We start from the raw sequence: 57671 nt of genomic DNA, 5'->3' as shown, positions 1-57671 counted from the left end.
ACGGAAGATTAAAGAGCAAAAAACGTAATAATCAATGGATGAACCTGATCTCGTTTGTCGTCGTCATTTTTTTTACTATACTCGTGCTCTTTCCAATCTGGTGGATATTTCGCACGTCGCTCATGTCGAATGCCGAGATATACAAATATCCGCCTTCACTGCTGCCAGGAAGTTGGTTGTTTTCAAACTATGCAGAAACGCTAGAGATTTTTAAGTTTTGGAAATATTTATGGAACACCATGATTATTATTGTACCCGCTTGTTTGGCAGGAACCTTTACAGCGACCTTATGCGGTTATGCCTTTGCAAGACTGCGTTTTCGGGGCAAAAAATTGATTTGGGCTCTTTGTGTCGGTTCGATGCTTCTACCTGCCATGGTTACACTCATTCCGCTATATATTGGATGGACGAGAGGCTTAGGAATTCATGACAGCTATCTGCCGTTGATTTTGCCTTATTTCTGTGGTGGTGGCGCTTTTAATATCTTTTTGATTAGGCAGTTTATCATGTCTATTCCGAGAGAGCTTGATCAAGCAGCAACGATCGATGGCGCTGGATATTACCGCATTTTGTTCAGCATTATTATGCCGGCCATTAAATCTGCTATGATCGTCGTCGCATTATTTATCTTTATCGGTTTATGGAATGATCTACTTCAACAGATGATTTACATAAACTCAAGCGATAAGTATACGATAGCCTTGGGACTAACCGCCTTTAGAGGCCAACTAAAGCAGGACTGGTCGCTGACGATGGCGGCTACGTGTATGTCCTTTGCGCCGGGTGTCATTTTTTATCTGATTGGTCAAAAATATTTCGTAGAAGGAATCACGTTGACGGGACTGAAAAATTAGCTCCAATGGCTAAAGATAGCGCACTGTAATCTGCTCTGAAGTATTAAGGGGGCACCTTTCTGCTAAGGCTTAAGTTCCGAGCCGGGCGGTATAAGGTGCTCTTTTTTTGTGCTGTGAAAGCTTCTAAAGATTATGAATCAAGTATGGATTTACAAATTCAAAGATAAAATCCTATATGAGATAGAAACAATCCTTTTTGCGGTAGTTGCTAGTCAACATGTCTTATAGACTAGTTAATGCAGGGAGTCCCGTATAGTTTTTGAACGAGGACTTTGCATATTCAGTCAAAAGAAGGAGAGAAAATTCATATTATGAACACAGTAACACAGATAAACAACAGCAAAGACAAGCAGACGCATTTTATACTCAACGGTAATCTATGGAATATTATGGTCCAGTTATCATGGCCCGCTATCATCGCAATGGTCCTCTATGGCTTAAATGCGGTTATCGCCGCTGTATTTGTGGGAAGGTTTGTCGGAGAGGAAGCACTGGCTGGGGTTTCGGTAGCTTATCCTTTAACCCAGATCAGCTTGGGACTAGGCTCCTTGATCGGGGTGGGTGCCGGTTCTGTTTTAAGTTTAGCCCTCGGCAGGCAGGACAAAGAAATGCAGAAGCGTTTGATGGGAAATGTTAATTATCTGTCCATCCTTGTAACGCTTGTCTATATGGTGTTAGGTTTAACTTTCTCCACACTGTTGGTGCGAATTATGGGAGGAGAAGGGGAAACTCTGGCTCTTGGAGACAGCTATTTTAGAATTACGGTGATCGGTTCATTTTTCTGGATTTATGGACTGGCTGCCAACATGATTGTGCGTGCCGAAGGGAAAATGAAATCGGCAGCCGTGGTAATGGGCATTGGGCTGGCAGTTGATGTATTGTCCAATTATATTCTGGTAGCCTGGCTGGATTTTGGAGTAGAGGGTGCTGCCTGGGCTACAAATATCGGGATGCTGGTCTACACCTTGCTGGGATGGATTTATTTTGGCAAAGGATTCGCCTCATTCCGTACGAATGTCTTCGCAATTTATCGGGATGCTGCCACAATCAAATCTATAGTTGGACTGGGAATGTCCTCTTTCATTATGAACTTTATGAATCTGGTACAGGCTGTTGTAGTATTTAATGCACTGTCGAGATACGGGACTACAGCAGATATTGCATTTTATGGTGTGGTTTTCCGTGTATTCACCTTCCTGTTGACGCCGATATTCGGATTAATGCGCGCCTTGCAGCCAGTCATCGGCATTAATTTTGGAGCAGAACAGTATGAGCGCGCCATCAAAGCCTATAAAATATTCACACTTGTCTCCATGCTGCTGACTTTGCCTTTTTGGATAATTTCCATGATCTCACCGGCTTCCATTCTGGGGCTGATGCTGCCGGATCAAATCTTTAAGACCAGCGAAATGTTATATTTCCGCTTGAACATGGCGGTTCTGCCGTTATTGTCGCTCATTTTTATGGCCATGACCTTTTTCCCTGCGATTAATAAAGGGAAACCGGCGGCCGTTATCGGCATTACCAGACAACTTGTTTTTTATGTGCCAGTGATGCTTGTTTTGCCAAGATGGTTAGGCGTCTCCGGAGTATATTGGGGTTCGCTAGTAATTGATTCTGTGGTTGTAGTGTGGACGGTAATCCTGGTAACTAAGGAATTCACCCGGCTCAGAGCTAAGTCTAAGCTAGCCAGGACTTACAATATGTGAAGGCAAAATGCTGGAACTTCTGCTTTCCCCGGATGGCCGATTTAAGAGATATAATCCCAAAAGAGCCTTGGAACTATAAAGGCTCTTTTTTGTGCTACTGGTTGACATTATAAACAAAAAGAAAGTATGATATTTTAAATCGTAATAATTACGAATAAATATAATTTGGAAGTTGAATTGATTTGTGGAGAATGAAAGGTCACAAGCCAACTCTATCGTTCCTCACGAGGACTTCGAGCGGCAATTAGAGCAGGTTGAACTGGATTCAGAAAGGATCTTTTGGATTTCTTGAAAATAATCATTTTAAAGGAGCTTCAATAAATAATGAACAAAAGCAGCACCAATCAACGTCTACCCAGAGCAAAAGGGATTGATATGGGTACCTATTATACACCCAAAGAATGTGCCAAAAAGGTTAGACATCTCGTCCTACCCGATATGAATCGAAAGATTGTTGAAGAATTCATTACGATCTTAGGTATAAGGGGAAGCTTTGAAGAACATCGAGTTCCCATTCCCAATAAAGTGGTTATGTATGGTCCACCGGGCACAGGGAAAACACTTACGGCATTTTATATGGCGCAAATGCTGGAGCTTCCACTTATCCTAGTTAGACTTGATGCAATTATTCACAGCCATTTGGGTGAGACTGGAAGTAATATCCGGAAAATATTTGAGTATGCCAAAGCATCTCCTTGTGTTCTTTTCCTGGATGAGTTTGATGCCATTGCAAGAACACGGGAGAGTAATGACGAGGTTAAAGAAATGGCCCGTGCGGTGAATACACTGCTGCAATGTCTCGATGATTTTGGTGACAATAGCATTTTTGTAGCAGCGACGAACCTAGAAAATGAACTGGATAGAGCTATTTGGCGAAGGTTTGATACAAAAATGATTTATGCTAACCCGGATGAATCAAGTAGGCGTCAATATGTCGAACTGTTAATTAATGACTTTGAAAGTGAAGCTGGCTTGATGGAGGAGGCATGCGAACGTCTTTCCGGTTGCAGTTTTGCTGATATTGAACAAATTGTCCTGAAAGCGAAACGTAAGGCGATCATAGAGCATTGTCTGCTAAAACGAGAGCATATTGTTCTATCCTATGAAGAATACAATCCTTCCATAAACTAATTGTGGGCGATTATATATACAGGATATTGTAATTGGAACAATTCAACGAAAAAAAAGAACTCCAGCGACGGAATTTTTAATCGCTTGGGTTCTTTTTAAATTCATCAACTGATATTAGGTGTAGATTCTCTTAGGATGAGTTTGGTATAAATATGAGATACCTGATAGGGTTGCTTCGGATCATGAATTCGGGAAAGTAGCATTTCGGCTGCTTTGACACCCATCTGATTACTATAAATATGAACAGTAGTGAGATGGGGTTCTACAATGCTTGATTCAGGACCATTATCAAAACCACAAATGACGATGTCATTAGGAATGGAAACCATGTTTTTGAGTGACTTCATAAAGGTAACCGCAATATAATCGTTAGCACACACGAAAGCAGAAGGAAGCTCATTGATTTGGCTCAGCCTAGTATCTGCCCACTCTGGACTCGAAAAAAATAGTCGGTCGTCATCGAGAATACATTGTGTGAGATCAAGCTGAATTCCAGATTCTATCAATGCGCGATTAAAGCCCACCCATCTTTCGTTAAAACTCCTACAGTGATTATAGTCCCCGATGAACCCCAGTGATGTGTAACCGCCATCAATTAACTTTTTTGTAAGTTGATATGTGCTGTGTTCGTTTTCCATGAGAAGTACATCCGCTTGGAATTCAGGGTAGCAGATATCTGCAGAACAGTCGATGAAAATAGTTGGAATGCCAAGACTTGTAATCAGCTTACTATATTCCGAATTGAACAACTCAATACAAATAATTCCGTCTACATTGGCGACATCAAAATTATTTGGAAGAGACAGGGACGCCTGATCAATGTCTCTTATAATGTGCATGGATAAATTATATCCTTCTGCACTGATTCTTTTCTCCATGCCACTGATCAGTTTCGATCCAAAGTGGGAAGTGTTAGGCAAGTTTTCTGTTAATAAAGCGATATTTCCAGAGTTTCTTGGTTGAACACTCTCGGTGTCCATAAAAGCAAATTGTTTATATTTTAACTCTATCGCTTTCTTTATAACCTTGTTTCTGGTTTCATCAGGTATACCATTCGTTCCATTTAAGGCTTTGGAAGCTGTATTTCTGGAGATACCTAAAGCATCCGCGATGTCTTGTATGGTTACTTTTTCCCTGGCCATCTATGTAATTCACCTCTATATTCTTGTTCTTAACCTTCGCCGCAAATAGTGTACCATTTGCCATGATTCCAACTCTCTTTAATGTATATTAGTTTACTCAAAATAGCAATACAATATTTACAAATGAACAATTTAGTTTACATTTTATTAGTGGATAAGTGTGCAAAAAAGGTATTATTCTTTTCACCTTCATGAGAATATGTTGACTTTAAAGTATATAATCCTATTTAAATTGGCTGTATTTGTAATTATGTAAAATCATATGCATCATTTATGAACATAATACTTTGTCATATGCACATAAATATTTTTACAAAATGTATTGACGAACGATTAAGTGTTTGGTAAATTGTAAAAGCAGCAGGACATAAGCCAATTGAAAGCCCTTACTGCATCAAGATATAAACATTGATAAGAACGGAGGTAAAGGCATTGCAAAACCTAATAGAAGCTGAACACAGAACAATGGTGACTAAACATAAGAGCTCCTTACTAGACTATCTAAAGAAATACTACTTTCTTTATATTTTGCTCGCACCAGCTGTGATCCTGACCCTGATTTTTAAATACGGTCCTATGTATGGTGCGATTATCGCCTTTAAAGATTTCAGCCCAATCAAAGGGATTATGGGGAGTGAATGGGTAGGCTTGTACAACTTCGAGAAATTCCTGTCATCCCCCAACTTCGAAGTTATCTTTATGAATACGCTTAAATTAAGTTTCTTCGGATTAATTCTGAGTTTTCCAATCCCAATCCTGCTTGCGTTGATGTTAAATCAAATTCGCCGTGCAGGTGTCAAAAAGAACATTCAGTTGTTCTTGTATGCACCTAACTTTATTTCTGTTGTCGTTGTGGTCGGGATGTTGTTTATCTTCTTGTCCCCAACGGGACCGATTAACCAGTTTTTTACCTGGCTTACAGGTGAACCAATCATGTTCATGTCTCGTCCGGAGTACTTCCGTTCGATCTACATTCTGTCCGATATTTGGACCGGAGCCGGTTGGGCATCCATTATTTATGTAGCAGCGCTTGCTAATGTCGATCCTGAGTTACATAATGCAGCCAATCTTGACGGCGCTAATCTTCTACAAAGAATCCGCCATATCGATTTGCCAACCATTCGTCCAATTATGGCTATTGTATTTATCCTTGCAGCTGGTGGGATCATGTCCATTGGCTTCGAAAAAGCCTATCTCATGCAAACGGCGATGAACTTGCCAACCTCAGAAATCATTCCGACTTACGTTTATAAAATTGGTTTGCAGTCGGGCGATTATGCCTATTCAGCCGCAGTAGGATTGTTTAACTCTATCATCAACATCGTCCTGCTCATCACCGTTAACTTCACCGTGAAGAAACTGAATGAGGGTGAAGGTCTTTACTAAGAAAGGAGCAACAAGCTATGCCCATTAAACATTCCGGATTAGATCGCTTTATCGTCGTGCTGAACGCGATCTTCCTGACACTGGCCGTACTTATCATTGTACTTCCTTTGATTTATGTAGTGATCGCATCTTTTATGGATCCATCAGTTCTGCTCAGTAAAGGATTATCATTCAACCTTTCGGATTGGTCATTAGAAGGGTATATAAAAATTCTTTCTAACCCGGCCATGATCCGAGGTTTTGGAAACTCTGTTTTATACTCTGTTTCATTTGCTATGCTTACCGTTCTCGTCTCTATCTGTGCAGGGTACGCACTGTCTGATGACAGGCTCAAAGGAAAAGGATTCTTCATGACCTTGTTTATTATCACCATGTTCTTTGGGGGTGGGCTTATACCAACCTATCTGCTCGTTAAGAATCTTGGTCTGCTTGATACCATCTGGGCTGTGATTATTCCAGGGGCAGTCAATGTATGGAACATCATTCTCTCTAGAACTTTCTTCAAAGGCGTACCGAATGAAATGAAGGAAGCTGCTAATGTCGACGGAGCCTCGGAGATGCGGATTTTCTTCAGTGTCGTATTACCGCTCTCCAAACCGATTGTTTTCGTACTTGCTCTTTATGCTTTTGTGGGCCAGTGGAATTCCTATTTTGACGCGATGATCTATTTAGATAATCCGAATCTTCATCCACTGCAGCTCGTGTTACGTTCCATCTTGATCCAGAATCAGGTAGATCCGGGCATGATCAGCGATCAACTCGCCATGGCGGAAATGAAACGATTGTCTGAAATCATCAAGTACGCTGCCATCGTTGTTTCCAGTTTGCCACTTATTGTTATGTATCCGTTCTTCCAGAAGTACTTTGAAAAAGGTGTTATGGTCGGTTCCCTTAAGTAGGAAACAGGCTGCACATAGATAAAGATTAATTCATTCATATCTAATTTGGAGGTCATACCCTATGAAAAGAATTAAGAAATCAAGAGTATCAACGAAAGTTGCTTCTGCATCTGTACTTGCTTCATTTATGTTCCTTACTGCATGCGGTGGCGGCGGTGGAGGAGGAAGTGCAGCGAGTAAAGAACAGGACGCCAGCGGTAAAGTAACTTTGAACTTTATTACGCAAAGCTCTCCACTTGCACCAGCTGATCCAAATGAAAAACTGATTAATAAGCGTCTTGAAGAAAAGACGAATGTTCATATTAATTGGAAGAATTTCACGAAAGACGTATTTGTTGAAAAAAGAAACTTGGCTGTGGCAAGTGGTGATCTTCCTGATGCAATTTTTAATGCGGACTATAGCGACTATGAGCTGCTCAAGCTTGCTAAAGACGGTGCCATTATTCCGCTGAATGATCTCATCGAGAACAATATGCCCAACTTCAAAAAGGTGCTGGAAGAAGCCCCGGAATACAAGAGTATGATTACGGCACCAGACGGTAATATTTATGCCTTTCCGTGGATCGAAGAGCTGGGCAATGGTAAGGAAAGAATCCAGGCGGTAGACAGTATGCCTTGGATCAATGTGGAATGGCTTGAGAAGCTGGGCCTTGATATGCCTACAACAACAGAAGAATTAAAAGAAGTATTAATTGCATTCAAGACAAAAGATCCAAATGGCAATGGTAAGGCTGACGAAATTCCTCTGTCCTTTATTAACAAGCCTGGAGCAGAAGATCTGGTTTTCCTATTTGCTTCATTTGGATTGGGGGAGAACCCCGACCACGCGGTTGTAAGCAATGAGGGGAAGGTAATATTTACGGCGGCACAAGATGACTACAAAGAAGCCGTTTCTTTTATTAACGAGCTGTATAAAGAAGGGCTCATTGATATTGAAGCCTATACACAGGACTGGAGTACTTACCTTGCAAAAGGGAAGGATCAGAGATACGGACTTTACTTCTCATGGGATAAAGCCAACATCACTGGAGCAAATGACACTTACGAGGTTATGCCTCCACTTGCTGGACCAGATGGTGAAGTTAACGTAACAAGAACGAACGCGCTTGGTTTGGGCAGAGGTAAGATGGTTGTTACTAGCGCCAATAAGAACTTAGAAACGACAGCGAAATGGGTTGATCAACTCTACGATCCGATTCAATCTGTACAGAACAACTGGGGAACGTATGGAGACGATAAACAGCAAAATATCTTCGAATTTGATAAAGAAAAAGAAATGCTGAAGCATTTGCCGCTGGAGGGTGCAGCTCCTGTAGAGCTACGTGAGAAAACAAGTGTCGGTGGACCCTTAGCTATCCTTGATTCCTATTATGGAAAATTCACAACCATGCCGGATGATGCCAAAGGCAGAATGGATATTATCAAGAACATCATGGCGCCAAAAATGAAAGCAGAAAACGTAATGCCGAGTGTATTCCATTCTATTCAAGAGCTTGATCGCCTTACGACAATTGAGACGGATCTTTTTGCCTACGTGCTTAGAATGCGTACTGAATGGTACCAAAACGGTAAAGTTGAAGCGCAGTGGGATGAATACCTGAAAGAATTGGACCGTCTGGGCTTGCAAGAATGGCTTGAAATTAAACAAGGCGGCTATGACAGAGCAAGCAAATAATAAACTATAAATAATATACGGTAAAGACCGTGTTCGGGAGTAAAGGAGAAAACAATAATGTCTACGATTGCGAAACAAAATTACCGCGGAGTGTATCATTTTTCCCCTAAGGAAAAGTGGATGAATGATCCAAACGGAATGGTTTATTTTGAGGATGAATATCATTTGTTTTTTCAGCACCATCCAGGTGGAATGACTATGGGCGCTATGCACTGGGGCCATGCGGTCAGCAAGGATCTTGTTACATGGGAGGAGCTGCCTATCGCTCTTGCTCCAGATGAATTAGGTATGATTTTTTCCGGCAGTGCCGTAGTCGACTGGAACAATACGACTGGATTTTTTGAAGATAAACCAGGTCTAGTAGCAATTTTTACACACCATTTGGATATGCCGGAAGGCAAGCCAGCCATTCAGCGTCAAAGCTTGGCCTATAGTAAAGATAACGGAAGAACCTGGACGAAATATGATGGGAATCCGGTACTTGAACATGATACATTCATTGATTTCCGTGACCCAAAAGTATTTTGGAATAAAGATACTAATAAATGGGTGATGATTGTAGCTTGTGGCCAAACGGTGTGTCTATATCATTCTCCTGATCTGATGAACTGGACATTTGCCAGTGAATTCGGAGAAGGAATCGGTTCTCATGACGGGGTATGGGAATGCCCGGACTTGTTCCCGCTGGCCATTGATGGCGATCTTTCGTACACGAAATGGGTGATGCTAGTGAGCATCGGTGCGGATCCCGCTTTTGTGGAAGGATCAAGAACACAGTATTTTACAGGGGATTTTGATGGAGAGGTGTTCACGCCAGATGAAGATTCGATAAAAGTTCGCTGGCTTGATTATGGAAGAGATAACTATGCAGGTGTAAGCTGGTCCGATATACCGGCGGAAGATGGAAGAAGACTATTTATCGGCTGGATGAGCAACTGGATGTATGCTAACAAGACGCCAGCAGAAGAATTCCGTGGTGCGATGACAATTGCAAGAGAACTTCAGCTCGAATCAAGACAAGGGGGAACTTTTCTTGTACAGAAGCCGGTACAAGAGTTGGAATCAGCTCGTGTACAAGTCCTTTCTATAAAAAATGCAACGGTGCAAGAAATCAATACTCTTCTTAAAGAGATTCACTTGGAATCTTATGAGATTATAGCTGAATTCACTCGGGGTAAATCTGTAGGGTTCAAGGTAAGAGTTGGTGCGGATGAACAAACAGTGATCGGTTTCAACGGCGAGACAGAGGAACTTTATGTAGACCGGAAGGCTTCGGGCCAGCATGATTTCCATGAACATTTCGTAGGACATCATTCAGCCAAACTCGCAGCGCTTGATGAGTCAAATGATCTCCGTATTTATGTGGATCGCTCTTCCGTTGAGGTGTTTAGTAATGGAGGTCAGGCCGTAATTACGGATCTTATATTCCCTGGACTAGAATCTAAAAGTATTGCCGTATTTGCAGAAAATGAGAATGACTTGCTGATTTCCCTGGATATCTATGAGCTTACTCTCTCTGCTGAGCAAGACAAGAATTAGTCACCGAGAGGAGTCTTGTATATGCGTATAGGAGCGATTGAAGCTGGCGGGACGAAGTTTATATGTGGCATCGGGAATGAAAATGGGATCATTGAAGATCAGATCAGTTTCCCGACAGAACATCCTGAGTTGACGTTGCCCAAAGTTATTCAATATTTTCAAGACAAACCAGTAGAAGCTATCGGAATTGGATCGTTTGGTCCAATCGATATACGCTCAGATAGTCCAACGTATGGTTACGTTACAACAACACCAAAACCAGGTTGGGGAAATTACGATATGCTGGGCACTATGAAAAGAAACTTTTCGGTTCCCTTTGGCTGGGACACGGACGTCAATGCAGCGGCATTTGGTGAAGCCAAATGGGGCGCAGCCCAAGGGTTATCCAGCTGTTTGTACTATACAGTTGGCACGGGTGTTGGTGTGGGAGTGTATTCAGAAGGCAAACTTATTCATGGTCTTGTGCATCCTGAAGGGGGTCATGTTCTTACAAGACGCCATCCTGAAGATGAATTCCCAGGGGGATGTCCTTATCATGGGGACTGCCTAGAAGGGATGGCGGCAGGTCCTGCTATTGAAGCAAGGTGGGGGAAGAAGGGACATGAACTTCCTAAAGATCACCTTGCATGGGAAATGGAAGCATTTTATATTGCTCAGTCGATTACGGGTGCTATACTGCTTAACTCTCCTGAGAAAATCATTCTGGGTGGTGGTGTTATGCAGCAGTCACAATTGTTTCCACTTATTCGGCAGGCTGTGCTTCAGAACCTGAACGGTTATGTCAGCTCTAGTACTATTTTGGAACACATAGATGAGTATATCGTTCCACCAGGACTAGGCCAACAGGCGGGATTATGCGGTGCTCTCGCTCTTGGACTCACGGCACTGGAAAGTCAGAGTTCTGTTCAATTGTAAAAGAATATAGAGAGGAGGTCAGTGCAATGAATTGGCCTCCTTCTTATTTTACAATAAAAGAAATGATTGATGATAGAAAAAGAGGGTGAAGAAGATGGTTAATAAGGGAAAAGTACTTTTATGCTTTCTTATGGCAACGGGGCTTGTTATGACTTCAGCAGGCATTTATGTAGCAAATTCCAGCACTGGGTGGGCTGCGCCCGCTGAACAGGAGGTAAGCAAACGAGCTAAGGAGGGACTTTCTATTTTTGAAAGCGTAACCAATAGCAATACGAATTTGACAGGTTGGCAAATAAAAGGAAAAGGGAAGTTGGCAGATACGGTTGAAGGGATGTTACTGACTTCCGATCCAAAAGAAAATGTAATGGCAATCTCCGAAACGGTGTCAGAGGATTTTATCTATGAAGCAGATGTCATGATCAAGGATATGCAAGCGGACGCGACCTTATTGTTCCGTTCTAATGAAGATGGCTGGAGTTCCTATATGCTCCAAATCGTACCGAATGCAGGTATGATTCGCTTACGAGATGCAAGGGATGGTGAAGGCAAATTAAAAGAGGAGCGAAAAGTTACAGTCAAGGCAGGCGAAATCTATCATCTCAAGGTGAAAGCAGAGGGTTCATCGCTGAAAGTATATTGGGACAATGCATATAAACCTGTGATTGAGGTTCAGGATAACGCGTATCGTACAGGTAAGCTAGGACTCAATGTATGGGATGGTTCTGTTTTGTTCCAAAACATAATCGTAAGTGATCTGAGAGGAAATCTGGGTGCTGTGGTTACAAATCAAGGACAATGGCAGCCTAATATCAGCGGCAAAAAAGGAACGGCAGTAAACCAGATTATTTCACAGCAAATTTATAATAAACAAGCTGCTGATTTTGTATATGAAGGAAATATATCTCTTCGTCCTGATTCTGTTGCAGCACTCGCCTTTCGTTCATCGGCGGATGGAACAAAGGGATATGAAGCCGCCCTGACAAAGGAAGGAAACCAGGTTCGTGTAAGTCTGACGAAAGCTAACGGAACAACCATTGCAAGTTCACAGCATACCTATCTAAGTCAGGCCGGAGCAAATCATCATGTGGAGATAAGGGCGAAGGGAAACAGAATTCAGGTCTTCCTAGACGGATACACCCCGGCCGCAATCGATCTAACAGATAAAACCTACACCGAGGGATATGCAGGAATGGTCGTTAAACAGGGAACAGCTTACTTCCAGGATACCTATGTGACGGATGCCAGCAATTATTATAATGAAAAATATCGTCCTCAGTATCACTATACGCCAATTCGTGGTTCTGCCAGTGATCCGAACGGACTTGTCTACTTCGAAGGAGAATATCATCTATTCCATCAGGATGGAGGCACATGGGCACATTCTGTCAGTAAAGATATGCTGAACTGGAAGCGCCTTCCGATTGCGCTGCCGTGGAATGATCATGGGCATGTCTGGTCTGGATCAGCTGTGGCAGATGTGACGAATGCATCAGGTTTATTCGGGGATTCAGGAGGCAAGGGGCTGATTGCCTACTACACTTCCTATAATCCCGATGGCCCGAATGGGAATCAGCGTATCGGTCTTGCATACAGCAAGGACCAAGGTCGTACTTGGGAATATTCCAAGACGCGTCCAATGGTTATCGGAAATCCAGGCGATAATGGAGGGGAGCCCGGAGGTTGGGATTTCCGTGATCCGAAAGTGATTCGTGATAACGACAATAACAGATGGGTAATGGTTGTATCCGGTGGAGATCATATTCGTTTCTTTACTTCAACAAATCTACTTGATTGGACCCTAACAGATAGCTGGGGATACGGGGAATATGTTCGCGGCGGTGTATGGGAATGTCCGGATTTGCTTCAGCTTTCGGTAGACGGAACATCACAGAAAAAATGGGTTCTGATGATTAGTACAGGAGCGAATTCAAAAACAGGCGGATCAGATGCTGAATATTTTGTGGGTCATTTAACAGCGGAAGGTAAATTTGTTAATGATAATCCGGCAGGGAAAGTTTTGCGAACAGATTTTGGAAAAGAATTCTACGCTTCAATGTCTTTTTCGAACATGCCAGATCATCGCAGCGTAATGATGGCGTGGATGACAAACTGGGACTATCCGTTTGCTTTTCCAACAACCCATTGGAAAGGCGTACTGTCAATCCCAAGAGAAGTCTCATTAGTAACGACAAAAGATGGGATTCAGCTCGCTCAAAGTCCGATCAAGGAGTTGGAAACGCTGCGTAGTCAGCTGTTTTCTACTGCTAACAAAGAGGTGAGTCCTTCTTCTCAGAATCTATTGAAAGGGGTTACCTCTGGTGCATACGAAATTGAAGCTGAAGTAGAAATTCCAGCAGGTAGTCAGGTTAGTGAATTTGGCTTTAACGTTCGTGTAGGGGGAAGTCAAAAAACGGTTGTTGGATATAAACCTGGTGAGGGTCGAATTTTCGTGGATCGGTCTGCATCGGGTTTGTCGGATTTTTCGAGTCTATTTAGTACAAGACATGAAGTGCCAATGCAAACGGAGAACAAGCGAGTTAAGCTGCGTATCCTTGTAGATGAGTCTTCTGTTGAGGTTTTTGGCAACACCGGTAAAGTTGTTTTCTCTGACGTCATTTTCCCGGATCCAGCCAGCAGAGCTTTGAGTTTTTACACCGAAGGAGGCAACGTAAAAGTCGTCTCTCTGAAGGTGAATCAGTTAGGCTCTGTATGGAATCAGGAGACGGGCTCAGCTACCAAGATAATGATGGATATAAGTGATCGTGAACTGAGCAAGGGGCAAAGCGACATACTTTTGGCGATGGTAGAGAAGGGTACCGGTAATGGGGCACAGCCGCTTAAATGGAATTCCAGTAACAAGGATGTTGTTGAACTAAACGTGGTGGATAAATCCCAGGCAACCCTTGTAGCTAAAAAAGAAGGCGAGTCTATCATTACCGTCTCTACTCCAAATGGGAAGACATCAGCTAGCTTATTAGTTAAGGTATCTGGGGGTGAATTTCATACGAACTTAAGTGGGTGGACTAAAGATCTATCTGCAGCCTCCTGGGTCATTGGTGAAAATGGGATTCGTGGGAATTACCCCAGTGACGCGAATTATATCGCAGAGAAGCAGGCAGGAGATTTTACTTATGAAGCAGATATGATGTTAGGGAAATCCGGAGGAGCAGGCTCTATGTTGTTCCGTGCCAGCGAAGATGGACGCAGCGGATACTACTTAAATCTGGATCCGAATATGAAGTCCATCCGTCTGTTTTATAAAATCGACGGCCGTTTTGAAGAGCGTCAGATTCTAGCAAAAGTTCCGACGTTCATTCAGCCGGGTCAAACCTACAAAGTGAAAATCGAAGCGAAGGGGCCGAATATCGTAGTTTATGTAGACGGGCAGAAAGTGATCGACCTGCAGGACGGCACATTTGCAGAAGGCCGCTTCGGACTACATGTATTTGGCGGAAATGTTTCATATCAAAACGTTAACGTGAGCGGAGCAACACCTGCCAATTTAACCACTTCCAGTCTAGTAAATGCAGAACTACAGAAATCCCTTTATACAGCAAATCTCGCAAATGGTGAAGCTGTTACCCTGAAGGATGCGAATGATTCTACGGATCAGAAGTGGGTATTCGTGCCGACGGGGGACGATTCAGGTTCTTATTCTATTCGTACAACAGCCGGTCAGGCGCTTGATCTAGACACAGGGCAAAATAAAATTCAGTTATACCCTTATCTCGGATATAACAATCAGCGTTGGATTTTTCACAAAAATGATGATGGTACCGTAAGTATTATTTCTGCTCATCATAAGAAAGCGCTCGAAGTATCAGCGGATGGGTCGACACTGTCCCTAGGCGAGCTTGATCCTACTCTTGTTCGACAAAAGTGGGTAATTACCATTTAACCTGAGGATGATAGAAGCAATGGAAGGGCTAAATAGCGTGTCTAAAAAGCAACTTGTCTGCGGATGAGTTGCTTTTTGTTTTGGCTGTATTTTATGTATTGACGGATATTGGAAATGTAAGTAGAATGTAAATTAGTTAAAACCTTAAAACTTTTGTAAAGAATTTTGGTGTTCTTGATAAAGGCAAAGCTGACATTCAGTGTGCAATTTTCAATCAGAACATAGAAATATCACGAAAGGTAAGGTTTTTTTATTTACCTAAAAAGTTTAATCGTTTAAACTTTCGGGTGATGGAGGTATGGAAACTAAAATGAATATACATGATGTAGCCAAAAAGTCGGGACTCTCTGTAGTGACCGTATCCAGGGTGCTTAACAATTTACCATCTGTACGGGAAGCTAATAGACAGAAAGTGCTGAAAGCTATGGAGGAATTGAATTATCAGCCCAATTCAGCAGCGCGGAGTCTTGTGAGGGGCAAAACGGGAGTCATCGGGATGTCGATTACCAACTTTAACGACTCTTTCTATGACCGGGTTATTCGCGTGGTGAACCGGAAGCTGGCGTCGCAAGGGTATTTTTTAGCTCTGTCGATCGCCGAGAATGAGGATGAAGGCGATAATTTCCTGTTTCAGAAGGATCGCGTTGATGGAATTATCCTGTTGTCCCCACTTGAAGAAAAGGCATATGTAGAGGAACTGAAAAGAAAAAATATTCCGTTTGTATTGCTGGATAACCAGTTTCAGCATGAGGATGTGCCTAGCGTCGTGGTCGATAACTATCAAGGCGGGTATGAGGCTACAAAACACTTGATCGATCTTGGGCACACTCAAATTGCCTATATTGGCGGCCCTTCGGTATTTCTAAGTGTAGCGGAGCGTAAGCGCGGTTATGTCCAAGCGCTCGAGGATGCCGGGTTAACGCCATTCGGAACGGAATACTGCAGTTTTACAGTAAGCGGCGGCTATGAGGTGGCCAAGAGATGGATCCGCGAGGATAAGCTGCCGACAGCTTTTTTTTCCGGGGACGATTTTATTGCTCTTGGAATGGTTCAGGCTCTCCGGGAAGAGGGAATTCGAGTACCCCACGATATCTCAATTGTTGGATTTGATGATCAGCAGTTCGTAGGTGAATTTTACCCGCGGTTGACGACGGTCAGACAACCTGAGGCACAAATGGGCAATATAGGCGTTGATTTACTACTAAAAATGATCAATGGGGAGGTGATGCCGCCCGCTGTAACGAAGCTCGCTCCGCAGCTACTCATTCGTGAATCCACCGCATCTGTTAGATTACCTTGAATTTTAGGAGTGAAATCATCCGTGAAGTATTTTTTGGGAGTTGATGCAGGAGGCAGTAAAACCCACGCAATGATTGCAGATGAACAAGGGAAGGTCATCGGAGTTGGCAAGGGTGGGATCGGAAATCATCAAATAAACCGTGAGCAGGCGGTGAACAGTTTACAGCAGGCTATATCGGAAGCAATTATGGCGTCAGGGCTGACCAAGGATCAGCTGGATTACTCCTGGTTCGGCTTAGCGGGAGCGGACAGAGAGGCTGATTTCCGGATTTTGCGACCGATTATCAGCAGCTTTGATCTTCCCCAAACTGAGATTTCCTGCGATACCTGGATTGCCTTGCGGTCAGGTACAGAGAAGAACTACGGGATCGTGCTGATTTGCGGATCGGGCGTGAACTGTAGTGGCAAAAATCCGTTGGGTGCTACATTCCAATGTGGTGGATTCGGCTACCGGTTCGGGGATTATGGCGGTGGCTATGATTTAAGTATTGAGGTATTCCGTAGCGTCCTTCGGGCGGATGAGGGTAGAGAGAAGGAGACGGTCCTAACCGAACGTTTAACGCAATTGTTAGGCTATTCCAATGTGTCGGAATTAAGAGAGGATTACCTGGATCATTTCAGAGACCTGCCTCCCCATATTGCTGAACTATTGTTTCAAGCGGCAGAGGAAGGGGATCAGGTTGCCACCGAGCTGCTGGTTAAGCAAGGGGATGAGCTGGGTTTGGCCGCGACATCGGCTATCCATCGATTGGGCATGGAGGAGGACTTCTTCGACATCGTACTTGCAGGCAGCCTGCTGACAAAGGGAGACCGCTCAGGCATCATCCGGCGGGCCATTGAGAGAAGAGTGAAGTTGTCAGCTCCGAATGGCACTTTAAGGATTTTGACCCGGGAGCCGGTTGTAGGATCGGTCGTTCTGGCTATGGAAAGCAGTGGTATGCGTGTAGATCAGAAGGTTCTAGATAATCTATCACAGGGGAAAGTACCGAACACAATAGGCTAGTTTTTATAAGACCAAAATGAAAAAGATGAAGGAAGGGTCTATCATGGAGGAAACATTGAAGCTGGTTGTCATCGGAGCGGGATCATCGTATACGCCTGAGCTTATTGAAGGCATCATCCTGCATCACCAAGAGCTTCCCATCCGCGAAGTATGGCTGGTGGATATTGCGGAGGGAAGGGAGAAGCTGCATACGATTGCAGAACTGAGCAAACGCATGATTGCTGAGTCCGGACTGCCGATTACCGTGGTCCAGACGCTTGAGCGCAGGGAGGCCATTGCCGGAGCGGACTTTGTATGTACGCAAATCCGGGTAGGCATGCTGGAAGCGCGCAAATGGGACGAATTAATTCCGCTTCAATACAATGTCATCGGCCAGGAGACGACAGGACCCGGAGGGATGATGAAAGGCCTACGGACCATTCCGGTCATTCTGGATATTTGCAAAGACATGGAGGAGCTGGCTCCGGATGCCTGGTTGCTGAATTTTACGAATCCGGCCGGTATGGTGACTGAAGCTGTTCACAAATACTCATCGGTAAAAAGCGTAGGCCTGTGCAACTCGCCGATCGGTTTTCAAAAGTGGCTCTCCGAGTTCTTCGGGCTTCCTATGGAGAAGATCTACGCGGAGTTTGTCGGCATCAACCATCTGCACTGGGTATCCGATATCGTGATTGACGGTAAAAGCAAGCTGCAGGAGCTCATTGATTACCCTCAGAGTTACAAGGCGAGCAATGTGCCGTTTGATTCCTGGGACCACCGGTTTCTGAATGCTTTGAAAGCGATTCCCTCTTATTACCTGAGCTATTACTATATGACGGACGCGATGCTTGCGGAACAGAAGGAAGCAGCAGCAACGACTGGATCGCGCGCTGAGGTAGTGAAGAAGGTGGAGGAAGAGCTGTTTGAACTGTACCGGAACGTAGAGCTGAAGGAAAAGCCCAAGCAGTTGGAACAGCGCGGCGGAGCCTACTACTCGGAGGCGGCAGTGCTGCTGATGCGCTCCATTTATAATGATTCCCGCGATATCCAGACGTTGAATGTAAGAAATAACGGAATGATTGATTTCTTGCCGGACGATGCCTCCATTGAGGTGAACTGTATGGTAACCAAGCAAGGCCCGCTGCCGATTCCGCTGCGCATAATTCCTCAGTCCGTAAAAGGCTTGCTGGCCGCGGTCAAGCAATACGAGAGCCTCACCATCGAGGCGGCTGTGCACGGAGACCGGGATATAGCCCTGCAGGCTATGGTTCATCATCCGCTCGTGCCTTCGGTCACCGTAGCTGAACAACTGCTGGATGAAATGCTGGAGAAGAACAAATCGTTGTTGCCGTTGTTTCACTAGAATCGTCCAGAGGAGGAAAAGCGGATGAACACGGCCGAGAAACCGCGTAGATGGAAGAAATTTATCAGTCAATTGGATTTGCAGTCCATGGTTTGGCCGGGAATTATCTTTGTATTCATTTTTAGCTACATTCCGATGTATGGCGTTGTTATGGCATTCCAGCAATACGATATTTTTGGCGGCATTATGAAGAGCCCCTGGGTTGGATTTATGCATTTCAGAATGTTCTTCGAGGCGCCGGAGTTCTGGAATGTGATGCGAAATACCCTTGTGATCAGCTTGCTTAAATTGATTATCTCTTTTCCTGCCCCGATTCTTCTTGCGCTGATGCTGAATGAAATCGGGAATATGGGCTTTAAACGCATTATCCAGACCGTCAGCTATTTACCTTATTTCCTGTCCTGGGTTATTGTATCCGGTTTTGTATTTTCGCTGTTATCCGTTGATAACGGAACGGTGAACTATGTGCTGGAGCGATTCAATCTGGTAGGGGAACCAGTTAACTTCCTGGCGTTACCCAAATACTTCTGGTCGATTCTAGTAAGCGTAAATGTATGGAAAGAGGTCGGATTCGGGAGCATTGTCTACCTGGCCGCGATTGCAGGCATTGATCCAACCCTATATGAGGCCGCTTCTATAGATGGAGCAAGCCGGTTTAAGCAAATTCACTTGATTACTCTCCCCAGCATTACCCCCATAATCATCATCTTTATGATTCTTGCCATCGGCAGTCTGCTCAGTGCGGGCTTCGAGGACATTTTGCTGCTGGCAACCAATCCAATTCTGCGACCCTACTCCGATGTTATCGACACCTATGTGTACCGTGTTGGGATTTTAAATGCCAGATTCTCTTATGCGACAGCGGTAGGGCTATTCAAGGCGGTGATCAGTGTCATTCTGCTAGTGACGGCCAACAAAATCGCTCGCCGGGCAGATGTTAGTCTCTGGTAGTACTACTACTCATAGCGAATGCTTCCGATGCTCCATAAACCTTTTAGGAGGGGTGAACAATGAGACTAAGCCTAGGCGACAAAATCATGCAGCGGAGTATTTATATCCTTTTGACACTGCTGGCGTTACTCATGCTATACCCGTTTTGGAATGCGCTGGTCATTTCCTTTAATCTGGGGAGCGATACGGCGCTCGGTGGTGTAACCTTGTTACCGAGAGCTTTTACTCTGGAAAATTATTATATTGTCTTTCAGGATCAACGCCTGCTGAATTCTTTTCTGATCACCATTCTTAGAACGTTATGCGGCACGGCATTGTCTGTCTTTTTCACGGCACTGTTAGCCTACGGAATGTCCAAGAAGACATTGCTTTTTCGAAAACAATATATGGTGTTCTTCATGATTACGATGTTCTTCAGTGGAGGGCTCATCCCTAGTTATTTACTAGTTCGCTCTTTGGGTATGCTGGACACCTTTTGGGTGCTGATTATCCCCGGCATCATCAGTGTCTGGAACATGATTGTCATCCGCACCTTCTTCCACGCTCTGCCGGAGGGGTTAGAGGAATCGGCCAAAATCGACGGCAGCAGCAACTACGGCATTTTTTTCCGAATCGTCATTCCCGTCTCCGGCCCGGTGCTGGCCACGATTGCCTTATTCACCGCAGTAGGTTACTGGAATGACTGGTTTACGGGAGCGATCTATATTACAAAGGATCACTTGCTTCCTATACAGACCCTGCTGCGCCAGATTATGAACTCCAACATCATGACCCAAATTGGCTCATCGAATGCTATTGCGCTGGATCATATGAACCGGAATCGGACGATTACCACGAAGTCACTGACTATGGCTACGATGATGATCGCTACCATTCCAATTATCCTGACGTATCCTTTTCTCCAAAAGTACTTTGTTAAGGGCGTAATGATCGGTTCGATGAAAGAATAGCAGTCACCATATTATGTAGAAAGAAGGGAAAAGATGCGCAATCGTATGAAATGGGTATCTCTTTTGCTGACTTCGCTGGTGCTTCTTCTCGCTGCCTGTAGCGGAGGAGGAAATTCTAACACTTCACCAAACACAAGCGAGAAAAATCTGAATGCCGAGACCCCCATAGATGACGGCAGCGGGATCAAGCCTGTCACCTTCAGCTTCTATGGAAACTATGACTGGCTTACGACATCACCATGGGGGGATAATGAGGCGACAAAATGGATTCAGGAGAACCGTAAGGTTTCTGTTGAACCGATACAATCCGGAGGAGCGGCCGGAGAAAAGCTCAACACGATGATCGTCGGCGGTGATTTACCGGATGTCATTTTTACTGACCGGGGATCCTCAGTGGAACGGCTGGTGCAGGCAGGACAACTCGTTGCGCTGGATGATTACTATGAGAAGTATCCGAACTTCAAGAAATATGTGAAGGAATCCACCCTGAATTTGCTCCGTTCAGAAGACGGGAAAATCTATCAAATTCCGAACTGGTATACATCCGGGCAATTCGGCAACGGCGGATGGATGGTGAATAAAGATATTTATAACGAACTCGGCAGACCTGCGCTGGAGACCTTCGATGATCTGTATCAATATTTGCTTAAGGTGCAAGAAAAGTATCCGGATGTAGTACCTCTGGAGGTTGGGGAGAAGGGGGCAGGTCTGGAAATTATGTATGGTGGTTTTAAGGAAAACTCCACTAGTAAGTTCATTTCACTCATGGGATATCCGGATGGCGACAAGCTGTCATCTATCTTGGACGATCCCGCTTACGAGGAGATGGTGTTGTATATTAATAAGCTGTATCGTGAACGGCTGATTACGCAGGATGCTCTGCAGCAAACCCAGGATGCGGTCAAAGAAAAGGTCAATACCAACCGGGTAGCAGTCATGGTCGAATCCAATATCACTACGTATGGAGCCGAGGGACACCGGGCATTGACAGCGAATAATCCGGACAGCGGTTATGAGATTATATGGCCGATTCATAAAGCCGGACTAGACAAAACACAAGTGTTTGTAAGCGGCTTTGAGACGCTGGGTTGGAACGTTAATGTCATTACGAAAAAGGCCAAGGATCCAGAGGCCATCTTCGCTTATTTTGACTGGATTACGGGTCCGGAGGGACAGAAGGTGCTTTTCTTCGGTCCTAAAGGCTTGTACTGGGATGAAGAGGATGCGGACGGAGCGCCAATCCCGAACGAGAAATACAAGACGACTGCTGCTAACGAACGCACGGAAACGATGCGGAAATTCGAGGACTTTAACTGGGCGGGAAATACAACCTTTATTGATACGGCGAAAATGAGCCTCGAGGCGCTGCTTTCCGCGAACCAGAAATCCTGGGAGACCGTGGCGCAGTCCACGGTGACCTGGAAAACCGCGTTGGATATCACGGAGTTTGTAAATACCGATCCGATTCCGGATACGGAGATCGGCATCATCGCACAGAATATCGGGGATATTTATACCCTTGCTTACGCCCAGATGGTTCAGGCGAAGTCGGATGAAGCGGTGCTGTCGGCGCTGGAGACAGCTAAAAAGAACACCGAAAAAGCGGGGCTGGCTAAGCTGCTTGAATTCAGAACCGAAAAATGGCAGGAAAATGTTAAGAAAATCAACGCGACGAAATAAGACTATTTATAAAATCTTATACTAGTGGAGGCGAGATTATGGCATTTGCGTTGAGATCGAGGTTTATAGCACTGTTAAGCATCGTGTTGGTTTCTTCGATAGCCGGTGGTTCCGTTCCTGTTATGGCCGAGGAGGAGAGTAACCCCCCTTTCGAAACGGAAGTTATTGTACGGACCGTAAACCAGTTTAAGAACATGACGGATGTCCAGAATTTCATCGCGCTGTCTACAAGCTATGGCGTCGATGTTATTAGCATGAACGTGAAGCAGGATGAAGATGATGAGGTTCCGTCTGGAAGTGTATTTTATCAGAGTGATATCGCACCAATTGCCCAAGGCTACCAGAATTTCGACGCCCTGCAGGCTGTCATTACCGCAGCCCATGCTGCAGGAATCAAGGTTCATGCCTGGATTCCACAGTTCCATGATCAGCAGGCCTTCCTGGAGCACGATGAATGGCAGATGCAGGCGCTGGTTGACGGGGTTCAGACTCCGTTTACAGGTTCTAACGGCAACGAATACTTCGTCAATCCAATTCACCATGAAGTGCAGCAGTATGAGCGTTCCATCATTCAGGAAGTGATTGAGAATTATGATGTGGATGGCGTTGTGCTGGATTGGATTCGCTTCGACAATTACAACATGGACGTCAGTAATTATACAGTTGCGAAGTATCAGGCGCAGTTCGGGTATTCACCGCTCAGCATTGACTTCGAGACAGATTCGCCTCAGCGTGAGCAGTGGAATGAATGGAGGACCGATCAAATCGGACAGTATGTGGGCGATATTCGTCAGGATATCACCCAGTCCTCGAAGCCGGATGTGCAGCTCGGCGTGTATATTTTGCCGCCAGAATTCATTGAAGTTGGGCAGAATGTGGCGAAATTCAAGGATGATATCGACTTTGTTGCACCAATGGCGTACTTTGATGACTGGGAGTTCAACAGTGACTGGGTATACAGCACTTCTTACGGAATCCTGAAGGATACGAGCGACCGGATTAGCGGCAGTGACGTGGAAATTGTTGCGACGCTGGATAATGACTGGACAGATGATCAATATCAGGAGATTTACAAGGGAATCCGCGAGAATTATCCAGGTGTGAAGCGTCTGTCGTTCTTTGCTTACGGGGCCTGGCCAGAAGATGAGCTGGCCAATATCAAAGAACGTGAAACCTGGCCTACGCCGGGCTGGACGCCTCCGGTAGAACAAGACTATCCGGCTCAATTACCAACAGGATGGAAGGCGCGGAATATCGGTTCCATGCCGGGGAACGTTACCTACAATTCTTCCAATAAGCAATTTACACTCAGCAGCAGCTCTACGGATATTTGGGGAAATGGAGATCAACTGAATTATATATACCAATCCGTGCGAGGCAATGCGGAGATTATTGTTAAAGTGCAGTCCACTAGCCGATTGGACGGCTGGGCCAAGGCCGGCATTATGATTCGGGAGTCGCTGGGTCATAATTCGAAGCATGCAGATATGATGCTTACCCCCGAAAATGGGGCAACCTTCCAGTATCGTGCAGAGACTGCCGGCAATATGGTTGATCAGACTGCGGCTGCCTCGGCTCCAAGATGGCTAAAGCTGACCCGAAGTGGAAATACCTTCAAAGGGGCTATTTCGAGTAACGGGAATAACTGGCAAACGGTCGGAACTGTTCAGATTCCGATGAACCGCAAGGTGTATATTGGCATAGCACTTAGCAATCCCGGGGATGACTCGAGGAATAAGGCTGTGTTTGGAAATGTGAAGATTACGGATTAAGCTTAATACAAGGGTACCGGTTCTTCTTTATCCGGGGGAGTTTTCGTTTATCAGGTTAACCAGAAATATCTGGTTAACCTTTTTTATTTCGGTATAAGGTGATGGTGGGGGATATATCCAATTGAAATCTGAAATGAATTTAAAGCTGCTAAATCCGGTGGTATATTTAATGCAGCTAATTCTATAATATAGCTAATTCTATAATGCAGTTTAGCTTATTAATAATAGTCTTTGAGAATAACTTATACAGAATAGGAGAGATCCGATGAGCGAGCGTATACCCTGCCAAACCTCAGGCTGCAAGGGAAGCATACTTCCTGCAACTGCTTTAAAGACAGGTGGAATCTGCATGCCCTGTCATCAGAGGAAGCTTGCGCTGGAGCAAAAGGCTTATATTGAACAAAATCGAAAAGACATTGATTTGTACGTAGGTGTGAATGATCCGGTTGAAATTCTTAAAATCATGCACAAACCGCGGAGATGGAGCCCGCTTGAATACGAAATCCCCTATCACAAAACCGCGCAGGAGTTGTATCGTCAACTGACTGAAAGCGAAAGGGAACGATTGGAAACCTACGCCATTGAATTGATGGAAGAAGATGATTTTGACCAGGCTGAGGATATTTTACTGTCGCTTATATGTTTTTCAAGTGCTTGCATTGAACGGGGGCTGGAGGTTTTTTTTCACAAAGGGAAGTATTATCCCGGTATTCTCTATAAAGAAGCGGGTCAGGAGATCCGTGATAAGATCATTCATCAGTTAGAGCATGACTCGGAAAACCGTAATCATTTGATGCTTGCAATGGCCTGGATTGGCGATGAAGAGGTTGTTCGGCAGTTCGAGACATGGCGGCAGCATCCGCCTCGATGGACATCGGAGTTAAATGTGGCTCCGGAAACCTATGCTCACGAAGCAGGATGGGAATTAGATCCCGACGGTGGGAAAAGGCTGCTTTTTTACCCCGAGAGTTATCATTTTGAAGTAAACAGGGACGGAAAAAATGGGATGGATCGGGATCATACGGCGGTAGTGGCGCTGCAGGAGGGTGAGCATTCCTGCCCTTGGTGTGGCGGTAAGTTGACAGTGCTGTTTGATTACGATTTGCAGAATCCACTGGTTCAATTTATGAAGCTTTCCGGCCAGCGGTTAAGGATTGCAGCTTGCATGCATTGTAATTGTTATGGCACCGTGTTTATGAAAGCGGAGCTGGATGGCCAATATTCGTGGAGTGAAAATAATACCGTTCCTGATTTTTTGCCTGCAAATGAAGACAGGGAAGAAATAGCATGGCATGCCATGCAGCTATCGGAACGGCAGATGGGAACCTATGAAAATTCATATTGGATGCTTGAGGCGCCTGCGTCGCAGATTGGAGGACATCCGGCTTGGATTCAGGATGCGGAATATCCTGTGTGCCCTTGCTGTTCGACGACGATGAAGTTTATTGCCCAAATGGACATGGAACAGGCCGAGGACAGCGAGGGGATTTATTATGCATTTTTGTGTGAGGGTTGCCTGCAGGTAGCTGTGAATTACCAGCAGACGTAAATCAACTTATTTCTGGTTAGCGTAGATAGGAACTTCAGACTTAAAAGAGAAAAATGCTGCCTTAGACAACTAAGGACGGCATTTTTTTATTTTGTATAAACATGATAATCAAAGTACCTTGACTGTCACAGTAGTATGATATACAATGTGATTATGAGGTGATGAAATGAGTGAGAACAAAATCACATCCGATCTGCTGCGAGGACATACCGATACGATGGTATTACGGCTCTTGTCCGAAGCCGATCGTTATGGATATGAAATCGTCAAATTAATTGCTGAGCGTTCCGGAGGCGAATATGAATTAAAAGAAGCTACGATGTACTCCAGCGTCCGGCGGCTTGAGGCAGACGGTGACATTGAATGGTATTGGGGGGATGAGTCTCAGGGGGGACGACGGAAGTATTTTCGGATTACCGAGAAGGGGAAAGCTGTTTACGCCAATAACAAGACTAATTGGGAGTACGCAAAGCGTGTGCTTGAAAACTTATTATAAGGAGACTTGATAATATGAATGAGAAATTAAACATGTATTTAAATGGCGTATTCGCACCCTATGACGGGATAAAAAGCGTTGCTGAATTAAAGAGTGACCTCCTTTCCGATTTGCAGGAGCGGTTCAGTGAACTCAAGGCTGAAGGCAAGGATGATGAAACGGCGTTTAAGATGACGATAGACAGCATCGGCGACATTGAACAGACGGTGCAGGAGGTTGCCAATCTCTCCCGTTCACTGGAGCGGCAGGTGGTGACGAGCTTTAGGGCAAGCAACTTATCGAAGAGCGATTTTGCAGGTGTTACCGCCCATAAAGGGGATTTTAAAGTGAGCGCGTTGCGGGGTTCGGATTTTACAGGCGCTGACTTGACTGGCAGTTCTTTCGCGGGCAGTGACGTAGGCGAGGCCAAGTTCGACAGCGCTAATCTGACCGACTGCAATCTGTCCGGCATTGAACTGGCAAATGCGAGCTTTCACAAATCTATTCTTGTTCGCACCAACTTTAGCTCATCATCATTGGTAGGGGCGAAATTTATCAGTGCAAGACTGACCGACGTCAAGCTGTGTACGACTGATCTCACGAAAACAATCTTTGAGAACTGTATCTTTGACGGTGTGGAATTTAAAACCTCTGATCTGCGGGGATTATGTTTTGACGGCCAGACCTTTATCGGGGTCAAGTTTGAAAAGTCGGCGCTGAACGATATTTCGTTTAGAGGTGCGACGTTAAAAAATGTGTCATTCCTCTCCGGGTTTTCGTTATCCAAGAAGTTTTATCGTGCAATTAAAACGATCAACTTTGACGGTGCAATGATGGATAAGTTGACCTTCGCTGCGCTCAAAGGCATGGAAGCTGATTTGACAAAGGTTACAGTCCTATAAGCCTGAGCTTCCGAAGTGAGTTTTGCGGGGAAAATTCCATGAAGATATGCTAACAAAACCTTGGGGAGGGAATGCAATGAACAAGTCCATTAAAGTGGTTGGGTTAGAAAAGTCCTACAGACAGCTTCAAGTTTTAAAGGGGGTGGATTTTGAAGTGCAGCAGGGCAGCGTTTTTGCTCTGCTGGGCTCCAATGGTGCAGGCAAGACCACCATTGTCAAAATCCTCACCACTTTGCTGAATCAAGATGGCGGGACTGCTGCAGTGAACGGATTTGATGTCGCCACAAAGCCTGATTATGTACGCCAGTCCATCAGCCTGACGGGTCAATTTGCCGCCGTGGATGAGATTCTGACCGGCCGGGAAAATCTGATCATGATTGCGAGGCTCCGCCATGAGAAGCATCCGCGTCAAGTTGCGGACGATCTGCTGGAACGCTTCACTTTGACCGATGCCGCGGATCGCAAGGTATCCACTTATTCAGGCGGGATGCGCCGGAGATTAGATCTCGCGATGAGTCTTGTTGGGCAACCGCAGATTATTTTCCTCGACGAACCAACCACTGGACTTGATCCTGAGGCAAGGATTGATGTATGGAAGATGGTTAAGGAGCTTGCCGATGGGGGTACGACTGTCTTTTTGACGACGCAGTATTTGGAAGAAGCAGAGCAGCTTGCTGATCAAATCGCCATTCTACATGAAGGTAGAATCATTGCGAGCGGTACACTCGAAGAACTAAAAAAGCGTTTCCCGCCCGCAAAAGTTGAGTACATTGAAAAGCAGCCGACGCTGGAGGAAATATTCCTCGCAATCATCGGCAAAAAGGAGGGAAAGTAAATGGAAATGATTAAGAAGCACTTTTTCAGTGACATGAGTGTAATGCTCGGACGTTCTATGCGCCATATTCTCCGCAGTATGGATACCATCATCACGGTAACTATCATGCCAATTGCATTTATGCTGTTGTTTGTTTACGTGTTCGGTGGCGCCATCCAGACGGGTACGGATAACTATGTGAATTATTTATTGCCCGGGATCATACTGATCGCTATTGCAAGTGGTGTAACTTATACGGCTTACCGCCTGTTTAACGATGTGCAAAAAGGGATTTTTCAGAGATTCCATTCTATGCCGATTGCACGTTCTACCATGCTGTGGGGGCATGTGCTGACCTCCCTGATATCCAATGCGATTTCAGTTAGCGTCATCATTCTTGTTGCATTGATTATGGGTTTTCGTTCATCGGCAGGAGTGCTCTCATGGCTGGCGGTTGCCGGCATCCTCATATTGTTTACGCTGGCTCTAACTTGGGTCGCAGCAATTGCTGGACTATCCGCAAAATCGGTGGACGGCGCGACTGCTTTTTCCTATCCGATTATTTTCCTTCCTTTCATCAGCTCGGCCTTTGTGCCTACCGAATCGATGCCGCCAGTCGTTCGCGCCTTTGCTGAAAACCAGCCCGTTACATCTATAGTAGAGGCGGTTCGCTCCCTCCTGATGGGGCAGCCTGTCGGCAATGATATTTGGGGAGCCATCATATGGTGCATAGCCATTCTAGTAGTTGCTTATTTATTAGCGATGCGGGTATACAAACATAAAGTAGTTTAATTTCCAGATAACGTTATAGGGTTAGAAGCGACTTGTCTGCGGATGGGTTGCTTTTTTTCATCTCTCTACGTATCACTAAGCCGTATCCCTTTTTCTTTCACAAACTTCTCCAGAACCTTGAAATCCTCAGTAACTTTTTTAAAAGGTAAGGCTTCCAGTACCTGATTCCGGTAATCCTTTTTGGCGGCAATGGACAGGCGGGAATCGAGTATGCTGAGTACACCAAGGTCAGTTTCACTGCGGATCAGGCGCCCGGTTCCTTGTCTTAACCGAAGCAGCATGTCCGGTACAAAAACCTCTTTCAAGGGATTCTTTGCCATCGAAGTCTTATATTCATAGACAGGATCGGCAGGAACAGGGAAAGGCAGACGGAAAATGATTAACTGCGACAAATCGGAACCTTCGATATTCACACCTTCCCAGAATACACCGGTGCTAAGTAGAACGCCTTTACTGCCCCGAAAATCAGCGATCACCCCGTCCTGGGACGAGCCTTCCCTTTGAACATGTAATGCCCATGCAAGCTTCTCAGAGTTTAATTTCTTATGAATATACTTCATATCCTCTTTAGCTGAAAAAAGAACCAATGTCCGCCCGTCTGTTAAATTACAGAGCCTCATCATTTCCTTGTATGCCGCTTCAAGATAATCTTCCCGCCGCTGATGGTTATAGTAGGGGATGTCCTTGGCAATATACAGCATGGTGTGGTTGTCATAATCAAACGGTGAAGCTTGGCGCTCCATATAATCTCCCCTGTAACCGAGGGACTCGGTGAGATAAGCGTATTGTTCCTCCAGCGTTTCTCCGCTTTGACACATGGTTGCTGACGTTAAAATAACAGAGGTTTTCCCGTTAAATAAGGTATATTTCAGAAACTGGCTTATCCCTTTAGGGCAGATACTAAGGGTACTCTCCCGCTGGGTATTGCTTACCCAGATCAGATAGTTATCCTCTACTCCGGCGAGTACATCAAAGAGGTCGATAAGTCCGTTCATGGCTTCGAAAATATTGTCAATCTCCCGCTCATGCCGTGAAGTTAAGACGGAAAGGCTGAGATTAAAATCTTTTAAAACCTGTGCCGCTCGTTTTAAGGGGAGTCCTGTGATCTGCGATATTTTTATACGGTCATTATCCTGCTTGGCTGTTTGCAGTAAGTCTGCCTCTACTTGTTTAAAAATATGGCCAACGCATCTTTTTATAAATTTAAATTGCGGCATAAGCTCCGTATCGGCAGTTTGCTTGAAGAGAATCTGTAAGGCGTCATCCAGAATACGGCAGGTTCCCCGGTATGTAAATTCGACCGTTCTTGCATCTCTAACCTTTGCTTCCAGATTATGAGCTTCATCAATTACGATCAGAGCCGGCCGTTCGGTGATTAACCCCTTTGTTCCTTCCTTTTTCTTGATTAAATCACGGATGAGCAGGTCCTGGTTTACGATAATAAAATCCATGTCGCTCGCGTTGGCATTAATTTTAGCTCTCATCTCATAAAACGTACATGTACTTTTATAATGGCAACGTTCAAATTTGCAATCATTCACACAAACGTTAGACCATACTGCATCACTAACCCCGCCCTTAATATCTGCCCGCTCATCAATTTCATAATTCACAATCTGCTGGGCAAGCGCAGACAGAGGGGTGTTTGAATCCTCCGCTTGGAACAGATCTGCTGCCCTATACCGGCAAGCATACTGCCCCATGCCTTTTCCAACCACCGAACGTACCCTTGTAAATCCGAGCCGACTTCCGATGAATCTCAGATCTTTATGTATTTGTTCTGAAAGTTGTATGGAGGATGTCGCAATAATAACCGGTTGTCTTGAGATTTGGTTAATAAGCAGGCTGGGAATGAGGTAGGCAAAGGACTTGCCGATGCCGACTCCAGCTTCAATCATCGCGTTATGGCCATTAATATAGGCATCAGCGATATCTAGAGACATATCCTGCTGGCCGATCCGCTCTTTAAGTCCAATCCTGGAAAATTTATCATACATGCGAAAGATAGCATTGACTAAAGAGGGCTCGATGTCCTTCTTTAGCTCCTGCTTCTGTAATTTATAGAGATCACTTAACCAGCTAATGACGACCGCCCCTTTTCAAAATCAATGATCTTCCTAATTATAGTTTTTTTGGTGAGGTTGTAATTATCTTCGATGCTACTCTAACAGTCAAGTGTCAGAATATAATATAGTATTAAAACAAAGTGAATTACTGTGTTTTTGAAGCAGGAAAATATACACATATCTTGAATACAAACTACAAAGAAGGAGGATGAAAATGTCATACAAAGAAAATGAATTGCGTTCGTCATTAACCTTAGCAGTTCCAATCATTTTAAACAGGCATTATCATTCTATGACTATGAAAAACATCGAATTCTCCTGGTTTGTAGAGGCGCATAAGGAATTGTTAGATTCATCATTCAGTACGATATTAATGAGTATGGTAGAAGCCTTGTTTTTTGATTCTTTTGGTTACGATCAATACCTAAACCTGCTAGAAAAAGAGGGGGCTGAGCAAGGGGTTTATACTGCAGAAATATTCGGTGATCATTTTGATATTTTACTTGATATGAGCAAGGATTTGAATTTAACCGCTCAGAATATTATGTTTAAGATCATTGAAGAGTTTGTAGATGATTCCGCGATCCGATTGTTTTTTTATAATCGTTTAATGGAATGCAACTGGACCCGTTTTACTGGCTTTGCACAAGGTTATTTGTCTAATAAAAATCAACAGATTGACAATCTACATGAACAAAAAATTGCTGTTATGGGACAAATGGCAGCAGGAATGGCGCATGAAATAAGAAATCCGCTAGCTTCGATTAAAGGTTTTGCTCAGCTTGTAAATATCAGGCTAAATGAGCCGGAGATCAAAGCGGATGAATTGCGTGCATATCTGGATATCACTATCAAAGAGATTGATGCTCTGAATGGATTAGTAACGGACTTTCTAATACTGGCTCGGAAAGGTGACAGTACAAAAAATAACGGCGTAGTATTTAACGTTATGGAGGTTATACATAGAGTTAATAACATTGTGAATCAACTCATACTTAGTGATGATATTATACTTTCAGTAGAGTGCTCATTAGAAAAAGTACTAACGTTTGGAAGCGCCTCTCAGCTAGAGCAGGTAATTCTTAATATTTTGAAAAATAGTATCGATTCCTTCACAGCTTTTAGAGGCAGAATAGATATTTCTGTTACCACAGCTGCTGAGACAAACGAAATTATTCTACTCTTTAAAGACAATGGAGAAGGAATTCCACAGGATAAATTAAAACGGATATTTGACCCTTTCTTTACTACCAAGCAAAAAGGGACAGGGATTGGATTATCGATTTGTAAACAATTAATTGAAATGTATGGGGGGCATATTAAGGTAGATTCAGAGGTTCAGGTTGGAACTAGCGTGATGGTTATTTTGCCTTGGGTTTATGATTATCATATTTGAGATGCTGCTGCATCTAAGGAATGAAGGAGCGACTTGCCAATTGGGAAGTTGCTTTTTTTGTTATAGTTCTATAAAAAATTAGGATGTGCGTAAGATCACAAAGCAATTATTGGATACGTTTATACTCAATATATCAATTAAATTTGAAATATAAATTACATAAGCAATTGGAGGCTACTGGCATGGATCAATTTACTTTTACAGATATGAAAAAAATAAAGAGAAAAAATTTAGGTAATGTCGTACCTTTAGAGCTATTCAGAACGATCAGACTTATTGGTTTATATCAAGCGTTACCCATGAATGGTAAGGGTACAACGTTGACTATAGGAAGAAAAATTGGGGAAGAATTTGGTGTTGCCTCGGTTAATGAACTATTCGAGTTATTCGAAGAATTGAAGATAGGGATCCCTATAATAACCCATGAAGATGACAAGGGGATGACAATTGCAGTGCACGATTGTTTCTGCGAAGGGTTACCTATTATGGAAGGGAAAATGGTTTGTGACCTGGAGGGGGCCATTATCGAAGGAGCACTTACTAAAATTCGTGGAAAGCGGGTTTCCGTCCGGGAAATAAAATGTAATGTTAATGGGGATGAATATTGCGAATATATCATCAAATATTAAATTCATATATAAAAGCGAGTAAGCGACCTTTCGATTTTAAAAGGTCGTTTTTTTATGAAGAAATTGTGATGGAATTAACATTCATTTAACATGGCTCTTATGCTGAAATGATATAACAGTTACAAATAGGTGAAAAGGTGGCTGTTAGATGAAACTTAGCAAAGAGGAAAAATCATGGATTTTATATGACTGTGGGAATTCAGCCTATTCGATGGCGGTTACAACTGCATTATTGCCTATTGTATTTGGCATGTTTTCAAATGTTAACAGCAGCATGGATTTAGGGTACTTTAACTCCATTGCTAGTATTCTTGTGGCTATCCTTAGTCCGATTTTAGGCACGATCGCAGATTACAAAGATAAGAAAAAGCGCTTTTTCTTATTTTTCTCTTTGATCGGTGTGCTGGCTACGGCTTCGTTGGCATTCGTTGCACCTGCGAGCGGGCAGTGGCAGTTATTGATTGGGTTTTACATCCTGTCTGTCATAGGTTTTGCCGGAGCCAATATTTTTTATGACTCTTTTCTTGTGGATATAACCACTGATGAAAGGATGGATAAGCTATCCACAAAAGGTTTTGCCTATGGATATATCGCCAGCGTCATTCCATTTGGCATCAGCCTACTATTGATTCTGTTTATGGGGATGGATAAGTCGATCGGTTATCAGATTGGGTTTATCATTACTGCTCTTTGGTGGGGGCTGTTGACCATACCCATGATCAGAGATGTGAAGCAGAGATATTACATTGAGCCTGAACCAAGACCTGTAATCAACAGTTTCAAAAGACTGGGAGACACCTTTAGGAATGTTAGACAGCATAAAGTTGTATTTGTTTTCTTGATTGCGTACTTTCTTTATATTGATGGGGTAGATACGATTATTAAAATGGTGGTTCCCTATGCCACATCGGTTCTGGGTGCGGATGCTTTTGACACCTTCACCTTACTGGGGATATTATTAGTTATCCAGATCATCGCTTTTCCTTGTGCAATCCTGTATGGTAATCTCGCCAAAAAATACTCCGCCAGGACTTTGATAATCGTGGGAATTGTTACATATATCATTTCCTGCATCGCGGCTTTTTTTATCACTTCAGTGTGGCATATATTTATTTTAGGTGCGCTAATTGGTTCCGCTCAGGGAGGCATTCAGGCGCTCAGCAGGTCTTATTATGCGAAGATCATTCCAAAGGAGAATTCCAATGAATTCTTTGGTTTTTACAATATTTTTGGTAAGTTCGCGGCCATTGTTGGTCCTGCTGTAATGTCTTTAACAACAACAATAACAGGTAATGCTAAGTTTAGTATTTTAGCGATTATCCCACTTTTTATTATTGGATTATTCGTATTTATAACTTTACCTAAAGAGCAGCCTGAACATGACGAACCTAAGGGGCTTATTCTATGAAGTCAATTAAAGCACAAACGGCTATGGCCAAGCATTTAATCGTCATCTCTTACGATGCCTTTTCAGAAGACCACTGGGCATTGGCCAGCCGGCTTCCAAACTTAAGTAAATTAATTAAAAACGGAGCTCATAGCCATAAATTGAAAAGTGTGTATCCGACACTCACATATGTAGTGCACACCACCATAGCAACCGGTGTATATCCGGATAAGCATGGCATCCACCACAACAATCCGTTTCAGCCCTTTATTAAGGAAGAGGAGCAAAATTGGTTCTGGTTTAGAAATGCGATCAAGGTGCCAACGATTTACGATGTTGCGCGCGAGCATAAGATGAGCACAGCCGGAATCCTATGGCCAGTATCGGGTAAATCCTCCATCCAATACAATATACCTGAAATCAGAGCCATCAAAAACGAAAATCAGGCACTGAAGATATTAAAAAGCGGAAGCCCCTTATACTGCGTGGATATGGAGCTGAAATATGGCCGGATCCGCAAGGGGATTGAGCAGCCTTATCTGGATGACTTCACGACCAAATGTGCTATAGACACGATTAAGCGCAAAAAACCTAATCTTCTAATGATGCATCTGATCGATCTGGATGATGCTAAACATGCTTATGGAACTGACAGTGACGAAGTGAAGCAGGTAATCACACGTATGGATAATAGGATAGGCGATATTATGCAGGCAGTGGATGAAGCGGGGATGAAGGATGATACGATTTTTTTGATTTTGGGGGACCATGGCCAGTTTAATGTTAGGTACAGAGTGCATTTGAACAACCTTTTGCAGGAAAAGGGCCTGATCTATGAAGAGAACGGCGAAATGAAGTGGAGAGCTTACTTTCAGTGTGGGGGTGGAGCGGCTTACTTGCATATCCGGCAGGGCGATGAAGAAGCTGAGCAAATAGCATTAGCTGTTATTGGAGATAATATGAGAGATGAATCTTCAGGTATAGAGAAATTGTATGCTAGAGATGAACTGGATTATTTTCATGTGGGCCAAACCACAAAGTATATGCTTGAGGCTAAGAGAGGTTATTGTTTCGACGAAAGTATGGATGAACCAACGATTGTTGATTTGGACAAACAAGGCGTTAAATTTGCCACGCATGGCTATTCTCCTGATAAAGACGGCTATAGATGCAACTTGGTTGTCTCTGGGGAAAAGATTAGAAATGGGCATCCTATAGGGGACATCGAAATGGTAGATATAGCCCCCACGATGGCAAAGATTTTAGGGATTGATTTTAATCCAGGTGACGGAAGACCTTTAGAGGAAATTTTTATGGACTAAATTAAGCAATGTGAAACGGAGAAATTCAATGATTGAAACGCGAAAACAGAAATCAAATAAACTCAAGATATTCTCAAAAGTATTCATGATTATTATTGGGGCGCTAATAGCTGCCTATGGTCTAGAATCGGTATTGATACCCAACAATGTCTCAGATGGAGGTGTCACAGGTCTAAGCATCGTTGGCTCTGAACTGTTTGGCTTACCGCTAGGGCTGCTAATTGGCATAATTAATATCCCTTTTGTGTGGCTAGGATATAAGCAAATTGGTAAAAGCTTTGCTCTTTATTCCGTTATCGGTATTGCTTCACTGGCTATTGGCACTAGTCTTATGCATCATGTACCGACGATTATAGAAGGTGATACCTTATTAATTACCGTTGTTGGCGGGATTATTATCGGTTTTGGTATGGGTTTAGCCTTACGTAATGGTGGAGCATTAGATGGGATAGATATGTTAGCTGTCTTACTTTCACGAAAATTACCTTTTGGGACCAGTGATTTAATCTTATTTCTAAACATGTTTGTCTTTATTGTTGTTTCAACAGTATTTGGCCTACAAGGAGCTATTCTATCAGCGCTTGCTTATTTTATTGCTTCTAAGGTCATTCATATTATTGAAGAAGGTTTGAGTGGCTCTAAAACGTTTAAAATCATCACTATTCAACCGGAAATCATGGTCGAGACTATTCGTGACCGATTGGGTCGTGGAGCAACTTATACAGATGCTTATGGCGGCTACTCAAATGAACAATTCAAAGAAATCACTTGTGTCATTAACCGTCTGGAAGAAAGTAAAATAAAAGATATTATTCGTGAAATTGACCCTAATGCCTTTGTAGTAGTCTACGATGTTGCAGAAGTTAAGGGCGGCAGTTTCAAAAAGAAAAATATTCACTAATGACTATAAATCGCGTTGGAGAGAAGCTAATTATGCTCTTGCCAGCGCGTTTTTTGTTTTCTTTGAAGGAGAGGAAAGGCTTGGTATAGATTTAATATAATTAAAGTCGGAATACCTACTTTAACAACATGCTTATACAATAGAATTAATAAGGTTGGAGAGGGGACATGGATATGGATGCTGTTCATAAAGACAAGATTTTAATCAAAAATGAAAAGCTTATTAGCATGGTCATTGAACGGGCTAAGAGAGATTTTTCTGATGATATTGCAATTATAGGGCTTACAGGTTCTTTTAGTACTGGGGATTTTCATGAAAAAAGCGATCTTGATCTAATCATAATTAATAACACAGAGCAAGGCTGGGGGATATCTTCGTGTTTTATTTTGGATGATATTGGATACGATCTATATTGTACGCCATGGGAAACAAGGATAGAAGATCAAGCCAATCTTGAGAGTCCAATGATTTCATGTCTGGTGGATTTACAGGTATTATACTGTGCAGAACCCGAATATTTGGAAAAGCTAAATTTATATAAACAGAGAGCACTCGATGCTCTGGCAATGCCTATAGGGAGAGAATGTATCAGTAGAGCGAAAAAGTGTATAGACATAGCAAAACAGGAATATGCGAATACATTACTTTGTGAAGATATAGGAGCAGTAAGGTATGCTTCAAGCCAAGTTTTATACAATTTGTTAAATGCGCTAACTCATTTGAACAATACTTATTTCAAACGGGGAATTAAGAGATATTTAGAGGAAATAGCTACGTACTGTTATGTTCCTGATGATTTTGAAAAGACATATATGGCTGTGATAGAGGCGAAGACTATCGATGGAATCAGAAGTGCAGCATATAAGGCACTTAAAAACATCAATGATTTATATAATAAAATGTATAAGGCTTTTGTAGTACAGCCTGTCCCAAGCTATGATAATCTTGGCGGAACTTATGAGGAATTATGGTGCAACTACCGCAATAAGATTATAGCAAGTGTAGAATCGGGTGATAGATCGTATGCGTATCTTGCAGGAATGGGCATACAAGGTTTTCTTGATGAAATGACAGAATGGAAGGGAACTAAAAAGTTTGATATCATGCAGTATTTTGATTCTGACCATCTTCAAGTCTTTAAAAATGAGTTTCTGAAGGTCATGGATGAATATCTGGAGGAATACAACAAGGTAGGCAGGAAAGTCGAACGATACAATACTTTCGAGCAATTATATAACCAATATATGAAGGTATAGAAAATAGCCCACTACCAATCTTTGGATTGGAGTGAGCTTTTTTATATTTGACAAGAAAACTTGGCGTATTATAATAATGATGACAAGAAAACTTGTCATCATCTTTTCACTTTGAAAGGAGAAATTTTTATGAAAAAGGAAGAAATATTAGAAAAAAGCAGAAATGAAAAAGGAGACGAAGGAAAAGAATTTGTATTTGCTAAAGGCAGAAAAAGCGGATTCATTGGAATGTTGATTGTATTTTGCATTCTGAGTGTCTTCAGTTTATATAATCATAGTCAGGAAACAAATCTTGCATTAAAAGCCTTGATAGCCATGTTTTTTGGATATTTGAGCTGTGAAGGTCTTGGGATGTATTCTGTAACTAAGAAAAAGATGCATTTACTCAATTTCATTTTAGGATTAATTATAAGTGTTTCGTTTTTGTTTATTTACTTTTATGGGATGAGTGATTAGTATGAGTGAACCTTTGGTTTTAAAAAATAAACTGCGCGAAGCAAGAACAGAACAAAAATTATCGCAAGCACAATTGGCAGAAATGGTGGGTGTCTCAAGAAATACTATAAGCTCGATTGAAACCGGACAGTTTAACCCTACTGCAAAATTAGCTTTGATTTTATGTATTGCGTTGGATAAAAAATTCGAAGAATTATTTTATTTTGATTAAAATCAAAAGAAGCTTTTCTGGGTTTAACTCTAGATGTCAAAAAAACAGCGATACTCCATCATTGGAGATCGCTGTTTTGTCTTTTCAGTCGATTATAGCTTACTCAGGAATTTACAGGGTTCTGTTCAACAGATTTGGGTGTAAAAGCTCTTCGAACAACCTTCGTTAATTCCATTAGGATGAGGGAGCCAAGGGCTAAGCCTGCTGCAATCAGCCACTCTGACATTCCAAAGGAAGCCGGAATCGAGAAGATTTCTCTAACCCCTGGCAGAAGAGCAATGCCGTAAAAGGCAAAGCAGACCAGAACGGCTCCGATGACGTATTTGTTGCTGAAAAGGCCAGCTTCAATAGCAGTTTGACTATTCGAACGGGCGGCAAAGGTCTGCAATGTACGAGACAAGATCAGGGTTGTGAATGCCATAGCTACGCCCATATCAGGCGAATCCTGAAGTCCGATATACAGGGATATGATAACAGCTATACCTATGAGTAGACCACGGGTGACAATGGCCTGCATCATTCCTCCTGCGAATATTCCTTCTTTGAGCTCTCTTGGTTTTCTGTTCATCACATTAGGTTCAGGTTTTTCCATCCCAAGAGCTATGGCGGGCAGAGAATCATTCGCCAGATTGATGAATAGAAGCTGAATCGCTGTGAAAGGATTAATCCAGTTGAAAATAAGGGCAAAGAGGATGGCGATAATTGCACCCAGGTTACCTGAGAACAAATAGGCGATCGCTTTTTTAATATTGTCAAATACCGTTCTGCCCACAGATACAGCATTGACAATAGATACAAAATTATCATCGGTCAAAATCATGGCAGCCGCATCTTTGGCAACATCGGTTCCACTGCCCATGGCAACTCCGATATCTGCTTGCTTCAAAGCAGGCGCGTCATTTACACCATCACCGGTCATGGCTGTTATTTTGCCTTTCCGCTGCCACGCGCGGACAATTCTGATCTTGTTCTCCGGAGAGACACGGGCGTAGACACCGATCTGTTCAAGTTTTTGATCAAGTTCCTCATCAGACATGGCATCGAGTTCTTGGCCGGTTACGGCAATTTCATTCTCAGTCATCAGGCCGATATCGCGGCCGATCGCTTGTGCGGTTGTCTTATGATCACCGGTAATCATGATGGTTCGGATTCCAGCCTTCTGAGACTCTGCGATCGCGCCGTAGACAGCTTCCCGAGGTGGATCAATCATAGCAGTCAAACCTACGAGCACCAGATGTTGTTCATCCTCCAATCCGACTTCAGTAACCGTATTTGGTACGGTTTTGTAGGCATAGGCAAGTACACGGAGTGCTCTGCTGGAGAACTCCTCATTGGCTTCGAAGAAGCGTTCAAGAACTTCTGGTGCCATCGGCACTTCTTTTCCACTTAACAGTACATGCGAGCATAGACCAAAGAGCACATCGGGTCCACCTTTAGTAATTATTGCTTTTTGTCCGTTAAAAGTATGCAAGGTCGTCATCAGCTTGCGATCCGAGTCAAAAGGTAGCTCGGCTTCGCGCGGGAAATTATCGCGTATTTCCTTATAATCTTTATTCTTGCTGTTACTGAAGGCAATAAGTGCTACCTCTGTAGGATCACCCAGCTCTTTACCATCCTCATTAATGTTAGAGTCGTTACAGAGCACGGCAATATGCAGGAGCCGCCGGGCTTCTTCAGACCATTCTTCAGGCGCTTGGTTGAATTGATCACGCTCCCCTTCTGGTAGAAAGAAATCTACAACAGTCATTTTATTCTGGGTGAGGGTACCGGTTTTATCTGTACAGATAACACTGGTTGACCCAAGGGCTTCGACAGCGGGTAGCTTACGAATAATCGCATGTTGCTTAGCCATCTTGTTAGTACCTACGGATAGGACAATAGTTACTATTGAGGAAAGAGCTTCGGGAATCGCAGCAACCGCCACAGCGACTGCAAACATTAATGCATTCAGGATAGCTTCTGTTGTATCGACAGTATCATTCGACAACCAAACACGTCCGGCCTGGATGGCAAAGATAACAATGGACAGGAGAATAATTGCTACCCCCAGCTGCTTGCTGAATGTTTCGAGCTTTCGCTGCAGCGGCGTTTGCTTAGCTTCGGCGCTTTCAATGAGTTCAGCAATTTTTCCGATTTCGGTAGTGAGTGCAGTTCCCGTTACTACTAGGCTTCCGCGGCCATATACAACTAGTGAACCGCTGAACGCCATATTACGCCGGTCTCCAAGCGGAGATTCTTTCGCGATGATATTTGTATGCTTTTCCACAGCTTCGGATTCTCCGGTTAGCATACCCTCATTTATTTTTAAGCTTTCCGATTCTATAATCCGGCCATCGGCGGGTACAAAATCGCCGGCTTCCAGCCATACGATATCACCGCGTACAAGTTCCCTTGCCGGGACGGTTTGTAATGCTCCATCACGCAGCACTTTGGCCTCGGGTGCTGACATCTGCTGCAAGGCATCAAGTGAACTCTCCGCTTTACGGGTCTGGATGACACTTATAACTGCATTGAGAATCAAGACGAGGAAAATAATAAGCGACTCCATAACTTGTCCCATAACAATCTGGACAATGGCCGCTATAAGCAGTACGACTACCATAGGGTCTTTGAAGTTTTCAAGAAAAAGCTTCCAAACAGGATCTTTTTTCTTTCCTTTTAATTCGTTAAAACCATAATCTTTCAGACGTTTGTCGACTTCTGCCGAAGTAAGCCCGTTAGCTGAACTCTGAACATCCTGTAAACTGTCGGATACATTGTTGCGGTAATATTCCACTAAGGATAGCTCCTCTCTGCTGTGCTGTGTCTTTGTTCTTAAAAATTACGGTTCAAGCCGGGACAAGTTTCAAAATATCGAGCTACTTAAACTGTTTTTATATTATAAATGTGTCTTTTGAGCTTGAAATTGGACTGAGCATTGAGCTTGACGTATAGTATTAATACTGTCGAACCTTGTAATAAATTGAGTTCTGAACTAGATAGAAATTTGGAGGAACCTCGTGAAGTTTACATTCAAGGAAGAAAAAATATATGTAAACCTGGTTCGTTTCGTTGGGTCATTGCTCTTAGCAATTTCCTATTACAAAGATTATAGCGGTCAAGGATTCATTAACCTTCTAGGTGGCCTGATCGTGTTGTTGCTATATCTGGTGTTGATTTGGGCAAAAAACGCTTGGTGGACTGAAGTGAAATATTATGCTGTTACTTTTATAATGATTTTGATTATATTAATGCTTCATTATGTTTTTGGCTCACCGAATACAAGTTTACTATGGCCGCTTTATTTTATTATCCTATTTATGAATCGAGTTTATCCCCGTGTTTCTTTTATTGTTGGAATCACTACACTTACTGCTGTTTTTCTGATTTATTCATTGTCCTTAAGCAGTTTTTTAGGGCTGCTTTGTGTAATCCTCGTAGCGCGAAGTATAAAAATCAGAAGAGATGCTCACCACTTAACAACGCTCCACCTTGAAGAGTTAAATAAAACTCATAAAGAGCTGGAGGCTACGCATAACGAACTTCAAGAAGCTATGGTTCATTCGGTACGTTATGCAGCTTTAGAAGAAAGAACCCGGCTTGCCAGCGAAATTCATGATGGACTGGGTCATCAATTGACTTCACTGATAGTGCAATTGCAAGCCCTTCAGATTATGCAAGTAAATGATCCTAAAAGAGCAGCTGAGTCCACCAGCCAGTTAATTACTATTGCTCGTCAAGCTATGGCGGAAGTTCGAGTTGCGGTAAAGGAATGGTCAAATGACGAAATGGGTTTAGGGCTAGTTGCTTTAAAAGGCCTCGTATCCCAAACTCAAAGCAGATCTTCTATACAGTTCAAACTTAATCAAAAATCGGAAGTCACAGAGTGGCCTATTGAAACAAGTATCGTGTTATATCGAGTTCTGCAGGAGTCATTAACCAATGTGCTTCGTCATTCAAATGCGACTATTGCCAGCATTGATATTGAAGAAGTAAACGATACGATTTACCTTACGGTCACAGACAATGGAATAACTGTTAAAGAAGAACCTTTAAATTTAGGGTATGGTCTAAATGGCGTAACAAAGCGGTGTAAAGCATCGGGGGGCTACTGTGTTTTTTCGTCTATAGAACCTCATGGCTTTCGCCTGCAGGCAGTCGTTCCCGTTGCATGTAGACCTATTGTGGAAGAGAAGGAGTAGTTCACTTGGATAAAATAATTAGGATTGTACTTGCTGACGATCAGCCTTTCGTCCGGCAAGGATTAAGGTACATTATAGATTCACAGCCTGATATGGAATGCGTAGGAGAAGCCTGTGATGGGGAGGAAGCTTACCTTGTTTCACTTGAAACTAAACCCGATATTGTGTTAATGGATATTCAAATGCCTAATTCCTCGGGGCTTGAAGCAACTCGCAAAGTTCTCCGTGTAAATCCAGAAATTAAGATTGTACTTCTAACCACTTTTGATGTTCAAGCCTATGTTATTGAAGGGATACGTGCAGGCGCAGTAGGGTACTTGTTGAAGGATACGGATATGCAAGAAGTTCTTGCTGGAATACGCTGGGCGAATCAAGGTAATGCAATTTACAGGACACCTACTGCAAGTAAGGCGCTTATAGCAGCCATTTCGAGTGATGCTAAACTAAACAAAACAGAGCAAGCATCAGATGATTTTTCTGAATCTCTGACCGAACGTGAACTTGATGTACTCCAACAAATGGCATACGGGCGCAGGAACTCTGAAATTGCGGAAATTTTGAATATTTCACAGGGCACGGTTAAGACTCATATTCATCGTATTCTCCAAAAGCTTGAGGTCGAAGATCGTACACAAGCTGTTGTGTTGGCTATACGGACAGGGATGGTAGAGTAATAGAGGGAGAAGTTGTTCTATAAAAAAATAACCATGTAGTTAGAAAGACCGGCCACAACCGGTCTTTTTTGTTTTGTTTATGGGTTCTGCTCAAACATTGTATATCTCTAGATAGAGGTATCGTTGCTTAAAAATCAATCGCTGTGTAGATGTGTTAGTCCCTATGATTTTTTATTATTAGTAAGGCAACACAGTGGAACTGCAACGCTCTATACAAGGAGGAAATATAATGCACATTACAGTCACACAAGTAATTTCAAGCACACCATCATGGGTGTGGATATTATTCATTCTTTTGTTCATAATGGGGATTAAAAATTCTCAGGAACGGCCTGTTGTTTTTTCACGGATGTTTATTGCCCCGCTTATTTTTATGGCATGGGGATTACGGACAATAACAACTACTTTTCCTCAATTAGGTCTGACGTTGACGAGTTATATGATCTTTATCATCCCAGGTTTCCTGATTGGCTATTTTTTAAATAAGAGGTACCAATCCTTTGTTAGAATAGAATCAGTAGTATTCAAGAAGAAAAGTTATCTTCCATTATTTATTGTTCTACTGAATTTTATTGTTAAATATATTCTGAATGTGATGTTGATTTTTTACCATAGCAGCGTGTTTCATATCATTTATTCTTCAGCAAATGGGCTAACTGTTGGATTGTTTTTTGGAGGTATCGTATATACCTTTTATATGCAAAGTAAGCTTAAAAACTCTATAAGTGGCAGAAGGGGGATCAATTGATCTCGTTAAAAGAACAAAACAAGACCTGTCTGATGACAGGTCTTATTTGTCTGCCCTTTCCTATTTGCTAGCGCCCGAATTAGCCGACTCCTGCAATTGCCCTGATTCACGGTGCTTCCGACTCATGAATACCAAAGACAATGCAATTATCGTGAGGATAACCCCAAGGACTTGAAATCCCTCGAAGCTAAACTTACCTCCCATTATGATACCTATTAACAATGAAGAGAGAATGGTTCCCAGGTATCTCGATGTATTAAATAATCCGGAGGCTACACCGATGATTTCTTTTGGAGAACTTTGGAACAAGGCTGCTTGCAGGCCGACATTGTTCAATCCGTTGCTAATACCAAATGCAGCTAAAGCCACACATACACTGATCACCGGTGAAGTCTGATTTAAGGTCACAAGCCACACTGATCCCAATGTCATCAGGACCCCGGACACCAGCAATGCTGGCCGGGGTCCTGATCTATCGATCCATCGTCCTGCTATTGGAGCAGTAACCAGCGAGCATAATCCCAGCGTTAGCATGAGAATCCCAGTTTGGAATTCACTGACATGACGTACCATTTGCAAGTAGGATGGAATCCCGAAAAAGAGTGAGTAAAAAAGTACATTAACGAGCATGAATTCAACATTAACCCAAGTCATTGCCGGATATTTGGCAAATGTACGTAAAGGAATAAAGGGTGACGCCGCTTTTAGCTCATGCCGGACGAATGCCCCCAGCAGAATGAGTCCTGTTAGCAAGGTAATGACATGTATTAATGAGATATGTCCGGATGATTTTGCTGAAAGCAATCCAAGGAGCACGCCAACCAGCCCCACAGTGAAGAGCAGGATTCCTGACGCGTCAATCAAATCAAACCATTTGCGCAGGGACATTCCCCGGGTAACGGTTGTTGACGGTTCGTCTTTGGGGATATGCCTCCAAGATAATAGAAAGCTCGCGACCACGAATGGAATATTGACGAAAAAGATAGCTGGCCAGTCCCACCAGTGAATAATAACCCCGCCAATAAAGGGTCCTATTGCTGCCGCGCCGGATAGGAAGATGGATAAAACAGACAGTGCGGTCGCTTGTTTCTCCGTAATATGAATCCGCACAATGGCCATTCCAACGGCAACCATCATGCTAGTTCCAATGGCTTGCACAATACGGAACACGATGAGACAACCAAAGTTTGGGGAGAGGGGAGCTAATAAACCTGCAATGAAGGATATGACAAGCCCGGTAAGAAATATTTTCCTCCGGCCGAATAAATCGCTGGCCTTTCCCATGACAGGTTGAGCGATGCTGCTTGCAATGTAAAAAGAAAAAATAATCCAGGAAACACCTGTATAGTCAAGCTGGAATACATTTTGCAGCCTTGGAATAGCCACAGACACCATCGAAGAATTTAAAGGGTTCAATAAAATCCCCAGACCTACTGAAATCATTAACCACCTGTTGCGAACACTCATTTTAAATCCCCCTAAAGCTTATTAATGTCATCGTACTTCAAATCGATCATTCATTCCAACGCATTTTATGTTATGATCTCATTGACTTGAGGGAATGAACGGAGGTGCGAAATGGAACTTCTGCAACTGCAATATTTTCTCGCGGTAGCTCGGTTGGAACATATGACTGAAGCTGCACGAAATCTACACGTTACTCAATCATCACTAAGCAAAACGATTCAGCGTTTGGAGGAGGATCTGGGGGTACCTTTATTCGATCGTGTAGGAAGAAAGCTGCGACTGAATGAGTCCGGAAGCCGGTTCCTTCGCCGAGCTGAAAGGGCATTGTTTGAATTGGAGCAGGGAAAACAGGAGCTTAGCGATTTATCCAGTCCTGAACATGGCACACTCGAATTAGCGGTGACGACCGCAAGCACATTACCCAATATCCTGCGAGAGTTTCGGAAAAAGCGGCCTGATATTCAATACCATGTGCAAATGCTGACCACGCAGGAAATGGTTACACTTCTTAATAGAGGAGAGGTTGATTATTGCTTATCCTCACCTCCAATAAAAGGGGATGACATCGAATGTCAAATCGTCTTTATCGATCCAATCCTTGTTGCCGTTCCAAAGGGGCATAGGCTGGCCAATCGAAGCAGTGTATCTTTGACAGAGCTAAGGGATGAATGGTTTGTTGGTGTAAAGAGTGGCTATGGTACTCGCGATTTAATAGACTCTGTATGCAAATCAGTTGGATTTGTACCTAAATATGTGTATGAGGGGGATGAACCTGCAAGGCTTAGCACTCTTGTAGAAGCTGAAATTGGCTTAGCTTTCATACCAAGCACGGCACGGAATTCACGGGAAGATATCACATACCTCCAAGTAGAGAATCACGAATTGGAAAGGGAGATAGCTTTATTGTGGCACAGGAGCCGGTATATTTCGCAGGCTGCTTTGGAATTTCGAGAGGTAGTTGTAGAATATTTTGGAGCGTTATCCAAACAGACCCTGTAATTATGCGGCAGAACAAATAACAAACCCAATCCCCGTTACCTTCCGTTACATTCAACGGTCCGTAAGCGGGGTTTTCTTTTTGGGTTAAATTCGTAGAATCTTTAATCATACATAGGTTTTCCTATAATTATGGGGGGTAACACCTTTAATATTAGCGTAGTAGTGCGTAGCAGCGAGGCTGTAAAATAGTGTGAGTACACATGAAAGCGTTTACATATGAGGAGGGGATCTGTAAGTAAATAGACTCATTTGTGATGATGTTCTACTGCTCTTCGGGATGATTGTACCACTGTTGAAATTGAGGATTTAGCAGGTAAGGAAATTAGCGTGGGAATATAGGGCTGGTGCTAATAAGGTAGGTCATTAACTGATTTTTATGAAAATCACTAGAGGAGGAATGCATTAAATGAGTAGAATGCTTAAACAAGTAATCTCGATCTTACTCGCAGCTGCCTTGCTTATTCCTACAAGCTGGATCGCTCCGGTTACTGAAGCTGCGGCGCAGGATACGACAGTATCATCAGATAGGGTAACGGTATATCATGAAACCTTTGCGAGTGGCAAGGGGATTGCAGCTCAAGCAGGCAGTGCTAGCCTTACACCTGTGAATGATAAAGTTTTTACCGGCAATACTGACGGCGCAGCTTTATATGTAAGCAACAGAGCGAATAACTGGGACGCGGCTGATTTTAAATTCAGCGATATGGGCCTAGAGAACGGCAAAACCTACACAGTGACTGCAATCGTTTATGTGGATGCTAATGTGACTATACCTAGCGGTGCCCAAGCTTATCTTCAAGGGATAGGCAGCTACGCCCTTTTGGCAAATGTGAATTATGAAGCAGGCCAAGCGGTCACCTTGACGAAAGAATTTACCGTGGATACGGACAAAGATACGACACTGCGCGTTCAATCCAACGATGACGGGAAAACGGTTCCGTTCTACATTGGAGAGCTCCTCATTACAGCAAAAAAAACAGTGACGGAAACGGATAAAGAAATCTATCATGAAACTTTTGCGAGTGGCAAAGGTTTAGCCTCACAATCAGGTAGCGCTAACCTAACCCCTGTCACCGGAAAAATTTTTGCGGGCAATGCTGACGGGGCAGCTTTATATGTAAGCAACAGAGCGAATAACTGGGACGCGGCTGATTTTAAATTCAGCGACATGGGCCTAGAGAACGGCAAAACCTACACGGTAACTACATCCGTATATGTGGACGCTGATGTGATTGTACCTAGCGGTGCCCAAGCTTATCTTCAAGCGATAGGCAGCTACGCTCTTTTGGCAAATGCGAATTATGAAGCAGGCCAAGCGGTCATATTGACGAAAGAATTTACCGTGGATACGGACAAAGATACGACACTGCGCGTTCAATCCAATGATGACGGGAAAACGGTTCCGTTCTACATTGGGGATGTACTGGTCACAGAAAAGGTGGCTACAGTAGAGCCAACTCCAACACCAGAAACACCTAGAGACCCAGCTTTACCTTTTACCACTGTTACTTTTGAGGATCAAACGGCAGGTGGTTTTGAAGGCAGAGCAGGTACTGAAACGCTTACGGTTACTAATGAAGCGAATCATACGGATGGTGGTTCATATGCTTTGAAGGTTGAGGGCAGAACCAGTACATGGCATGGGCCGACATTACGTGTGGAGAAGTATGTGGACAAAGGCTACGAATATAAAATTTCGTTATGGATCAAGCTGATCCAGCCTGCAAGCTCGCAGTTCCAGCTGTCCACGCAGGTTGGCAATGGCAGCAGTGCCAATTATGTGCAGCTCGCTCCTAAAACCATCAGTGCAAGCAATGGCTGGATTCAGTTCGAGGGAACCTACCGTTATAACAATGTAAGCAGTGAGTATTTGACCATTTATGTGGAAAGCTCCAGTAACAGCACGGCCTCTTTTTATATCGATGATATTAATTTTGAAAAGGTAGGCTCTGGCCCGGTCGATATTGAAAAAGATCTGATACCGATTAAGGATGCTTATCAGAATGATTTTCTGATTGGAAATGCGATAACCGCTGAGGACCTGGAAGGTGTCAGACTTGAGCTTTTGAAAATGCATCACAATGTCGCTACGGCAGGTAATGCCATGAAGCCGGATGCGTTACAGCCTACGAAGAACAACTTCACGTTTACCGCGGCAGATACAATTGTAGATAAAGTACTGGCGGAGGGCATGCAGATGCATGGACATGTGTTGGTATGGCATCAACAATCGCCTGCATGGCTGAATACAACAACAGACGCAGATAACAACACGATCCCCTTGGGACGGGATGAAGCTCTTATGAATTTGCAGACCCATATCCAAACCGTTATGGAGCATTTTGGTGACAAGGTGATCTCCTGGGATGTTGTAAACGAGGCGATGAGCGATAATCCATCCAACCCAACCGATTGGAAAACAGCGCTGCGATCTGCCCCATGGAAAAGTGCCATTGGAGCAGATTACGTAGAGCAAGCTTTCCTGGCGGCAAGAAAAGTACTGGACGTGCATCCAGATTGGGATATTAAGCTCTATTACAACGATTATAACGAAGATAATCAGAATAAAGCGCAAGCCATCTACAGTATGGTCAAAGAAATCAATGATAGGTACGCGCTGACTCACCCTGGCAAATTGCTTATCGACGGTGTTGGCATGCAGGGGCACTACAGCATTAATACGAACCCAGCGAATGTGAAGCTTTCCTTGGAAAAGTTTATTTCCTTGGGTGTCGAAGTAAGCATAACTGAGCTGGACATTCAGGCTGGAACCAACTATCAGCTCTCTGAAAAGCTTGCTAATGCGCAGGGTTATCTGTATGCGCAGTTGTTAAATATCTTCAGGGATCACGCTGATTCTATCAAACGTGTTACCTTTTGGGGAATGGATGATAACACAAGCTGGAGAGCCTCATCCAATCCGTTGTTATTCGATAAAAATCTGCAAGCCAAGCCGGCTTACTATGGCGTTATCGATCCTGATACCTTCATTGAAGAGCATGAGCCTGAATCAGTAGAAGCCAATCAATCTACTGCCAAATACGCTGCACCTGTTATAGACGGAACAGTTGACGAAATCTGGAGCCAGACCCCTGAGATTCCGGTCAATCGGTATCAAACCGCTTGGCAAGGAGCGAGTGGAGTAGCCAAAGCACTCTGGGATGATCAAAATTTGTATGTCCTGATCCAGGTGAGCGATACGCAGCTTGATAAGAGCAGCGTGAATGCACATGAACAGGATTCGGTCGAAATCTTCGTGGATCAAAATAATGGGAAAACGACGTTCTATCAAGATGATGACGGCCAGTACAGAATTAATTTTGACAACGAGACTTCATTTAATCCTTTAAGTATCGCAGCCGGCTTTGAATCGGCAACCCAGATTTCCGGAACAAACTATACGGTTGAAGTGAAGATCCCACTTCAAGGGATCACACCGGACAACGATAAAAAGCTTGGTTTCGATATACAGATCAACGACGCTAAAGAGGGCTCACGTCAAAGTGTCGCGGCGTGGAATGATACGAGCGGAACTGGATATATGGACACATCCGTTTATGGTGTGCTTACTCTAAAGGGTAAATCTACAGGTCCGGAACCAACTCCAACGCCGACAACAGCTCCAACACCGACAACAGCTCCAACGCCGACAACAGCTCCGACACCGACACCATCGAGTCCAACAGACCCAACTGACCCAACTGACCCAACCGATCCAACTGACCCAACAGACCCAACGGAACCATCGGCAACCCCGACACCTGTTCCAACAGCGACGCCAGCACCAACAAATGCACCAACGGGTAGCAGTAACTCGGGTAATGTAGTATCAACTCCACAGCCTGGAGCCATTACAAACAAAGATGGTGTTGTTACGATTAAACTGGAGGTAAAGTCCGATAACGGGCGGGTTATAGGTACGATCTCCAGCGACAACATGAAAAAAGCGCTTGAACAGGCTACTGTAGCAGCAAACGGCAAAAAACAAATTATCATTGAAGTGCCAAAGCAAACGGACGCGAAAGGGTATGATATACAATTACCGACCCAAAACCTAATGGGAAAAGAAAACTTTGAACTATGGCTTAAGACGGAAAATGCCACAATTCAAATTCCAAGCAATATGCTGTCCAACATAACAGACAATGCTGAGCAAGTATCTATACGAATAAGTAAAGTCACCACGGACAGCTTGGAAGCTGCTACCCGCGATATGATTGGTAACCGTCCAATTATCGGTCTAAGCGTAGTAGCAGGTGACAAAGTTATTCCTTGGAATAACCCTAAAGCACCTGTAACGGTAGCCATTCCTTACGTGCCGACAGCGGAGGAGCTAAGCCATCCAGAGCTTATCGTCGTTTGGTACATCGATGGAAAAGGCAACGTACTGCCGGTTCCGAACGGCCGATATGATGCTGCAACCCAAACGGTTGTCTTTCAAACAACCCACTTCAGCACTTATGCAGTAAACTTCGTAAAGAAAGACTTCGGAGATTTGCAGAATCTGACTTGGGCCAAACAAGCTATAAACGTTATGGCGGCTCGCGATATCATCAAAGGAACGTCAACGGACAGCTTTTCACCTGCAGATTCAATCAAACGAGCGGATTTCATTGCTCTCCTCGTAAGAGCGCTTGAACTGAAGGGAACGGGCAAAAGTGCAATAATGTTCAACGATGTCCAAAAGACGGACTATTATTATGATGAACTGGTCATTGCGAAGGAACTGGGAATTGCTACAGGGTTTAAAGATGATACGTTTAGACCCAATAGCAATATCTCCAGACAAGATATGATGGTGCTGACAGCACGCGCACTGGCGGCAGCCGGCAAGCAAGTTAAGGCGAGCGGCGTTGTAGCTGCTGCTTATCTTGATGAAGCAAGCATTTCCAGCTACGCAAAAGACAGCGCATCATTGTTGATCAAATCCGGAGTCGTAAACGGAAAGAGCAATAGAATTGCACCGAACGATACGCTTACCCGTGCAGAAGCGGCAGTCATTCTGTACCGTATCTGGAAGTAGTAGTCCCGGCAGCAGAGAAAAAAGTCTGAATTGACTCATGGCCATATTTAGTCTGAAGAGTGGAAATACGTGTGCAACCATCCCTTGCGTTCTTCTGTTTTAAGCATCGCTGCTCACCTCCTTGTGGAGATGAGCAGCGATTTTTTGTGTGTATGTTCCGTTAAGTTGAAACTGAAACGGAAAAAAATGTCACGAAACAGAAGTTTACCTTTTTTCAGATATTATCAGACTCTAGCAACAAGGTCATATTTATTAAGGCTTACCAAAACATCGGCCATTTTGAGGCGAAATGTGGCGTTGGGCAATGGAAATGTGTCTTTTTTAAGTATTCACAAATAAAGAACGAATATCCTATCATACCAATATTTACAAAATTCGATATAAAGTGATATAATTTTCGAGATTCATATACATAAACATGAAAGAAGAGTGTAAGATGCTAAAGGTAACAAGCAAGAAAGTCATGTCAATTATTACAGTTAGCTCAATGCTGTTGGCTGTGGGTGCAGTCGCTTACGCAGACACGACATTGAAGAAGATTTCTGCATATCAGAATGCGGCCATCAGTATTGAAGTGGATAATCAGAAAGTGAACCTGTCGAGTAGTGAAGGAACAATGTACCCAATTATCTATGAGGGCCATAGCTATGTATCCGCCAAGGCTGTATCTGAAGCACTGGGAGCAACTGTGAAATGGGACAATAGTCGTCAAGCTGTTGTGATCACATCGGCGAATGGCGGTACATCAACATCCGTTGTCCCGGATAAGGACAATACTGTTGCACAAGCTACTGCGAAGCCTGCAACAGTATCTACTCCGCCTGCAACCGAGTCCACTCCGCAGGCAACACCAAAGCCTGCTGCATCATCTTCCGCTACAACTTCCAGTAACAGCGGCGCTTCGTTTGCAGATGCAGTGAAGTTGGGTACTTCTTTTACTTATACGGACCTTGATAACTATTATAGCCCTAAGGGTGATTCAACATCTGCTCAATATACTTTCACTATCAATAAGGTTACGTCGACTACTCTCGGACAATTAAAAGCTCTTGGGTTTGAAGAACATGTCACTGATCCCGATGTAGCTGTAGATTATGTCCTGCTTGATGTAACGCTTAAGGTGAAGAACGCCAGTCTTGTAAAAGGTAGTCAGGGCCAAGGGTGGAAGTTCCTTTCAAGTTTTACACCTAGCATTTGGGGAGCAGAAACTTCCAGTGGACAATACTATATTGGTGGCTCTAGTGATTATTTTGAGGGATCTCTCGGAGAAAATATCGAAAAGCTGTTGGCTGATTTTCCTGAAGTCACCCCAAGTAAACCGGGTTCTTTTGAAGCTTCGGGTAAAGTTATTTTGCCAATTATCAAAGGCAAGGAGAACAGCCTTGTTCTTCGTAGAAACGATAGTAAGCTTGAGTCCGACAAAACGTCCATCTATTTCAAATTGAAATAGTTATGCAAGTTAGCAGATGGTTTGGTCGCTAACTGTTGTAGTAAGGATCAAACTAAAAAGAGATCAACGATGTTATTCATCGTTGATCTCTTTTTTATGAGGTTTAAACAGTGCTGATAACTTCTATATATCAAGCTTCTTTGGCAATTACTTTTTTGAGCTTCACCTTGGGTTCTTGCTCAGGGTCAGGCGCTTGCCCAACACGTTTAATAAAGAAAGATAGCAGCAGACCGAGGATACCAATTCCCACAATCACTAGATAGGAATCATTGATCCCTTGAATGGATGCTTCCATAATCATATGTTCCTGTGTTCCGTTCTGTGTACTGCCAGAGGCCAGCATATCCTTCATATGCGTTGTAGTACGGCTCGTCATTACGGTGACGAGCAGGGAAGTCCCAACGGCGCCAGCTACTTGTCGAATGGTATTCGAAATCGCTGTACCATGCGCACTAAGCTTGGCGGGGAGTTGATTTAGACCCAGAGTTTGTATAGGCATGAGGAGCAACGCCATCCCGATCCGGCGGCCTGTTGACATGTATACCAGATACATGTAGCTGGTTGAGTCGGTTAAGTTCACAAAGCTTAGAGTCGTTGCAATTGTAATCAGTAGACCGATAATAGCGAGCCATTTTGCCCCGAACCGATCGAACAGCTTGCCGGTTACCGGCATCAACAATCCCATTACGAGTGCACCGGGAAGCAGCAGCAAGCCGGACTCCATCGCTGTAAAACCGCGGGCATTCTGCAGGTACAGAGGCAGCAGCATCATATCCGCATACATCACGATTGTAACTGCGATACTGATGACAGTCGTTAAGGAGAACATATTGTATTTAAAGGCCCGGAGATCAAGCAGTGGATTTTGGGAAGCCAGCTGTCTCCAAGTAAATAAGCCAAGGGAAAGCACACCTGCTGCTAAAGACAATAACACTTCTGCGCTCGACCAGCCTGCACTGGCAGCGCGGCTGAAGCCATACAGCAAGGTTCCAAAACCGATGGTAGAAAGAGTTACGCTAACAATATCCAACTTGGGAAAGATGCGTTCCGATACATTTTTTAAATAAATAAATCCGCATATGATTACAATGACGGTCAAAGGAATCATGCCATAAAACATAGTCTCCCAAGAATAATGTTCCAAAATATATCCAGCCAGAGTAGGTCCAATCGCAGGTGCGAAAATAATGGCTAACCCTACCATCCCCATGGCAGCCCCTCTCTTTTCAGGAGGGAACAGGGTCAAGATGACATTCGTGAGCAGTGGCATGATAATCCCAGCACCAGCTGCCTGAATCATACGCCCGGTCAACAGAACAGGGAAGTTTGTCGCGACGGCCGATACGATCGTTCCAGCCAAAAATATAAACATAGAAGCTTGAAAAAGCTCCCGCGTCGTAAACCGTTGCATTAGATAAGCTGTAATCGGAATTAGAACACCATTAACCAGCATATACCCCGTTGTCAGCCACTGAGCTGTAGCCGCTGAGATATTAAAATCATGCATTAACTCCGGAACGGCAACGCTCATTACCGTTTGATTCAGTGTCGCAAGAAAGGCGCCCAAAATCATAATGAATAAGATGGGGCCCTTTTTCACGGAACTGCTTGTTACTTCTGTCTTTGTACTCACTCCACTCCATCCTTTCAACTCGTCGATCATGGACTAAATTTACAGTGTGTTGTATAGTTTACAATGCATGAATTAGATTATAAATGAAATTTTCATGTAATCAAGCAACAATTTGCGAAAAAATGTAAAGTAGTTTACATTCGTTGTAAAAATGTAGTTTTTTCTTTTAAAAAAACAACAATTATTTAAAATATGTAGCTTACAATATGAAAGTAAAAGATTGGAGTGTAGAACATGAATAACACAACGCAACGTACAGATCCCCGGGTACTTCGGACACGTCAATTACTTAGAGATGCTGTGATTGAATTGCTTGAGGAAATGGATATTGAGAAAATATCAGTAAACCGTATTGCAGAGCGGGCTAAAATCAATCGGGTTACTTTTTATCTGCATTATCGGGATCTCCCGGATATGTTAGAAAAGATGGCGGATGAGATGGTGGAGGACATTCTACAAGTGGTGAACAACGATAGCAACCATGATGAATCGGTTGATGAAGAGAATCTGAGAATATTAGAGAGTCTGCTTAAGCATATTGCGGAAAATGCAAAATTCTACAAAGTCATACTTACATCGAAACGAAGCCCGATTTTTACAGATCGCCTGTTTAATTTGATGGCGGAAATCATTTCTGCACACCAGGAGAAAAAGGAGGGGGCCGTTGATCATTCAAAGGTACCGATACAGAAGGACATTGCCGTTTGGTACGGTTCAGCAGCTCTAATTGGCACGGTTATTTCTTGGCTCCGAGATGACATGCCCTATACGCCTGTGTATCTTGCCAGACAAATTAGCATGCTGCGTGCGAACTAACAACGGGTTCTGACTAATGAACGGAGAGGAATTGAATGAACACGCAAACAACCACGCATCGTTGCGCGGCTGTTTGTCCGTATTTAGAGCAGGTAAATCACTGCACACTGAGATTATCCCAGTTGATTTGGAATTCCCTCAACATCCCTTCTTTGGTCAGCTTGCCGCCGAGATACCCTTGAATGCTGCTGGATAATTCCTGTGGCATCCCGTTCGGCAGGCGGGTCCAGTTCCAGGTCAGCGCTTGATCTTTATCGGTATAAGCCAGTACCTCAGCACCTAGCGTTCCAAGATCTTCTTCGGTTCCCTTAATGTTGTCGAGCGCAGGGATGAATTGGAATTCTTTAGTGATATATTTTTTCCCGGCCTCGGAGGTGACGAGCCAATTCAGGAAGACCTTGGCCTCCTTCTTAACGGGAGAGTTTTTATTGATAACCCAATTGCTGGGTACACCTACATAAAGCTTGTCGTTGTCTTCGGGAGTGTCGTCAATGGGCATGGGCAGGATGCCCAGGTTTAGATTGGGATCGATGCCGTCGATCTGTCCTTGTGTCCAGTTACCCTGCTGCATCATCGCAGCTTCGCCGCTCGCTAGCATAGTGACTTGTGTATTATAGTCGGTCGAAAGTGGGTTCTTATTGCCGTACTCTACAGTAAGGTCAAGTAGATCGATCCACTTGGAGAAAATAGGGTCTCCGATGAAGGTTTTGGAACCGTCTGTAAGTCCTGCGATGAATGCCTCTGGATCAGGCTGCTGGGCGAAAGGCACGTTTACATTATGATTGCCAAGCACGAACCATTCTTGGTAACCATTCGCAAAAGGTGTGATACCTGCCGCTTTTAACTTCTCGGAGGCTTCACGTAGAGCGGTTAGCGTTAATGGCTTCTCGGTGATTCCGGCTTTCTTAAACAGATCCTTATTATAGATGAAACCGTATCCTTCCAGATTCATCGGCATCCCATACAGCTTGCCATCTATAGTCATTTGTTCTGCTGCGAGTGGCTTTACATCCTTGGCCCAAGCTTCGCCGCTCAGATCCTCCAGATATTCCAGCCACATATCACGTTCATTGTTGCCGCCGATGGTAAAGATATCCGGTTCATCTCCGGAAGAGAATTTGGCACGCAGCGAGGCGCCATAATCGGTCCCGCCACCCACGCTTTGTACCTCAAGCTTAATCTTGGGATGTTCTTTCTCGAATTCAGTCTTGAGCGAAGCCAGCGCTTCAGATATTTCAACCTTGAACTGGTAGATGTGTACGGTTTTGACTCCATCTGCATTGTCGCTGCTGCGTCCGCAACCGGCTGTCATGGCAGCCAGCAGCAGGGAGCATGCGAGGAGAATTCCACGTTTTGTTCTCATATTCATTCATCCTCTCTGGCTGAAAGCAACATGTATCGTTAGCCCTTCACGGAGCCTTGGGCAATGCCTTCAATAATATATTTTTGCATCACTAGGAAAAAGATGACCACCGGCGTAATCCCTAGTACAAGTCCTGGAAGCGCCAAATCCCACTGCTTCGTATATTGTCCGAAAAAGCTATAAGTGGCGATAGGAATGGTGCGAAGCACCGGATCCTGCAAAATAAGCGATGGCATCAAGTAATCATTCCAGATCCACAGGGTATTCAGTATGATGACAGTGACGATAATCGGCTGCATAAGCGGAAGTACAATCCGGAAAAAGGTACCATAAGGACTGCTGCCATCTACTCTTGAGGCCTCCTCGATATCGAGAGGTACCGATTTGACGAAGCCGTGGAATAGAAAAACAGTCATTGGGGCGCCAAACCCAAGATAGGCTAAAATCAAACCGGCGGTTGAATCCATGACGCCCAAACCGCTGACGACCTGCACCAGCGGGATCATAATAGATTGAAATGGGATAACCATGGCGGCTACTAGTGCAATATAAAGCACACGGTTATACAAGCTGTTGTTGCGGACCATTTTGTAAGCGCACATAGAGCAGAGGAATGCTAGCAGAATATTACTAATCACCGTGATGATAAAAGAGTTCAGGAAGGCGCGAGGGAAATTGGTAGCTTTCCAAGCTTCCGCATAGTTGCTCCACTGGAGTGCGGAAGGCAGCGCAGCAGAGTCAGAAAGTATTTCACTATAGCTTTTCACTGAATTAGCCAGCAAAAAGTAAAAGGGCACTAAAAATAGAAGCCCCAGCAGGATTACAATCACTTCGATGAGAAGCAGGGGGACATTAAATTTCTTGGCGGTAGTCTCCATTACAGCTCCACCTCTCTTTTCTTGGTTGCTCTTACCTGTAGTAGGGAAATCACGGCCACGATGACGAAGAAAACCATCGCTTTAGCCGAGCCCATTCCGAACCGGCTGATGGTATAGGCTTCATTGTAAATATTCAAG

At 43.7% G+C, this 57671-nt stretch carries 44 protein-coding genes (2 of these 44 running past the window's edge); 36 read left to right on the top strand and 8 right to left on the bottom strand.

Annotated elements, in window-relative coordinates; genetic code table 11:
- The 3 genes from MHH60_RS05540 to MHH60_RS05530 form a co-directional block, all read left to right on the top strand.
- Positions 1 to 854, top strand: partial view of a carbohydrate ABC transporter permease gene (locus tag MHH60_RS05540; RefSeq protein WP_076137964.1) — the 3' portion only. It extends 16 nt beyond the left edge of the window; only the last 854 of its 870 coding nucleotides appear in the window; the start codon falls outside the window, past its left edge; the stop codon is at positions 852 to 854.
- Positions 855 to 1165: 311 nt separating this feature from the next.
- On the top strand, positions 1166 to 2563 hold the full coding sequence (locus MHH60_RS05535) for an MATE family efflux transporter (protein WP_076137966.1): 1398 nt from the start codon (positions 1166 to 1168) through the stop codon (positions 2561 to 2563).
- A gap of 324 nt (positions 2564 to 2887) precedes the next feature.
- Positions 2888 to 3694 (top strand): AAA family ATPase, encoded by an 807-nt coding sequence (locus MHH60_RS05530; protein ID WP_179088944.1) that lies wholly within the window; start codon positions 2888 to 2890, stop codon positions 3692 to 3694.
- 104 nt (positions 3695 to 3798) lie between these two features.
- On the opposite strand, the gene MHH60_RS05525 is transcribed toward MHH60_RS05530, so the two are convergent.
- Positions 3799 to 4836: a LacI family DNA-binding transcriptional regulator gene (locus tag MHH60_RS05525; protein WP_076137970.1), complete on the bottom strand. Its 1038-nt coding sequence runs from the start codon at positions 4834 to 4836 to the stop codon at positions 3799 to 3801.
- Between the two features lie 465 nt (positions 4837 to 5301).
- Here MHH60_RS05525 and MHH60_RS05520 point away from each other — a divergent pair, with 465 nt between their 5' ends.
- The 18 genes from MHH60_RS05520 (at position 5302) to MHH60_RS05435 (ending at position 28677) form a co-directional block, all read left to right on the top strand.
- A complete protein-coding gene (locus MHH60_RS05520) occupies positions 5302 to 6222 on the top strand; it encodes an ABC transporter permease (RefSeq protein ID WP_051490892.1) in 921 nt (306 codons plus the stop codon).
- 17 nt (positions 6223 to 6239) lie between these two features.
- Complete coding sequence (locus tag MHH60_RS05515; RefSeq protein ID WP_076137971.1) at positions 6240 to 7121, top strand: carbohydrate ABC transporter permease; 882 nt, start codon at positions 6240 to 6242, stop codon at positions 7119 to 7121.
- 61 nt (positions 7122 to 7182) lie between these two features.
- Positions 7183 to 8796 carry an ABC transporter substrate-binding protein gene (locus MHH60_RS05510; RefSeq protein WP_076137973.1) on the top strand — a complete coding sequence of 538 codons (1614 nt, stop codon included), beginning with the start codon at positions 7183 to 7185 and terminating at the stop codon, positions 8794 to 8796.
- A 57-nt stretch (positions 8797 to 8853) separates the two neighbouring features.
- Complete coding sequence (locus MHH60_RS05505) at positions 8854 to 10335, top strand: glycoside hydrolase family 32 protein (protein WP_076137975.1); 1482 nt, start codon at positions 8854 to 8856, stop codon at positions 10333 to 10335.
- 21 nt (positions 10336 to 10356) lie between these two features.
- Complete coding sequence (locus MHH60_RS05500; protein ID WP_076137977.1) at positions 10357 to 11250, top strand: ROK family protein; 894 nt, start codon at positions 10357 to 10359, stop codon at positions 11248 to 11250.
- 130 nt (positions 11251 to 11380) lie between these two features.
- Complete coding sequence (locus MHH60_RS05495) at positions 11381 to 15148, top strand: GH32 C-terminal domain-containing protein (RefSeq protein ID WP_341161117.1); 3768 nt, start codon at positions 11381 to 11383, stop codon at positions 15146 to 15148.
- Positions 15149 to 15446: 298 nt separating this feature from the next.
- A complete protein-coding gene (locus tag MHH60_RS05490; RefSeq protein WP_076137981.1) occupies positions 15447 to 16448 on the top strand; it encodes a LacI family DNA-binding transcriptional regulator in 1002 nt (333 codons plus the stop codon).
- A gap of 21 nt (positions 16449 to 16469) precedes the next feature.
- On the top strand, positions 16470 to 17450 hold the full coding sequence (locus tag MHH60_RS05485; protein ID WP_076137982.1) for an N-acetylglucosamine kinase: 981 nt from the start codon (positions 16470 to 16472) through the stop codon (positions 17448 to 17450).
- Positions 17451 to 17493: 43 nt separating this feature from the next.
- Positions 17494 to 18792 carry a 6-phospho-beta-glucosidase gene (locus MHH60_RS05480; RefSeq protein WP_076137984.1) on the top strand — a complete coding sequence of 433 codons (1299 nt, stop codon included), beginning with the start codon at positions 17494 to 17496 and terminating at the stop codon, positions 18790 to 18792.
- 24 nt (positions 18793 to 18816) lie between these two features.
- On the top strand, positions 18817 to 19743 hold the full coding sequence (locus MHH60_RS05475; protein ID WP_036675807.1) for an ABC transporter permease: 927 nt from the start codon (positions 18817 to 18819) through the stop codon (positions 19741 to 19743).
- 59 nt (positions 19744 to 19802) lie between these two features.
- On the top strand, positions 19803 to 20693 hold the full coding sequence (locus MHH60_RS05470; RefSeq protein ID WP_076098900.1) for a carbohydrate ABC transporter permease: 891 nt from the start codon (positions 19803 to 19805) through the stop codon (positions 20691 to 20693).
- 33 nt (positions 20694 to 20726) lie between these two features.
- On the top strand, positions 20727 to 22373 hold the full coding sequence (locus MHH60_RS05465; protein ID WP_076137985.1) for an extracellular solute-binding protein: 1647 nt from the start codon (positions 20727 to 20729) through the stop codon (positions 22371 to 22373).
- 38 nt (positions 22374 to 22411) lie between these two features.
- Positions 22412 to 24145, top strand: a complete 1734-nt coding sequence (locus MHH60_RS05460; RefSeq protein ID WP_076137987.1) for a family 10 glycosylhydrolase — start codon at positions 22412 to 22414, stop codon at positions 24143 to 24145.
- A 265-nt stretch (positions 24146 to 24410) separates the two neighbouring features.
- On the top strand, positions 24411 to 25694 hold the full coding sequence (locus tag MHH60_RS05455; RefSeq protein ID WP_076137989.1) for a hypothetical protein: 1284 nt from the start codon (positions 24411 to 24413) through the stop codon (positions 25692 to 25694).
- A 166-nt stretch (positions 25695 to 25860) separates the two neighbouring features.
- Positions 25861 to 26190: a PadR family transcriptional regulator gene (locus MHH60_RS05450; RefSeq protein WP_036675798.1), complete on the top strand. Its 330-nt coding sequence runs from the start codon at positions 25861 to 25863 to the stop codon at positions 26188 to 26190.
- 14 nt (positions 26191 to 26204) lie between these two features.
- A complete protein-coding gene (locus tag MHH60_RS05445) occupies positions 26205 to 27071 on the top strand; it encodes a pentapeptide repeat-containing protein (RefSeq protein ID WP_076137990.1) in 867 nt (288 codons plus the stop codon).
- 76 nt (positions 27072 to 27147) lie between these two features.
- On the top strand, positions 27148 to 27906 hold the full coding sequence (locus MHH60_RS05440; protein WP_076137992.1) for an ABC transporter ATP-binding protein: 759 nt from the start codon (positions 27148 to 27150) through the stop codon (positions 27904 to 27906).
- Positions 27907 to 28677: an ABC transporter permease gene (locus MHH60_RS05435; RefSeq protein ID WP_076137994.1), complete on the top strand. Its 771-nt coding sequence runs from the start codon at positions 27907 to 27909 to the stop codon at positions 28675 to 28677. It abuts the gene before it with no gap.
- A gap of 65 nt (positions 28678 to 28742) precedes the next feature.
- Here the strand turns inward: MHH60_RS05435 and MHH60_RS05430 are convergent, their stop codons facing one another.
- The gene (locus tag MHH60_RS05430) at positions 28743 to 30674 is read right to left on the bottom strand and encodes an ATP-dependent DNA helicase (RefSeq protein WP_256715219.1); all 1932 of its coding nucleotides are present in this window, start codon (positions 30672 to 30674) and stop codon (positions 28743 to 28745) included.
- A gap of 283 nt (positions 30675 to 30957) precedes the next feature.
- Between MHH60_RS05430 and MHH60_RS05425 the strand changes: the two genes are divergently transcribed.
- The 8 genes from MHH60_RS05425 to MHH60_RS05390 all read left to right on the top strand — a co-directional run bounded on the left by MHH60_RS05425 (position 30958) and on the right by MHH60_RS05390 (position 38301).
- On the top strand, positions 30958 to 32139 hold the full coding sequence (locus tag MHH60_RS05425) for a sensor histidine kinase (RefSeq protein ID WP_076137998.1): 1182 nt from the start codon (positions 30958 to 30960) through the stop codon (positions 32137 to 32139).
- A 182-nt stretch (positions 32140 to 32321) separates the two neighbouring features.
- Positions 32322 to 32768, top strand: coding sequence for a V4R domain-containing protein (locus MHH60_RS05420; protein WP_076138000.1), 447 nt, complete (start codon positions 32322 to 32324; stop codon positions 32766 to 32768).
- Positions 32769 to 32916: 148 nt separating this feature from the next.
- Positions 32917 to 34176: an MFS transporter gene (locus tag MHH60_RS05415; protein WP_076138002.1), complete on the top strand. Its 1260-nt coding sequence runs from the start codon at positions 32917 to 32919 to the stop codon at positions 34174 to 34176.
- The gene (locus MHH60_RS05410) at positions 34173 to 35477 is read left to right on the top strand and encodes an alkaline phosphatase family protein (protein ID WP_076138004.1); all 1305 of its coding nucleotides are present in this window, start codon (positions 34173 to 34175) and stop codon (positions 35475 to 35477) included. Before MHH60_RS05415 ends, MHH60_RS05410 begins: the two co-directional genes overlap by 4 nt.
- Before the next feature lie 28 nt (positions 35478 to 35505).
- Positions 35506 to 36378: a YitT family protein gene (locus tag MHH60_RS05405; RefSeq protein WP_036675789.1), complete on the top strand. Its 873-nt coding sequence runs from the start codon at positions 35506 to 35508 to the stop codon at positions 36376 to 36378.
- A 167-nt stretch (positions 36379 to 36545) separates the two neighbouring features.
- Positions 36546 to 37634, top strand: a complete 1089-nt coding sequence (locus MHH60_RS05400) for a nucleotidyltransferase domain-containing protein (protein ID WP_256715220.1) — start codon at positions 36546 to 36548, stop codon at positions 37632 to 37634.
- Positions 37635 to 37763: 129 nt separating this feature from the next.
- Positions 37764 to 38090: a DUF6442 family protein gene (locus MHH60_RS05395; RefSeq protein WP_036675787.1), complete on the top strand. Its 327-nt coding sequence runs from the start codon at positions 37764 to 37766 to the stop codon at positions 38088 to 38090.
- Between the two features lies 1 nt (position 38091).
- Positions 38092 to 38301: a helix-turn-helix transcriptional regulator gene (locus MHH60_RS05390; RefSeq protein WP_036675786.1), complete on the top strand. Its 210-nt coding sequence runs from the start codon at positions 38092 to 38094 to the stop codon at positions 38299 to 38301.
- A gap of 103 nt (positions 38302 to 38404) precedes the next feature.
- On the opposite strand, the gene MHH60_RS05385 is transcribed toward MHH60_RS05390, so the two are convergent.
- Entirely contained in the window at positions 38405 to 41077 is a 2673-nt protein-coding gene (locus MHH60_RS05385) for a cation-translocating P-type ATPase (protein ID WP_076138005.1), read from the bottom strand.
- 223 nt (positions 41078 to 41300) lie between these two features.
- Here MHH60_RS05385 and MHH60_RS05380 point away from each other — a divergent pair, with 223 nt between their 5' ends.
- The 3 genes from MHH60_RS05380 (at position 41301) to MHH60_RS05370 (ending at position 43904) form a co-directional block, all read left to right on the top strand.
- Positions 41301 to 42482: a sensor histidine kinase gene (locus MHH60_RS05380; protein WP_076138007.1), complete on the top strand. Its 1182-nt coding sequence runs from the start codon at positions 41301 to 41303 to the stop codon at positions 42480 to 42482.
- Positions 42483 to 42487: 5 nt separating this feature from the next.
- Complete coding sequence (locus tag MHH60_RS05375) at positions 42488 to 43156, top strand: response regulator transcription factor (protein ID WP_076138008.1); 669 nt, start codon at positions 42488 to 42490, stop codon at positions 43154 to 43156.
- Between the two features lie 229 nt (positions 43157 to 43385).
- Complete coding sequence (locus MHH60_RS05370) at positions 43386 to 43904, top strand: DUF6622 family protein (protein ID WP_076138010.1); 519 nt, start codon at positions 43386 to 43388, stop codon at positions 43902 to 43904.
- Between the two features lie 60 nt (positions 43905 to 43964).
- Here the strand turns inward: MHH60_RS05370 and MHH60_RS05365 are convergent, their stop codons facing one another.
- Positions 43965 to 45371: an MFS transporter gene (locus MHH60_RS05365; RefSeq protein ID WP_076138011.1), complete on the bottom strand. Its 1407-nt coding sequence runs from the start codon at positions 45369 to 45371 to the stop codon at positions 43965 to 43967.
- Positions 45372 to 45482: 111 nt separating this feature from the next.
- Here MHH60_RS05365 and MHH60_RS05360 point away from each other — a divergent pair, with 111 nt between their 5' ends.
- The 3 genes from MHH60_RS05360 (at position 45483) to MHH60_RS05350 (ending at position 52843) form a co-directional block, all read left to right on the top strand.
- Entirely contained in the window at positions 45483 to 46370 is an 888-nt protein-coding gene (locus MHH60_RS05360) for a LysR family transcriptional regulator (protein WP_076138013.1), read from the top strand.
- A gap of 406 nt (positions 46371 to 46776) precedes the next feature.
- The gene (locus tag MHH60_RS05355; protein ID WP_081389142.1) at positions 46777 to 51393 is read left to right on the top strand and encodes an endo-1,4-beta-xylanase; all 4617 of its coding nucleotides are present in this window, start codon (positions 46777 to 46779) and stop codon (positions 51391 to 51393) included.
- Positions 51394 to 51829: 436 nt separating this feature from the next.
- Positions 51830 to 52843 carry a stalk domain-containing protein gene (locus tag MHH60_RS05350; protein ID WP_076138015.1) on the top strand — a complete coding sequence of 338 codons (1014 nt, stop codon included), beginning with the start codon at positions 51830 to 51832 and terminating at the stop codon, positions 52841 to 52843.
- A 130-nt stretch (positions 52844 to 52973) separates the two neighbouring features.
- Here MHH60_RS05350 and MHH60_RS05345 read toward each other — a convergent pair whose 3' ends face one another.
- Positions 52974 to 54416: a DHA2 family efflux MFS transporter permease subunit gene (locus MHH60_RS05345; protein WP_232061507.1), complete on the bottom strand. Its 1443-nt coding sequence runs from the start codon at positions 54414 to 54416 to the stop codon at positions 52974 to 52976.
- Positions 54417 to 54710: 294 nt separating this feature from the next.
- On the opposite strand from MHH60_RS05345, the gene MHH60_RS05340 reads away from it, so the two are divergent.
- Entirely contained in the window at positions 54711 to 55292 is a 582-nt protein-coding gene (locus MHH60_RS05340; RefSeq protein WP_076138019.1) for a TetR/AcrR family transcriptional regulator, read from the top strand.
- Between the two features lie 97 nt (positions 55293 to 55389).
- Here MHH60_RS05340 and MHH60_RS05335 read toward each other — a convergent pair whose 3' ends face one another.
- The 3 genes in view from MHH60_RS05335 to MHH60_RS05325 are tightly spaced (at most 32 nt apart) and all read right to left on the bottom strand, a layout consistent with a single transcriptional unit that may run on beyond the window.
- The gene (locus tag MHH60_RS05335; protein WP_143766765.1) at positions 55390 to 56661 is read right to left on the bottom strand and encodes an ABC transporter substrate-binding protein; all 1272 of its coding nucleotides are present in this window, start codon (positions 56659 to 56661) and stop codon (positions 55390 to 55392) included.
- A gap of 32 nt (positions 56662 to 56693) precedes the next feature.
- Entirely contained in the window at positions 56694 to 57533 is an 840-nt protein-coding gene (locus MHH60_RS05330) for a carbohydrate ABC transporter permease (protein WP_036675762.1), read from the bottom strand.
- Positions 57533 to 57671 carry the final stretch of a carbohydrate ABC transporter permease gene (locus MHH60_RS05325; protein WP_076125253.1) on the bottom strand. The gene runs 743 nt beyond the window's last position, so 139 of the gene's 882 nt are visible here — the last part of the coding sequence; its start codon lies beyond the right edge, outside the window; it ends in the stop codon at positions 57533 to 57535. The genes MHH60_RS05330 and MHH60_RS05325 overlap by 1 nt, the downstream gene beginning before the upstream one ends.

The sequence above is a fragment of the Paenibacillus sp. FSL H7-0716 genome (assembly GCF_038002705.1).
Classification (GTDB): domain Bacteria; phylum Bacillota; class Bacilli; order Paenibacillales; family Paenibacillaceae; genus Paenibacillus_AQ; species Paenibacillus_AQ odorifer.
The sequence above is the reverse complement of the archived record's forward strand: the minus strand, read 5'-3'. Positions and strand labels throughout refer to the sequence as shown.

What these genes read in the sequence shown, in the direction of transcription:
- MHH60_RS05535 (WP_076137966.1), top strand. Translation starts at nt 1,166, where the DNA reads ATGAACACAGTAACACAGATAAACAACAGCAAAGACAAGCAGACGCAT.
- MHH60_RS05530 (WP_179088944.1), top strand. Translation starts at nt 2,888, where the DNA reads ATGAACAAAAGCAGCACCAATCAACGTCTACCCAGAGCAAAAGGGATT.
- MHH60_RS05525 (WP_076137970.1), bottom strand. Translation starts at nt 4,836, where the DNA reads ATGGCCAGGGAAAAAGTAACCATACAAGACATCGCGGATGCTTTAGGT.
- MHH60_RS05520 (WP_051490892.1), top strand. Translation starts at nt 5,302, where the DNA reads ATGGTGACTAAACATAAGAGCTCCTTACTAGACTATCTAAAGAAATAC.
- MHH60_RS05515 (WP_076137971.1), top strand. Translation starts at nt 6,240, where the DNA reads ATGCCCATTAAACATTCCGGATTAGATCGCTTTATCGTCGTGCTGAAC.
- MHH60_RS05510 (WP_076137973.1), top strand. Translation starts at nt 7,183, where the DNA reads ATGAAAAGAATTAAGAAATCAAGAGTATCAACGAAAGTTGCTTCTGCA.
- MHH60_RS05505 (WP_076137975.1), top strand. Translation starts at nt 8,854, where the DNA reads ATGTCTACGATTGCGAAACAAAATTACCGCGGAGTGTATCATTTTTCC.
- MHH60_RS05500 (WP_076137977.1), top strand. Translation starts at nt 10,357, where the DNA reads ATGCGTATAGGAGCGATTGAAGCTGGCGGGACGAAGTTTATATGTGGC.
- MHH60_RS05495 (WP_341161117.1), top strand. Translation starts at nt 11,381, where the DNA reads ATGGCAACGGGGCTTGTTATGACTTCAGCAGGCATTTATGTAGCAAAT.
- MHH60_RS05490 (WP_076137981.1), top strand. Translation starts at nt 15,447, where the DNA reads ATGGAAACTAAAATGAATATACATGATGTAGCCAAAAAGTCGGGACTC.
- MHH60_RS05480 (WP_076137984.1), top strand. Translation starts at nt 17,494, where the DNA reads ATGGAGGAAACATTGAAGCTGGTTGTCATCGGAGCGGGATCATCGTAT.
- MHH60_RS05475 (WP_036675807.1), top strand. Translation starts at nt 18,817, where the DNA reads ATGAACACGGCCGAGAAACCGCGTAGATGGAAGAAATTTATCAGTCAA.
- MHH60_RS05470 (WP_076098900.1), top strand. Translation starts at nt 19,803, where the DNA reads ATGAGACTAAGCCTAGGCGACAAAATCATGCAGCGGAGTATTTATATC.
- MHH60_RS05465 (WP_076137985.1), top strand. Translation starts at nt 20,727, where the DNA reads ATGCGCAATCGTATGAAATGGGTATCTCTTTTGCTGACTTCGCTGGTG.
- MHH60_RS05460 (WP_076137987.1), top strand. Translation starts at nt 22,412, where the DNA reads ATGGCATTTGCGTTGAGATCGAGGTTTATAGCACTGTTAAGCATCGTG.
- MHH60_RS05455 (WP_076137989.1), top strand. Translation starts at nt 24,411, where the DNA reads ATGAGCGAGCGTATACCCTGCCAAACCTCAGGCTGCAAGGGAAGCATA.
- MHH60_RS05450 (WP_036675798.1), top strand. Translation starts at nt 25,861, where the DNA reads ATGAGTGAGAACAAAATCACATCCGATCTGCTGCGAGGACATACCGAT.
- MHH60_RS05445 (WP_076137990.1), top strand. Translation starts at nt 26,205, where the DNA reads ATGAATGAGAAATTAAACATGTATTTAAATGGCGTATTCGCACCCTAT.
- MHH60_RS05440 (WP_076137992.1), top strand. Translation starts at nt 27,148, where the DNA reads ATGAACAAGTCCATTAAAGTGGTTGGGTTAGAAAAGTCCTACAGACAG.
- MHH60_RS05435 (WP_076137994.1), top strand. Translation starts at nt 27,907, where the DNA reads ATGGAAATGATTAAGAAGCACTTTTTCAGTGACATGAGTGTAATGCTC.
- MHH60_RS05430 (WP_256715219.1), bottom strand. Translation starts at nt 30,674, where the DNA reads ATGTATGATAAATTTTCCAGGATTGGACTTAAAGAGCGGATCGGCCAG.
- MHH60_RS05425 (WP_076137998.1), top strand. Translation starts at nt 30,958, where the DNA reads ATGTCATACAAAGAAAATGAATTGCGTTCGTCATTAACCTTAGCAGTT.
- MHH60_RS05420 (WP_076138000.1), top strand. Translation starts at nt 32,322, where the DNA reads ATGGATCAATTTACTTTTACAGATATGAAAAAAATAAAGAGAAAAAAT.
- MHH60_RS05415 (WP_076138002.1), top strand. Translation starts at nt 32,917, where the DNA reads ATGAAACTTAGCAAAGAGGAAAAATCATGGATTTTATATGACTGTGGG.
- MHH60_RS05410 (WP_076138004.1), top strand. Translation starts at nt 34,173, where the DNA reads ATGAAGTCAATTAAAGCACAAACGGCTATGGCCAAGCATTTAATCGTC.
- MHH60_RS05405 (WP_036675789.1), top strand. Translation starts at nt 35,506, where the DNA reads ATGATTGAAACGCGAAAACAGAAATCAAATAAACTCAAGATATTCTCA.
- MHH60_RS05400 (WP_256715220.1), top strand. Translation starts at nt 36,546, where the DNA reads ATGGATATGGATGCTGTTCATAAAGACAAGATTTTAATCAAAAATGAA.
- MHH60_RS05395 (WP_036675787.1), top strand. Translation starts at nt 37,764, where the DNA reads ATGAAAAAGGAAGAAATATTAGAAAAAAGCAGAAATGAAAAAGGAGAC.
- MHH60_RS05390 (WP_036675786.1), top strand. Translation starts at nt 38,092, where the DNA reads ATGAGTGAACCTTTGGTTTTAAAAAATAAACTGCGCGAAGCAAGAACA.
- MHH60_RS05370 (WP_076138010.1), top strand. Translation starts at nt 43,386, where the DNA reads ATGCACATTACAGTCACACAAGTAATTTCAAGCACACCATCATGGGTG.
- MHH60_RS05365 (WP_076138011.1), bottom strand. Translation starts at nt 45,371, where the DNA reads ATGAGTGTTCGCAACAGGTGGTTAATGATTTCAGTAGGTCTGGGGATT.
- MHH60_RS05360 (WP_076138013.1), top strand. Translation starts at nt 45,483, where the DNA reads ATGGAACTTCTGCAACTGCAATATTTTCTCGCGGTAGCTCGGTTGGAA.
- MHH60_RS05355 (WP_081389142.1), top strand. Translation starts at nt 46,777, where the DNA reads ATGAGTAGAATGCTTAAACAAGTAATCTCGATCTTACTCGCAGCTGCC.
- MHH60_RS05350 (WP_076138015.1), top strand. Translation starts at nt 51,830, where the DNA reads ATGCTAAAGGTAACAAGCAAGAAAGTCATGTCAATTATTACAGTTAGC.
- MHH60_RS05345 (WP_232061507.1), bottom strand. Translation starts at nt 54,416, where the DNA reads ATGATTTTGGGCGCCTTTCTTGCGACACTGAATCAAACGGTAATGAGC.
- MHH60_RS05340 (WP_076138019.1), top strand. Translation starts at nt 54,711, where the DNA reads ATGAATAACACAACGCAACGTACAGATCCCCGGGTACTTCGGACACGT.
- MHH60_RS05335 (WP_143766765.1), bottom strand. Translation starts at nt 56,661, where the DNA reads ATGAATATGAGAACAAAACGTGGAATTCTCCTCGCATGCTCCCTGCTG.
- MHH60_RS05330 (WP_036675762.1), bottom strand. Translation starts at nt 57,533, where the DNA reads ATGGAGACTACCGCCAAGAAATTTAATGTCCCCCTGCTTCTCATCGAA.